The 53,420-nt window shown below is 42.4% G+C and carries 51 protein-coding genes and 2 tRNA genes (1 of these 53 only partly in view); 32 read left to right on the forward strand and 21 right to left on the reverse strand.

The window, feature by feature from the left end; translation table 11 throughout:
• Positions 1–566, reverse strand: partial view of a CDP-diacylglycerol diphosphatase gene (locus PR800_RS13945; protein ID WP_210848296.1) — the 5' portion only. The gene continues 184 nt to the left of window position 1, outside the view; the window shows 566 of its 750 coding nt (coding positions 1–566); the start codon lies at positions 564–566; its stop codon lies off the left edge, out of view.
• 132 nt (positions 567–698) lie between these two features.
• Positions 699–1,301 carry a LysM-like peptidoglycan-binding domain-containing protein gene (locus tag PR800_RS13950; RefSeq protein ID WP_272531078.1) on the reverse strand — a complete coding sequence of 201 codons (603 nt, stop codon included), beginning with the start codon at positions 1,299–1,301 and terminating at the stop codon, positions 699–701.
• Positions 1,302–1,519: 218 nt separating this feature from the next.
• Between PR800_RS13950 and PR800_RS13955 the strand changes: the two genes are divergently transcribed.
• On the forward strand, positions 1,520–2,140 hold the full coding sequence (locus PR800_RS13955; protein WP_102138269.1) for a peptidylprolyl isomerase: 621 nt from the start codon (positions 1,520–1,522) through the stop codon (positions 2,138–2,140).
• A 124-nt stretch (positions 2,141–2,264) separates the two neighbouring features.
• Positions 2,265–3,005, forward strand: a complete 741-nt coding sequence (gene cysQ / locus PR800_RS13960) for a 3'(2'),5'-bisphosphate nucleotidase CysQ (protein ID WP_102138235.1) — start codon at positions 2,265–2,267, stop codon at positions 3,003–3,005.
• Positions 3,006–3,049: 44 nt separating this feature from the next.
• Here the strand turns inward: cysQ and mqo are convergent, their stop codons facing one another.
• From mqo to PR800_RS13980, 4 genes are all read right to left on the reverse strand, one after another.
• Positions 3,050–4,543: a malate dehydrogenase (quinone) gene (mqo, locus tag PR800_RS13965; protein ID WP_102138234.1), complete on the reverse strand. Its 1,494-nt coding sequence runs from the start codon at positions 4,541–4,543 to the stop codon at positions 3,050–3,052.
• Positions 4,544–4,551: 8 nt separating this feature from the next.
• Positions 4,552–4,941 carry a cupin domain-containing protein gene (locus PR800_RS13970; protein WP_102138233.1) on the reverse strand — a complete coding sequence of 130 codons (390 nt, stop codon included), beginning with the start codon at positions 4,939–4,941 and terminating at the stop codon, positions 4,552–4,554.
• Between the two features lie 314 nt (positions 4,942–5,255).
• Complete coding sequence (nudK, locus tag PR800_RS13975; protein WP_102138232.1) at positions 5,256–5,846, reverse strand: GDP-mannose pyrophosphatase NudK; 591 nt, start codon at positions 5,844–5,846, stop codon at positions 5,256–5,258.
• A gap of 115 nt (positions 5,847–5,961) precedes the next feature.
• Positions 5,962–6,366: a YgiW/YdeI family stress tolerance OB fold protein gene (locus PR800_RS13980; protein ID WP_102138268.1), complete on the reverse strand. Its 405-nt coding sequence runs from the start codon at positions 6,364–6,366 to the stop codon at positions 5,962–5,964.
• 179 nt (positions 6,367–6,545) lie between these two features.
• Between PR800_RS13980 and qseB the strand changes: the two genes are divergently transcribed.
• Positions 6,546–7,208: a quorum sensing response regulator transcription factor QseB gene (gene qseB / locus PR800_RS13985; RefSeq protein WP_004905970.1), complete on the forward strand. Its 663-nt coding sequence runs from the start codon at positions 6,546–6,548 to the stop codon at positions 7,206–7,208.
• Positions 7,208–8,569 (forward strand): quorum sensing histidine kinase QseC, encoded by a 1,362-nt coding sequence (qseC, locus tag PR800_RS13990; RefSeq protein WP_166264487.1) that lies wholly within the window; start codon positions 7,208–7,210, stop codon positions 8,567–8,569. Before qseB ends, qseC begins: the two co-directional genes overlap by 1 nt.
• A gap of 204 nt (positions 8,570–8,773) precedes the next feature.
• Here the strand turns inward: qseC and PR800_RS13995 are convergent, their stop codons facing one another.
• A complete protein-coding gene (locus PR800_RS13995; RefSeq protein ID WP_166263986.1) occupies positions 8,774–9,331 on the reverse strand; it encodes a YtfJ family protein in 558 nt (185 codons plus the stop codon).
• Between the two features lie 290 nt (positions 9,332–9,621).
• Between PR800_RS13995 and PR800_RS14000 the strand changes: the two genes are divergently transcribed.
• Positions 9,622–9,828: a DUF1107 domain-containing protein gene (locus PR800_RS14000; protein ID WP_004905964.1), complete on the forward strand. Its 207-nt coding sequence runs from the start codon at positions 9,622–9,624 to the stop codon at positions 9,826–9,828.
• Between the two features lie 75 nt (positions 9,829–9,903).
• Here PR800_RS14000 and PR800_RS14005 read toward each other — a convergent pair whose 3' ends face one another.
• Both PR800_RS14005 and msrA read right to left on the reverse strand, forming a co-directional pair.
• Positions 9,904–11,271 (reverse strand): hemolysin family protein, encoded by a 1,368-nt coding sequence (locus PR800_RS14005; protein ID WP_166263988.1) that lies wholly within the window; start codon positions 11,269–11,271, stop codon positions 9,904–9,906.
• Between the two features lie 253 nt (positions 11,272–11,524).
• Positions 11,525–12,166 carry a peptide-methionine (S)-S-oxide reductase MsrA gene (msrA, locus tag PR800_RS14010; protein WP_195697868.1) on the reverse strand — a complete coding sequence of 214 codons (642 nt, stop codon included), beginning with the start codon at positions 12,164–12,166 and terminating at the stop codon, positions 11,525–11,527.
• 133 nt (positions 12,167–12,299) lie between these two features.
• Here msrA and tamA point away from each other — a divergent pair, with 133 nt between their 5' ends.
• From tamA to PR800_RS14025, 3 genes are read left to right on the forward strand one after another with little or no spacing between them, the layout of a single operon-like run.
• Entirely contained in the window at positions 12,300–14,042 is a 1,743-nt protein-coding gene (gene tamA / locus PR800_RS14015; RefSeq protein WP_272531079.1) for an autotransporter assembly complex protein TamA, read from the forward strand.
• On the forward strand, positions 14,039–17,815 hold the full coding sequence (gene tamB, locus PR800_RS14020) for an autotransporter assembly complex protein TamB (RefSeq protein WP_272531080.1): 3,777 nt from the start codon (positions 14,039–14,041) through the stop codon (positions 17,813–17,815). Before tamA ends, tamB begins: the two co-directional genes overlap by 4 nt.
• A 3-nt stretch (positions 17,816–17,818) precedes the next feature.
• Positions 17,819–18,166, forward strand: a complete 348-nt coding sequence (locus PR800_RS14025; RefSeq protein ID WP_102138225.1) for a gamma-glutamylcyclotransferase family protein — start codon at positions 17,819–17,821, stop codon at positions 18,164–18,166.
• Between the two features lie 147 nt (positions 18,167–18,313).
• Here the strand turns inward: PR800_RS14025 and ppa are convergent, their stop codons facing one another.
• Positions 18,314–18,844 carry an inorganic diphosphatase gene (gene ppa, locus PR800_RS14030; RefSeq protein WP_102138224.1) on the reverse strand — a complete coding sequence of 177 codons (531 nt, stop codon included), beginning with the start codon at positions 18,842–18,844 and terminating at the stop codon, positions 18,314–18,316.
• Between the two features lie 187 nt (positions 18,845–19,031).
• Positions 19,032–20,039, reverse strand: coding sequence for a class 1 fructose-bisphosphatase (fbp, locus tag PR800_RS14035; RefSeq protein WP_102138223.1), 1,008 nt, complete (start codon positions 20,037–20,039; stop codon positions 19,032–19,034).
• Between the two features lie 163 nt (positions 20,040–20,202).
• Here fbp and mpl point away from each other — a divergent pair, with 163 nt between their 5' ends.
• The gene (mpl, locus tag PR800_RS14040) at positions 20,203–21,585 is read left to right on the forward strand and encodes a UDP-N-acetylmuramate:L-alanyl-gamma-D-glutamyl-meso-diaminopimelate ligase (protein ID WP_166263996.1); all 1,383 of its coding nucleotides are present in this window, start codon (positions 20,203–20,205) and stop codon (positions 21,583–21,585) included.
• A gap of 37 nt (positions 21,586–21,622) precedes the next feature.
• Here mpl and PR800_RS14045 read toward each other — a convergent pair whose 3' ends face one another.
• Positions 21,623–22,045: a DUF6122 family protein gene (locus tag PR800_RS14045; RefSeq protein WP_102138221.1), complete on the reverse strand. Its 423-nt coding sequence runs from the start codon at positions 22,043–22,045 to the stop codon at positions 21,623–21,625.
• Positions 22,046–22,131: 86 nt separating this feature from the next.
• Positions 22,132–22,602 (reverse strand): transcriptional regulator ArgR, encoded by a 471-nt coding sequence (gene argR, locus PR800_RS14050; protein WP_004907450.1) that lies wholly within the window; start codon positions 22,600–22,602, stop codon positions 22,132–22,134.
• A 493-nt stretch (positions 22,603–23,095) separates the two neighbouring features.
• Between argR and mdh the strand changes: the two genes are divergently transcribed.
• Positions 23,096–24,034, forward strand: coding sequence for a malate dehydrogenase (gene mdh / locus PR800_RS14055; protein ID WP_004905937.1), 939 nt, complete (start codon positions 23,096–23,098; stop codon positions 24,032–24,034).
• Positions 24,035–24,172: 138 nt separating this feature from the next.
• On the opposite strand, the gene PR800_RS14060 is transcribed toward mdh, so the two are convergent.
• On the reverse strand, positions 24,173–24,445 hold the full coding sequence (locus tag PR800_RS14060) for a helix-turn-helix domain-containing protein (RefSeq protein WP_102138220.1): 273 nt from the start codon (positions 24,443–24,445) through the stop codon (positions 24,173–24,175).
• A gap of 516 nt (positions 24,446–24,961) precedes the next feature.
• Between PR800_RS14060 and PR800_RS14065 the strand changes: the two genes are divergently transcribed.
• The gene (locus PR800_RS14065; RefSeq protein WP_272531081.1) at positions 24,962–25,309 is read left to right on the forward strand and encodes a DNA-binding protein; all 348 of its coding nucleotides are present in this window, start codon (positions 24,962–24,964) and stop codon (positions 25,307–25,309) included.
• 133 nt (positions 25,310–25,442) lie between these two features.
• Complete coding sequence (locus tag PR800_RS14070; RefSeq protein ID WP_102138218.1) at positions 25,443–25,805, forward strand: DNA-binding protein; 363 nt, start codon at positions 25,443–25,445, stop codon at positions 25,803–25,805.
• Between the two features lie 40 nt (positions 25,806–25,845).
• On the opposite strand, the gene ispB is transcribed toward PR800_RS14070, so the two are convergent.
• A complete protein-coding gene (gene ispB / locus PR800_RS14075; protein ID WP_102138217.1) occupies positions 25,846–26,817 on the reverse strand; it encodes an octaprenyl diphosphate synthase in 972 nt (323 codons plus the stop codon).
• A 334-nt stretch (positions 26,818–27,151) separates the two neighbouring features.
• Here ispB and rplU point away from each other — a divergent pair, with 334 nt between their 5' ends.
• From rplU to cgtA, 3 genes are all read left to right on the forward strand, one after another.
• Positions 27,152–27,460, forward strand: coding sequence for a 50S ribosomal protein L21 (gene rplU / locus PR800_RS14080; protein ID WP_102138216.1), 309 nt, complete (start codon positions 27,152–27,154; stop codon positions 27,458–27,460).
• 19 nt (positions 27,461–27,479) lie between these two features.
• A complete protein-coding gene (gene rpmA, locus PR800_RS14085) occupies positions 27,480–27,737 on the forward strand; it encodes a 50S ribosomal protein L27 (protein ID WP_004905922.1) in 258 nt (85 codons plus the stop codon).
• A gap of 165 nt (positions 27,738–27,902) precedes the next feature.
• Positions 27,903–29,078, forward strand: a complete 1,176-nt coding sequence (gene cgtA / locus PR800_RS14090; protein WP_166264000.1) for an Obg family GTPase CgtA — start codon at positions 27,903–27,905, stop codon at positions 29,076–29,078.
• Positions 29,079–29,154: 76 nt separating this feature from the next.
• On the opposite strand, the gene dacB is transcribed toward cgtA, so the two are convergent.
• The gene (dacB, locus tag PR800_RS14095) at positions 29,155–30,603 is read right to left on the reverse strand and encodes a serine-type D-Ala-D-Ala carboxypeptidase (protein WP_272531082.1); all 1,449 of its coding nucleotides are present in this window, start codon (positions 30,601–30,603) and stop codon (positions 29,155–29,157) included.
• A gap of 244 nt (positions 30,604–30,847) precedes the next feature.
• Between dacB and greA the strand changes: the two genes are divergently transcribed.
• Entirely contained in the window at positions 30,848–31,324 is a 477-nt protein-coding gene (greA, locus tag PR800_RS14100; RefSeq protein WP_004905916.1) for a transcription elongation factor GreA, read from the forward strand.
• A gap of 118 nt (positions 31,325–31,442) precedes the next feature.
• On the opposite strand, the gene yhbY is transcribed toward greA, so the two are convergent.
• A complete protein-coding gene (yhbY, locus tag PR800_RS14105; RefSeq protein WP_004905914.1) occupies positions 31,443–31,736 on the reverse strand; it encodes a ribosome assembly RNA-binding protein YhbY in 294 nt (97 codons plus the stop codon).
• Positions 31,737–31,871: 135 nt separating this feature from the next.
• On the opposite strand from yhbY, the gene rlmE reads away from it, so the two are divergent.
• The 16 genes from rlmE to PR800_RS14185 all read left to right on the forward strand — a co-directional run bounded on the left by rlmE (position 31,872) and on the right by PR800_RS14185 (position 50,072).
• Positions 31,872–32,501 (forward strand): 23S rRNA (uridine(2552)-2'-O)-methyltransferase RlmE, encoded by a 630-nt coding sequence (gene rlmE / locus PR800_RS14110; protein WP_102138213.1) that lies wholly within the window; start codon positions 31,872–31,874, stop codon positions 32,499–32,501.
• 57 nt (positions 32,502–32,558) lie between these two features.
• Positions 32,559–34,565 carry an ATP-dependent zinc metalloprotease FtsH gene (gene ftsH / locus PR800_RS14115; protein WP_102138212.1) on the forward strand — a complete coding sequence of 669 codons (2,007 nt, stop codon included), beginning with the start codon at positions 32,559–32,561 and terminating at the stop codon, positions 34,563–34,565.
• A gap of 66 nt (positions 34,566–34,631) precedes the next feature.
• On the forward strand, positions 34,632–35,468 hold the full coding sequence (gene folP / locus PR800_RS14120; protein ID WP_102138211.1) for a dihydropteroate synthase: 837 nt from the start codon (positions 34,632–34,634) through the stop codon (positions 35,466–35,468).
• Between the two features lie 4 nt (positions 35,469–35,472).
• On the forward strand, positions 35,473–36,810 hold the full coding sequence (gene glmM, locus PR800_RS14125) for a phosphoglucosamine mutase (protein ID WP_166264004.1): 1,338 nt from the start codon (positions 35,473–35,475) through the stop codon (positions 36,808–36,810).
• 220 nt (positions 36,811–37,030) lie between these two features.
• The gene (secG, locus tag PR800_RS14130; protein ID WP_004905902.1) at positions 37,031–37,375 is read left to right on the forward strand and encodes a preprotein translocase subunit SecG; all 345 of its coding nucleotides are present in this window, start codon (positions 37,031–37,033) and stop codon (positions 37,373–37,375) included.
• A gap of 115 nt (positions 37,376–37,490) precedes the next feature.
• Positions 37,491–37,580 (forward strand) — tRNA-Leu (locus tag PR800_RS14135).
• 59 nt (positions 37,581–37,639) lie between these two features.
• Positions 37,640–37,716: transfer RNA gene (locus PR800_RS14140), tRNA-Met, on the forward strand.
• Between the two features lie 252 nt (positions 37,717–37,968).
• Positions 37,969–38,421 (forward strand): ribosome maturation factor RimP, encoded by a 453-nt coding sequence (rimP, locus tag PR800_RS14145; protein WP_036958775.1) that lies wholly within the window; start codon positions 37,969–37,971, stop codon positions 38,419–38,421.
• A 23-nt stretch (positions 38,422–38,444) separates the two neighbouring features.
• On the forward strand, positions 38,445–39,953 hold the full coding sequence (gene nusA / locus PR800_RS14150; protein ID WP_004905898.1) for a transcription termination factor NusA: 1,509 nt from the start codon (positions 38,445–38,447) through the stop codon (positions 39,951–39,953).
• A 23-nt stretch (positions 39,954–39,976) separates the two neighbouring features.
• Complete coding sequence (gene infB / locus PR800_RS14155) at positions 39,977–42,715, forward strand: translation initiation factor IF-2 (protein WP_195697863.1); 2,739 nt, start codon at positions 39,977–39,979, stop codon at positions 42,713–42,715.
• An 86-nt stretch (positions 42,716–42,801) separates the two neighbouring features.
• Positions 42,802–43,212, forward strand: coding sequence for a 30S ribosome-binding factor RbfA (rbfA, locus tag PR800_RS14160; protein ID WP_004905894.1), 411 nt, complete (start codon positions 42,802–42,804; stop codon positions 43,210–43,212).
• Complete coding sequence (gene truB, locus PR800_RS14165; RefSeq protein WP_102138208.1) at positions 43,212–44,165, forward strand: tRNA pseudouridine(55) synthase TruB; 954 nt, start codon at positions 43,212–43,214, stop codon at positions 44,163–44,165. Before rbfA ends, truB begins: the two co-directional genes overlap by 1 nt.
• A gap of 112 nt (positions 44,166–44,277) precedes the next feature.
• The gene (gene rpsO, locus PR800_RS14170) at positions 44,278–44,547 is read left to right on the forward strand and encodes a 30S ribosomal protein S15 (protein ID WP_004905890.1); all 270 of its coding nucleotides are present in this window, start codon (positions 44,278–44,280) and stop codon (positions 44,545–44,547) included.
• Positions 44,548–44,826: 279 nt separating this feature from the next.
• Positions 44,827–46,950, forward strand: a complete 2,124-nt coding sequence (gene pnp, locus PR800_RS14175; RefSeq protein WP_102138266.1) for a polyribonucleotide nucleotidyltransferase — start codon at positions 44,827–44,829, stop codon at positions 46,948–46,950.
• Between the two features lie 93 nt (positions 46,951–47,043).
• On the forward strand, positions 47,044–47,961 hold the full coding sequence (nlpI, locus tag PR800_RS14180; RefSeq protein WP_229597492.1) for a lipoprotein NlpI: 918 nt from the start codon (positions 47,044–47,046) through the stop codon (positions 47,959–47,961).
• A gap of 170 nt (positions 47,962–48,131) precedes the next feature.
• On the forward strand, positions 48,132–50,072 hold the full coding sequence (locus PR800_RS14185) for a DEAD/DEAH family ATP-dependent RNA helicase (protein ID WP_272531083.1): 1,941 nt from the start codon (positions 48,132–48,134) through the stop codon (positions 50,070–50,072).
• Between the two features lie 105 nt (positions 50,073–50,177).
• Here PR800_RS14185 and PR800_RS14190 read toward each other — a convergent pair whose 3' ends face one another.
• From PR800_RS14190 to PR800_RS14205, 4 genes are all read right to left on the reverse strand, one after another.
• On the reverse strand, positions 50,178–50,522 hold the full coding sequence (locus PR800_RS14190) for a type II toxin-antitoxin system RelE/ParE family toxin (RefSeq protein ID WP_195697860.1): 345 nt from the start codon (positions 50,520–50,522) through the stop codon (positions 50,178–50,180).
• Positions 50,523–50,537: 15 nt separating this feature from the next.
• Positions 50,538–50,807, reverse strand: a complete 270-nt coding sequence (locus tag PR800_RS14195) for a hypothetical protein (RefSeq protein WP_094961647.1) — start codon at positions 50,805–50,807, stop codon at positions 50,538–50,540.
• A gap of 160 nt (positions 50,808–50,967) precedes the next feature.
• The gene (gene btsR, locus PR800_RS14200) at positions 50,968–51,684 is read right to left on the reverse strand and encodes a two-component system response regulator BtsR (RefSeq protein ID WP_102138205.1); all 717 of its coding nucleotides are present in this window, start codon (positions 51,682–51,684) and stop codon (positions 50,968–50,970) included.
• A gap of 19 nt (positions 51,685–51,703) precedes the next feature.
• Positions 51,704–53,389 carry a sensor histidine kinase gene (locus PR800_RS14205; RefSeq protein ID WP_102138263.1) on the reverse strand — a complete coding sequence of 562 codons (1,686 nt, stop codon included), beginning with the start codon at positions 53,387–53,389 and terminating at the stop codon, positions 51,704–51,706.
• Positions 53,390–53,420 lie beyond the last annotated feature (31 nt).

Consider the following 53,420-nt stretch of genomic DNA (forward strand, 5'->3'; position numbering starts at 1 on the left):
TTATCGAATTTGGCAGGGGCTTTTTGGAGTTTTTTGGCTAAATAGTGATGGCCGACAAGTTCAGTTGATAACTTAGCCCAGTCGGTTGTGATCTCCGATGAAACTTGATTAAGTTGTTGACTAACTTCAGGTTTCAAACATGCGATATGAATATGCAGTTGGTCTTGGGAGCGGCCATATTGGGAATTCACTGCAACAGCGAGCAAATCATCAGAAATTGAAATTTTCGCTTGTGACGACACACTTTCTCTTTCTTGCCAGGCGATAGCAAAATAGTCTGGTGTATTTCGCTCAAGTAACCGTGCGGATTCAATACCTGTGATTTTATCGGTAGGAATGACTAAGTTATGCAATGGCCCTTTTTTATCTTTGAACAGCACATACTGTTGATCACTATCGACTTTTAGACAAGATAGGGCAGATTGCTGCAATGGAATACACTGCTCATTTACAATGTTCCAAAGTGCATTTGAATTGAGTTTAATCCATAAAACATAACCAATAATAGCGGCAAGTAATAATAAAACAGTACCTAAAAAAGCGTTAACCCATTTTTTTATTAGCATAATAATTTTCAGTTACCTAGCATTGTAGTGAAAGACAATATTTGTTATTTATTGCTAGGTAAAAATCAATACATATAGCGATGTTCCAGACAAAATTTTAGGGTAGCTCTGACACAAGCTACCCTAAAAGTACTACGGAGTCCGATAGTAACTGCCATCACTTAATCGCGCGAAACTATACGTTTTCCCATCAGATGCAGTTGTTTCTAATAATTGAATTTCACCTTTTTTATTCGCTTTTAGACGAATTTTTTGCCCTTGGCGCAAATTACTCAGTGGTTTTTCGGCACCTTCAACGCGAGCCATAATAAAAGCGTCATTGGCTTGTAAGTTATTATCGCGGAACAGTTGCGCAAGCGTTTTCCCTTTTTGTACTTGGTAGCTTTGCCATTCATTAGCTGAAGGGCGGGGAGTTTTGGGCTCTGGCGTGTTCTCTGGTGAAGTCACCGTTGAAGGCGGCTCATTGGGCTCAGGCTCAATAGGCTCTGGGATAATTTCAGGCTCAGTAGGTAAAAGTGGGGAATTACCTTCAGGTGCCGGTACTGGCTCAGGTATTGGTGGTGTAACCGTAGGTTCAGGCATGACCTCAGGAACTGTGGGTGGAGGAATGACAATAGGCTGGTTTTGGACAATATCGCTAGGGGACTTATCGCTAGCAGGCCAAAAGAAAGCGACCACAACAATTAGGGCGAGCAGTGCAATGCCATAGCGATGAAATTTTGAAAGTTTAAGCATCACTCCTCCTTGATGAGGCAATGAGTAAATTAGACTGTATTTATACGCATACTAGCACCCTTTTTAGACATTTTTAGCGTTTGACTGAATTTTTCAGAGAACACTGAATATATTTGTGGAGAATCAATCAGTTTTATTCTTTAGATTCATTGTTTGGGTTTACCCATAAGGATGGGGCTGCTATTCTTGGTTTTTCTCAAAATCATATGGGTGTTTTCATGGCAAACCAAAATTTCGATTCGGTAGAAGCTCAAGCGAGTTATGGCATAGGTCTACAAGTTGGGCAGCAATTATTAGAGTCAGGGCTAGAAGGTTTAGTGCCAAATGCAATTTTAGCCGGTCTCGTTGACGCTTTAGAAGGCAATATGCCATCAGTGCCTGTTGAAACATTGCATAAAGCACTGCGTGAAATTCATGAGCGTGCAGATGCCGTTCGTGTTGAGCGTCAGGCAGCATTAGCAGAAGAAGGCCAAAAATTCCTAGATGAAAACCAAAAGCGTGATGGTGTTTCAACGACTGAGTCTGGCTTACAATTTTCAGTTGTTAACCAAGGTGATGGCGCTATCCCATCCCGCTCAGACCGCGTACGCGTTCACTATACAGGCCGTTTAATTGATGGCTCTGTGTTTGATAGCTCAGTACAGCGTGGGCAGCCAGCAGAGTTTCCTGTAAGCGGTGTTATCCCGGGTTGGATTGAAGCATTGACCCTGATGCCTGTTGGCTCTAAATGGGAATTGTATATTCCTCATCAATTAGCTTATGGTGAGCGTGGTGCTGGCGCATCAATCCCACCATTCAGCACATTAGTATTTGAAGTTGAATTACTTGAAATTTTATAATTTCTGTTAGTTCAGTTCACAGCTAAAAAGCCTCATTGTCTTTGGACTTTGGGGCTTTTTTTATGGCGTTAATTTCACACAATTGCTACTCTTGCTGTAAAGGGTCATCAGAGAGGTGAATAACATGCTACAGCAAATTTGCGAACTAGCTCAAGAAGCGGGTTATGCAGTTATGGAAACATATAATGCGCAAGAACCTTTACAGGTTGAACACAAAAGTGATAATTCGCCTGTTACCGAGGCCGATATTGCCGCCCACAATGTGATCACAGCGGGTCTTGCTCGTATTGCCCCTGATATCCCCCAATTGTCCGAAGAAGACCCGCCAGAATGGCCAATTAGGCAGAATTGGCAACGTTATTGGTTGATTGACCCATTGGATGGAACGAAAGAATTTATTAATCGTAATGGGGATTTTACGGTTAATATTGCCCTTATCGAGAATGGTGTACCAACAATGGGGGTGGTATATGCCCCGGCCAAAGGGTTGTTGTATTACGCTGAAGGCAATCAGGCATGGAAGGAAGAAGGTGGTCATAAGCAACTTATTCATGTAAATGATGCTAAACCACCGGTTATTGTTATTAGTCGTTCCCATCAAGATAATGAATTAATGGATTATTTAAAACAAATGGGAGAACACACGACAGTAGAAATTGGTTCTTCACTCAAGTTTTGTTTAGTCGCAGAAGGAAAAGCGCAGCTTTATCCACGTTTTGGGCCTACAAATATTTGGGACACTGCGGCTGGGCATGCGATTGCGATTGCTGCAGGGGCAAAAGTTGTTGATTGGAATGGAAAAACGCTTGATTACACGCCTAGGGAGTCTTTTTTGAACCCTGGCTTTCGGGTAATTTTATTCTAAACCTCAATAAAGGTTGGGAAGTTATTTCCCAACCTAATTAGTCACTAATTATCTAGTTTTAGAACTTTAGCTGTCGCAGTACGAATATCTAAACAGGCTTTTGCATCTGTTTTTAAATCAATTCCATAGGTTGGAATGATATCTTTTAAGCGTGTTTCCCAGCCATCGGCCTTGAGTTGCTCATCAAAACAGGTTTTTAATACATTTAGTGCAATAAATGCCGCTGTCGATGCCCCCGGAGATGCTCCCATCAATACCGTAAATGATTTATCTGCACTGGTAATCAGTTCTGTACCAAACTCTAAAACCCCTTTTTTATCATGGTCAGGTTTAATAATTTGTACTCGTTGCCCTGCAACCACCTCTTTCCAATCTTCATGCTGTGCTTCTGGGTAGAATTGTTGCAACATGGCGAATTGGTGAGCAGAAGTTTGCAGCACTTGGCCTACTAAGTATTCTGCGAGTGACCAGTTATCTTTCGCCACCGCAAGCATTGGCTCAAGGTTATTCAATTTCACCGATTCAAACAGGTCTAAATAAGAGCCGTGTTTAAGGAATTTACTCGAAAAACCGGCATAAGGCCCGAATAAGAGAGAGCGTTTGCCCCCAATAATGCGCGTGTCTAAGTGTGGAACAGACATTGGTGGAGAGCCTTTGTCGGCTTTACCGTAAACTTTTGCATGGTGGCGAGAGGCAATTTCTTCGTTATCGCAACGCAGCCAGATCCCACTGACAGGGAACCCACCATACCCTTTTCCTTCAGGGATCCCCGATTTTTGTAGTAACTCGATCGCTCGACCGCCTGCACCCACGAACACAAACTTCGCGGAAGTGATTGTTTTTTCATGGGTCACAAGGTTTTTAACTTCAATATTCCATCTGCCATCGGTGGTTTTTTTAACATCAATGACTTCATGCTTATAATGGATTGAAAAGCCGGACTGTTCGCTTAATTGCGCGATTAATAAATGCGTTAGTGCGCCGTAATCGACATCAGCACCAGTATTAACACGGGTAACCGCAATCGCTTCTTTCGGGTCACGGCCTTCCATGATCAGTGGTGCCCATTCGTTGATCTGTTTTGGATCATCACTGTATTCCATGTTGTGGTAACAGTGGTGAGCAGACATCTGCTGGTAGCGCTGTTTTAAGAATTTTACATTGTCTTCACCCCAAACAAAGCTCATGTGTGGGCATGGGTGAATAAAGTCACGTGGATCTTTAATTTTTCCTTTAGTGACTAGGTAAGACCAGAGCTGACGAGAGAGATCGAATTCGGTATTAACTTCAAGCGCTTTACTGATATCCACCGTACCATCTGGATTTGGTGGCGTGTAGTTCATTTCACAGTTAGCAGCATGCCCCGTTCCCGCATTGTTCCACGGGTGGGAACTTTCTTGAGCACAGTCGTTTAGCCTTTCAAAAACGGCGATCGTCAGTGACGGCTCAAGTTCTTTGAGAAATGTACCAAGTGTTGCACTCATGATCCCTGCGCCAATGAGGGCAATATCGACATTCTCAGCAATCGGTTTATTCATGATGGCCTCTATTTTTGTGTTGGAGTGAAGCAAAGGTCGGTGCCTTCTTGGTAGACAACATAAGCACGACGCCAAGGCTCATCACCAATAAGCCGCCATTTATGGCCAGTTCCCGTATTATCTTGCGCAAGTAAAATATCACCTGGGTTGATGATAAATTTCGAACCATCTTTGGTTTCGAATTCTAAAGTGCCTGAAAGGGTAATGACATAGCGAGGGACGGGGTCTTGATGCCAATCAAAAGAGCCGCCAGAAACTGTTTCACGAAAGGTAAGCTCATTGACTGCAATGGTAGGGGTTTGGCTATCGCCTCCTGCTATATTATTGAGCTCAAGAGTGCCTTCTTCAAATAGAGAATTTCCATCTTCTCCTGTCCACATACGAACGCAGCGTATCATTTTATTTAGCTCCTTAATCACTGACTGTAATATATAACAATTATTTGATATTCATTGGATGCAAAAATAAGACTCTTAAAATGATGATAAATAAAATTAATATTATTTAAATTTAAGGTTTTTTAGTGAATAGGTCAAAGCGAAATATGTTTTATATTGGAATTATGGTTTTATTTTTTAATTAAAGAACAAAATAATAAAAGTTGATTATCTTTTTACGATTGTTTTTATTTTCATCGTTCGTTTAATGATTGATAAAAAATAGGAAAGCTCATTCTGATTTTATTTTATCATTATGAGCTATAAGAGTTGGATTAGCTTTTTAGAATAGCGTTTAGGGCAAGGTACTGGATCAACATGATGGTTTTGCCATCAACAATTTCTCCCGTTTTTATCGCATCAATGGCTTTAGGGAAAGGCCACTCTAATACTTCAATATCTTCCCCTTCTTCTTTCAGCCCACCGCCTGCATTTTGACGATGATTATCACTGTATTCAGCGATGTAAAAGTGGAGTTTTTCGGTGACTGAGCCAGGGCTCATAAAGGCTTCAAAGACTTTCTGAATTTTATCGACTTTAAAACCCGTTTCTTCTTCTGCTTCAGCAATAATTCGAGCTTCGGGAGAGGCGTTTTCGAGTAAGCCAGCAGCGGCTTCAATCAGAAAATCAGAATAGCCATTCACATAGACTGGCATGCGAAATTGACGAATTAAAATAATGCTATTCTTTATTTTGTTATATAACAAAATAACGGCGCCATTGCCTCTATCGTAGACTTCGCGCTCTTGTTGTTGCCAACTACCATCTCGACGCTGTAACTCATAAGTATATTTTTTTAAAATATACCAATTATCTGAAAGTAGTTTCTCTTGAATATTACGTATTTTAGGGCGTTTTACAGTCATTAAGCAGCCTTAGTAAACAAAAATAATTTTGTTAATTTAGCACTGTTAATTTTTGTATGAAATAGGATTTAGATGGGACCTACTTTAAAGTAGGTCCCGTTGTAAACGTTGTGAATTATTTAATAATTTGGATTTGCTTAACTTCGACTTCTCTTGAATTCCAGTCTTTATCAATTTTACCGCGAATTTCAACTTTATCTTTTGGTGTTACATTTACACCGTTCCAACGCTTTTCGCTGATTTCTAAATTAATAGTGCCAGTACCATCGGTGAATTCATAATGTTTATGGTCGAGTTGTTTGACGATATTCCCACGTAAAATAACCCAGCTGTCATCTGACATATCAAGCGCTTTCGCAACTGTCATTTCCCCACTATTTGGGCCGATGAAACCACCCGCTTGAGAGGTTTGAGTTGTTGTATTTGTGACTGCGCCTGGGCCGTCAAAACCACCATTTGCAGCGAAAACAGGTGCACTTGCGAGTGCAGCGACTAAAGCAATTACAGGTAATTTTTTCATCATCGGTATCTCCAAATTGGATGTAAACTTGTTTGTATGGAGGGTATTAAACCAAGTAAATCTTAACAGGATCTTAAGAAACTTAACTAACGAATTATATTTTTAATTTTGCCAATAATAGCTAGTCATATTATAGCTGATAGGATAAATATAATAATATTCTAATATGGGGGTAGATTATGCGAATTCTACTAATTGAAGATGACCGGTTAATTGGTGATGGCTTAAAAGTGGGCTTAACCCAATTAGGATTTACTATTGATTGGTTTATGGATGGTAAACAAGGACAGCTGGCTTTATTTGATGCACCTTATGATGCTGTTGTACTCGATCTTTCGTTACCTAATATTGATGGCATGGATATTTTAAAACATTGGCGCAAAGAAGGACGCGATGAGCCTGTCTTGATTTTGACGGCGCGTGATGCATTAGATCAACGTGTTCAAGGGCTTCAACAAGGGGCTGATGATTATCTGTGTAAACCTTTCGCTTTAATGGAAGTCATGGCGCGTTTGCAAGCGTTGATCCGCCGCCGAAGTGGGCAACTGTCTTCTAAACTTACACATGGTGATGTCGAAATGGATCCGGTTGCAATGACGGTGACACAGCAAGGTGAGCCTGTACAACTAAAGGGGAAAGAGTTTGCCTTACTCTCTTTATTTATGCATAACCCAAATAAAGTTTTTTCTCGTCCTTTAATTGAAGAAAAATTATATAACTGGGATGAAGAGGTTTCTAGTAACTCGGTTGAGGTACATATCCACCATTTACGACGCAAATTAGGTAATAAATTTATTCGAACTATCCATGGTGTAGGTTATCGATTAGGTGATGATAAATGATGAAGACATTTAGTCTTAGGCTGAAACTCACGTTAATGCTGCTCCTGTTAGCGTTGCTGACATGGGGGATCGCAAGTTCGCTAGCATGGTATCAAAGCTATAAAACGATTAATGAACTGTTTGATACCCAGCAAATGGCGTTTGCTAAACGGTTATCAGTTTTACCATCCGACTTTGAATTGAGCCGGCCTTCACTGACTAAAACCAAAAAATTATTACGAAAGAACCGTGGCCATCAGGATGACGATGCACTGGCATTTGCTATCTTTACACCCGATGGCAAAATGGTTTTAAACGACGGTGATAACGGTAGAGATATTGTCTATCAATTTAAACGAGAAGGTTTTACGGATGGGATGATCCAAGGAAGTGACGACCCTTGGCGTTTTGTATGGCTAAAATCTCAAGATGGTCAATACGTTATCGCGGTAGGGCAGGAGTGGGAATACCGGCAAGAAATGGCAACCGATATTATGGTGGCACAATTTATGCCTTGGTTGATTGCTTTGCCAATCATGTTATTACTATTTTTATGGCTACTGACACGCGCTTTACGCCCATTGAAGGACGTAGCAAAGCAGTTGTATCACCGAAAACCCGATGAACTAACTCCAGTGCAAGTGGCGCGTATTCCCAGTGAAGTCAGACCTATTATTGACTCCATGAATGTGTTGTTTGGTCGTATTAATAAAATGTTTGCCCGTGAACGACAATTTACCTCCGATGCGGCTCATGAACTACGTAGTCCACTTGCAGCATTAAGGGTGCAGGCGGAAGTGGTACAAATTGCGGGGAATAATGCCGATATCCGTAACCATGCAGTAGCGAATTTATCGGAAGGTATTGATAGGGCGACAAGGCTTGTTGACCAGCTACTGATGTTGTCTCGGTTAGAATCATCCACTCAACTTGATGATATTACAGTTGTATCTTGGCCTGCATTAATTGAATCGGCGATAAAAGATGTGGAACCTGAAGCGCAAGAGCAGCAAACAACCCTAATAAACACTCGAGTTGCTAGCCCCCCTGATTTTCAAGGCCAACCATTACTACTCAATGCGTTACTGAGAAATTTACTCAATAATGCTATACGTTATGGGAAAAAAGCTGGGCGAGTGGAGATTATTTTGTATGCTGATCACCTTGAAATTCAAGATGATGGTGATGGTGTGACACCTGAGGTTTTACAGCGGCTAGGTGAGCGTTTTTATCGTCCGCCGGGGCAAGAGAAGACAGGGAGTGGCTTAGGGCTCTCCATTGTTAAGCGAGTTGCGCAATTGCATCATTTGCAGGTGATTTTTACTCATGGCGCTAATGGTGGTTTTTGTGCCAAAGTCTATTGGAATGAAACTAAAACGTGATAATGAGCACATTAGTCATGATTGTTTATTAAAATAATAATCATAATTATGCATATTTAATGTAAGGGCATTTTAGCATAACTCACTATTTTGGGCTCAAGGGCGATAGGCTGAATTGTAGGTGTAGTGTGCGAAATTACGCACACTACATATACGCGCACTACATAGTAGTAAAAGTTTGATAGTAGTAAAAGTTTGCCCTTATTAGTTTAGCGATGACATTAACAAACTAATGACTTTTTGAATTTCTTGGGTATTTAATTCACCATCTTTGAAGAACAACACTTTCCCTTGATTATCCAATACGATGATTGCCGAGCTTTCTGGTTTCAAGCCCCATGCGTTCTTTACTGTCCCCTCACTATCAACAATAAATTGTGAGTAAGGAAACTCTTTTTTGCTATCTTCAACGCTATTTTTAACAAAGACACCAGTACCAAAAATTGCATCATCGGTATTAATGATTGTCGTTGTCTGATAGGTATTATGAGGGAATTTGGCTTGCTTGATAGCTTCAACTAAGGGGGCATTGAGCTCTTTTGCTGAAGAGCGGCCTGCAATGTGCTGGATAGTACGCACCTTTCCAACGAGTTGTTGGCTTTTCCACGGTTGATAATCCAACTTCCCTTCATTATTCATCACAAGCTCACCTTTATCGGTGACGGAAATAGCAGGAACAGATTGGTTTAATTGAATATTTGCTGCAGAAGCTACTGCTGATACCCCAAGCAAGCATATTAAAAGTAAATAATTTCTTATCATAAAAGCTCCTTGATTGATGATTTTGCCATGTGAGCCTAGTGGTTTGTTGGATGACTACTATTTATAGCATATCTCATCGGATGAGTTACAAGGGGTAATTTAACATTTTTTTAAAATTTAGAATAAAAGCAAAGTTTATGGGGTTTTAACAGTTAATTTACAGTGTCATGTTATGTCAGTAAATTGAATAAAACTGCAATTTTAGAACCAAAGTGAAAATTTCTGGTCTATGATTATTGAACGGTATGAGTTATTGAATATCGTAAGAACAAAGGGGAGGCAAAGTTCTAATGAAAATTTTTAACCGTTATAACCCATCGAAGATTGCTCTTTACGTCAAAACGCTATTCCGTGGCAGGCTCTATATTAAGGATTTTGGGGCATTTGAGTTTAATTATGGGAAAATTCTACCACCTAAAATCAGTGATAAGCGCCATTACAATGTGATGAGTGAGGTCAATAAACAGGTTTCATTATTGCAGGCAGAACTGGGGTAGGTTAATCAAGAAGGTTTTGGTTAACAACGCGCCACACGGGTGGCGCATTGAAAGAAACGGCTTCGCTATCAAGCACTAATGTTCAGTACCTTTTGTTTGTTGTTTTGCGTCAGCCGTTTCAATAGTATTTTTTCCGGGCTGTACAACCACTGGTGATGGCACCGTAGTAAGGCGAGTTACGAGTAGTTGGTCTATTTTGTAATTATCGATATCGACAACTTCAAATTTATAGCCCGCATATTTCACATAATCTGTGCGCTTTGGCATTCTTCTTAACCGGTACATCATAAACCCTGCGATGGTTTCATAGTTGCTAAAGTCAGGGAAATCATCAATATCCAAAATGCGCATCACATCTTCGATTGGCGTTCCGCCTTCAACTAACCAAGAATTCTCATCACGGACCACGATTTGCTCTTCTTGCCCTGGGCCAATTAAATCACCCATTAAAGTGATCATTACATCATTGATGGTAATGATACCCATGACCAATGCATATTCGTTGAGAATAACAGCAAAATCGACCGCATTTGCTTTAAAGGCTTCTAAGGTATCTGATAGTGATAGGGTGTCAGGGATCATTAGCGTATTTCTAATGTGAGCGCCTTCTTTTAAGCTTAAACTTTGCCCATTGAGTACACGGTTAAGTAATTCTTTTGAATCAACATAACCGATAACATGGTCAATATCCCCTGCACAGACCAAGAACTTAGAATGTGGCTGAGTTGAAATTTTATGTTTGATGCTTTCTTCTGACTCGTCTTTGTCAAAATAAATGATACTTTCACGCGGAGTCATCGCTGATGGCACAGTACGTGATTCTAGCTCGAAGACATTCTCAATTAATTCATGTTCTTGTTTACGTAACACACCCGCAACCGCCCCTGCTTCAACCACCGCAAAGATATCATCAGAAGTAATGTCTTCATTACGTGACGTAGGTAATTTGAATAATTTAAAAAACAGGTTCGCAAGGCCATTAAAAAACCAGACTAATGGACCCAGTATCACTAAACAGAAGCGCATCGGATTCACGATACGAATAGCAATGGCTTCAGGTTTTACCATACCGATACGTTTTGGTGTTAAATCAGCCACTAAAATAAACAAACTTGTCACAATGGTGAATGACAGGATTGATGAAACTTGTTGAGCCCAGCTAGGGGATAAAAACTGAATAAAGATATCGTACAGAGCCGGGGAGAAAGCCGATTCCCCCACAATACCTGCAAGGATAGCAACGGCATTTAAACCAATTTGAACGACGGTAAAAAACATTCCCGGCATTTCTTGTAATTTAAGCACGCGAGCCGCGTTAATGTTGCCTTCATCGGCCATGAGCTTAAGTTTAATACGGCGGGAAGCCGCCAGAGAAATTTCTGACAAAGAAAAGAATGCGCTGATTGCGCATAATAATAGAACAATTAATAAACTGTTGAGCATAAGTTATCCAGCCAATCAAAGGAAGAACCCATAAAATTCAAAAATCTCTGAAGGCATAGTCTCGCGTATTTAAATATATTGAGTATGCAAATATATGTTGCGCAATATGCGCAAATTGTTGATATGTTGCATGAGTATAGCACTGAGGTGATTTATCTGCCTAGATATTCATCGTCATTCAAGCTGCTTTAAGTCATATTGGAAAGCAACTTGAATGGTTGGGAAGATGAACTCACTGTATTAAGTTATTGATTTATTTGTTTAACGAAGGCGGTAAACAGATACCAATCCCTCCTAATCCACAATATCCATTCGGGTTTTTGTATAAGTACTGCTGGTGGTAATCTTCTGCGAAATAAAACGTGTCTAAAGGCGCTATTTCGGTCGTGATTGCACGAGAGTCATGCTGCGCTTTCATTGCATTTTGGTAAGCTTGCAGTGTTTCCATCGCTTGCTGGTCTTGCTCATCTGACACAGTATAAATGGCGGAGCGATATTGGCTTCCCATATCATTCCCTTGGCGCATGCCTTGTGCAGGGTCATGGTTTTCCCAAAATAATGTCAATAGTTGAGAGTAACTGATAATTTGTGGGTCAAAAACAACACGAACCGCTTCTGCGTGGCCAGTGCGTCCTGAGCAAACCTCTTCGTAGGTTGGGTTAGGGGTCACACCACCACAATACCCAGCAGAAGTTGAATAAACCCCAGCTTGCTGCCAAAATAGTCGTTCAACTCCCCAAAAACAGCCCATGGCAAAATAAGCAATTTCCATATTCTTAGGAATAATCTCAATCGAATGATGGTTAAGCGCATGATATGGTGAGTAAGTCATAGCAGTTGCTCTGCCGGGCAGAGGTTGTGCAATACTTGCAGAGTGAAATTTATTAAAAGGCATAATGATTCCTATATGTATTGACCACACAAATAATCTAAAAATAGGGATAAAAACTTGTGTCTATGGCGAATTTTACTCAAAATAAATTGATATGAAGTATTTAGTCAATCGAACAATCACCTTAGGAGTAGGCGTGTCGAAATACCCTCTAATTTGTTTTCTCTGCCTAACTGCGGCAGTGCCAGTGGTACACGCAGCTAATCTTCGTCTTAATATTGAAGGCCTTGAAGGACAACTTAATCAAAACGTTCGCGTACAGCTGTCTAATATATCGCAAGATGAGGTTGTGCCAAATGGTCGTTTTCGAGCCCGTGTTGAGAAAGCAATTAAAGAAGGTTTAAAGCCTTTAGGTTACTACCAACCCACGGTTGAATTTAGCTATGAAGAAAAAACCCCGCCTGCTCGTTCCGTTTTAACCGCCAAGGTTACTCCTGGAGAACCTATTTTATTAAAAGGGGTGAATGTTGAGTTACAAGGTGGAGCAAAAACGGATCCAGACTATGAAAAGATGCTCAAACAATATACGCCAAAGCTTGATACTATCCAAAATGATGGCGAATACGAAGAATTTAAAGGGCGCTTTAGCAGTTTAGCCGTTCGTAAAGGTTATTTTGATGCGATGATGGAGAAAAGCCAACTGGGTATTTCTCTTGATCACCATGCGGCTTATTGGGATTTTGATTTTAACAGTGGTGAACGCTATCGGTTTGGTGCTATTTCTTATTCAGGTTCACAAATTCGTGAAGATTACCTGAACAACCTTGCTCCTTTCAAAAAAGGGGAATACTACACATCAGAACAACTTGCTGAATTTAATCGTCGGTTAGCAGAAACAGGTTGGTTCACTTCTGTGATTGTGACGCCACGCATCGTGAGTGCTCGAAAAGAAAACTCCTATGAGTTACCGATGGAAGCGGTAATGACCCCTAGAGCCAAAAATTTTATTGAGCTCGGTGGGGGGTATGCAACAGATGTGGGCCCTCGCGTTAAAGCCACATGGAATAAGCCGTGGATCAACTCCCGTGGGCAAAGTTTAACGTCCAGTATTAGTTTGTCACAACCAGAACAATTAATTGATGCGAGCTATAAAATTCCACTAAAAGCTAACCCGCTTGAGCAATATTATGCGGTTCAAGGGGGCTTTAAACGTACAGATTTAAATGATACCCAAGCGAATACAACAACCTTGAATGTGTCTCGTAATTGGGATTATTCATCCGGTTGGCAATATGGCGTGAACATGCGTTGGATGCTGAGTAACTTTACCCAAGCCAACGTGACGAATACGACGATGTTGTTATATCCCGGGGCCTATGTGAGCCGTATTCGCCAACGCGGCGGTGTGATGCCAACATGGGGAGATAGCCAACGTTACTCTATTGATTACTCAAATAAAATTTGGGGTTCAGACATCGATTTTGCGGTGCTGCAAGCCAAAAACGTATGGATCAGAACGCCATGGGAAGGTCATCGCTTTGTTGTTCGTGGAAATATCGGTTGGATTGAAACGAACGACTTCGACAAAGTTCCACCGGACTTGCGTTTCTTTGCAGGGGGTGACGGCAGTGTGCGTGGGTATGGTTACCAAAAGATCTCGCCAGAAAATAGTAAAGGTAAGCTGACAGGGGCATCAAAATTGGCCGTAGGCTCTGTAGAATACCAATATAACTTTACAGGGAATTGGTGGGGAGCAACCTTTATTGATAGTGGTGAAGCCGTTGATAACTTTAAAAATAGTGATTTTAAAACGGGTGCGGGAGTCGGTATCCGCTGGGTCTCACCGGTTGGGCCAATAAAATTAGACTTAGCAAAACCTATCGGTGATCCAGATAACAACAAAATACAGTTTTATATCGGCTTGGGGACTGAGTTATGAGGTGGTTGAAGTGGCTAAAATGGACAAGTCTTTCCATTTTATTAATTCTTGTTTTGATTATTGCTGCACTCAGTTGGGTGATTGGAACACAGTCTGGTCTTCACTTTGCATTAAATACGGCGACACGCTTTGTTCCTGAATTAACCATTGATAAAATTGACGGTGATATTAGTAACTTAACGCTAAGTGGCGTTAAATATCAAATGCCGGGAGTTGATGTTAATGCGGGGAAATTAAATTTAGCGGTACGTCTAGGTTGTTTAACAAGCCGTGAGCTATGTGTCGACAACTTAGGCACGGAAAATGTTACTGTTACTGTCGATACCACCCAATTTCCCCCTGCTGAAGAAACGCCACCATCTGAACCTTTGACTGAACTCAAGGCGCCTTTGACTATTCGTTTGAATCAATTGGCTTTGGTTTCAACGCACGTCAATGTGGATGGTATGGATATTGATTTAGCTAAATTTACCACAGGGGTCACGTGGGAAGGGAAAGCGATCACTATTATTCCAACTGATATCATTGATTTGGCGATTAATTTACCTGAAACCAAATCAGATGCAGCCGTTGAAGAGAAACAACCAGAACCAACTCCGATAAATGACCAAAAATCATTAGCGGATGAATTAAAAACGCTATTTTCTAAGCCGTTACTCGCTGAATTACCAGAGGTTATTTTACCTGTTGATTTAAATGTTGATGGCATTAATGCTTCGAATTTTCAATTAACGGGAGCGACTGAACTTAAAATTAACCAATTACACTTGAGTCTTTCGAATGAAGGGCAACAAGTTTTAGTTAAACAGTTAAAAGTCGATGCACCGCAAGGGAATGTTGCGTTATCTGGCACAGCAACATTGCAAGATAAATGGCCAGTCTCATTGTCGGTCGTGGGTGAAAGCCGTTTAGAGGATTTAGACGGGCAAAAAATAGACCTCTCCTTAAAAGGCGGTTTGGTTGATGAGCTAAAATTGGCATTGAACTTACACGGGCCAATTAATGCGAAATTAGATGCAGAAACAGATTTGTCACAAGCAGACCTGCCTATTTTGCTGACATTAGAAAGTGATAAGCTAACGTGGCCGTTAGTGGGGGAAGCGCAATACCAACTCGATGGAACACGGTTGCGTTTAAATGGCCGGCCATCGGCTTATGACATGTCTGTACGCTCAGCTATCACTGGGCAGGATTTGCCCCCTTCGACCTTGCTATTAGATGCGAAAGGTAATGAAGAGCAAATTAATTTAACTCGTTTACGTTTAGCTGCTTTACAGGGTAATGCGGATATTACAGGTGTTGCGGACTGGAGTAAGGCGATTAGTTGGAATGCGGTATTGACCTTGTCAGGGATTAATACTGCCAAACAGTACCCTGAATGGCCTGCTAAAGTGGATGGCAAGATTGCCACTCGCGGAAGTTTATACGGTGGTAGCTGGCAGTTAGATATCCCTGAAATTATTTTGGATGGTAATGTCAAAAATAATCTCTTGAAAGCACGCGGCAAAGCCAAAGGTAACGCAGCAGGCCAATGGGATATTCCAAACTTCAATTTGGCACTGGGTAAAAATAATGTCGACGTAAAAGGCTCCCTTGCTGATAAATGGAACCTTGATGCCAAAATTAATGCCCCTGCACTCAATGGTTTGCTACCTGGCTTAGGTGGTGTGATTGTCGGTGATGTGAAATTACGGGGTAATTTAGAGACGCCAGAAGCGCTTGTTGACCTCACCGCACGCGGTGTGAAGTGGCAGGACGACCTTGCTATAGAGAATGTTGTTATCAAAGGAAATGTGGCAACAGGCGAGCAAATTAAAGGGGATCTATCCGTTGTTCTGCGTCAATTAAAACAAGGCGACCTTGTCGTCAGTAACCTAACTTTAGATGCGAAAGGCAGTGAAAAACAGCATACGTTAAAATTGAATATGAAAGGTGAGCCGGTTTCTGGTCAATTAGCATTAGCAGGCAGTTTTGACCGGCAGACTGAAGTGTGGAAAGGGAATTTATCTAACACCTTATTTGATACGGTGGTGGGTGAATGGCGCTTAAACCAAGCAATGTCACTCGATTATGCCAACCAAACCCAAGAAGTGACCATTGGACGGCATTGTTGGGTTAACCCGAACGCCCGTTTGTGTGTACCAAAACCGATTAAAGCGGGTAAAAGTGGTAGCGCAGATATCGTATTAGAACGTTTTGATCTCGCCATGATCAAACCCTTTATGCCACAAGATACTCGAGTCAGTGGCGTATTTACGGGTAAAGCCAATGCTATTTGGCAAGCGGATGGCAGCATGCCACAAGTGAAGCTGGACTTGCGAGGAAATGATGTCAAAGCAGTTCAGTTTGTGGATGGAACCCGTTTACCGATTGCTTTTGATACCTTAACGTTAAGTGCTGGGTTGAAAAATGGTAAGGCAGATCTTAGCTGGTTATTTGGGTTAGCTAATAACGGACAGATGCGCGGTAACATCCAAGTGTCTGATATTGAAAAACGTCGCTTGTTGTCGGGTAATGTTGAAATTAATTCGGTGACATTAGATTTAATCAAGCCGTTACTGGGCCAGAAGGAAGTGGCGAATGGCCGTTTAAGTGGAAATCTACGTTTAGGCGGGTCAGCCAATAACCCATTATTAAATGGGAATTTAGCGCTTTCGAGTTTAGAAGTGAAATCTGCAATGATCCCGTTTGATATCAAAAGTGGTCATTTAGGTGTTAATTTCAACGGCACGAGCTCAGTAATGAATGGCCAGATAAACACGCCAGAGGGCTATCTGAACATTGATGGTGATGCAGACTGGCGCAATATTGATGCATGGCGTGCAAAAGTCATGGCGCGAGGTAATAACCTTCGTGTTTCTTTACCGCCGATGATCCAAATTGATGTTCAACCAGATATTGTTTTTGATGCGTCGCCTTCGGTATTAACGTTAAAGGGGACGGTCAATATCCCGTGGGCACGGATCACGGTCCAAGAACTCCCTGAGTCAGCGGTAAGCCCATCTTCGGATGTGGTGATGTTAGATAGCAATTTACAGCCAATTGAGGAAAAAGCGCCATCCATTCCTATTCAGACCAATTTGGATATTAAAATTGGCAACGATGTGCAATTAGACGCATTTGGCTTAAAAGCACGTCTGACCGGTTTATTGAAAGTAGTTCAGAATATCCATGGCTTACACATTAATGGCCAAGTGGATATTCCAGCAGGTCGTTTCCGTGCTTATGGGCAAGATTTGATTGTACGTAAAGGCCAAATTCAGTTCTCAGGCCCTGCAGACCAACCATTCTTAAACTTAGAAGCGATACGTAACCCAGACAACACAGCGGATAACGTGATTGCAGGGGTGAAGGTCACAGGCCTTGCGGATAAACCGAAAGTAGAAATATTCTCTGAACCTGCGAAAACACAACAAGAAGCGCTTTCTTACTTATTAAGAGGAGAGGGCTTAGATAGTGGGGACGCAAATGGTTCACAAATGACATCTATGTTAATCGGCTTAGGTGTAGCACAAAGTGGGCAACTCGTGGGTAAAATTGGTGAGACATTTGGAGTCTCTGATTTAGCCGTCGATACCCAAGGTGTGGGGGATGGTTCTCAAGTCGTTGTAAGTGGTAAGATCACTAATGATTTACAAGTGAAGTATGGAGTTGGTATCTTTGACTCATTGGCGACGTTAACCTTACGTTATCGGTTGATGCCAAAACTGTATTTAGAAGCTGTGTCTGGTGTTAATCAGGCATTGGATCTCCTTTACCAATTTGAGTTTTAGATTATGCGTGTAATTGTTTATGGTAGCTTAAGACAAAAGCAAGGAAATCATCATTGGATGACTTATGCTCAGCTACTCGGTGAGCATAAGCTAGAAGGCTATGAACTGTATGATCTTGGATATTATCCAGCGGTTGTCAAAGGGGATGGGGTGATAGAGTGCGAAGTTTATCGAATCAACCCGTCCATTTTGACTGAATTAGATGAGCTAAAGAAAAATTCTCAAGACTATGTACGAGAGCTTATCCCAACGCCGTATGGCAACGCTTGGATTTATCTGTATAAACATTCGGTTGATGGCCTACGTCAAATAAAAAGTGGCGACTGGCTGAAACGTGATGAAGAAGTATAACGATTTAATAGTCGCTATCGAGTTGTAAAAATATAAAACGCCAGCAATGATAGCTGGCGTTTTTACTTTATGGCCTAATCAACATGTTAGAGCCCATAAAAAAGCGCTGATATTAACCAGCGCTTTCATTATGCCCTTAAAGGGATATTATTTTTTGGCAGCGCGTTCGAAAGATTCGATGATCTCTGCTTTTGCAGATGCTGCATCTTCCCATCCATCAACTTTAACCCATTTACCTTTTTCTAAATCTTTGTAATGTTCAAAGAAATGAGTAATTTGAGCACGCAGTAATTCTGGCAGGTCGTTCACATCTTTGATGTGATCGTATTCTTTGCTTAATTTTGTGTGCGGAACAGCAACTAATTTTGCATCTTCACCAGACTCGTCAGTCATTTTCAGGACGCCAACAGGGCGGCAACGGATGACTGAGCCTGGTTGTAATGGGTATGGAGTTGGAACTAATACGTCAACTGGGTCGCCATCTAAAGACAGGGTGTTGTTGATGTAACCATAGTTGCATGGATAGAACATTGCTGTTGACATGAAACGGTCTACAAACAGCGCACCAGAGTCTTTATCAACTTCATATTTGATAGGATCTGCGTTCGCTGGGATTTCGATGATAACATAGATATCTTCTGGCAGATCTTTACCTGCCGGTACATTGTTCAGGCCCATTTAAATGTATCCTTTGTGTGAATAATGAATTTACTCATTTTAATTTGTTGCCGCTTTTAGGCAAATCAAATAATAGAGTAGATAGCGTGGGGGACATTATAGCCGTAAAAGGGGGCAAAACTCACTAGTTGGTGAAAAAAAGGAACAAAAAAGGCGGGAAACCCCGCCTTATAATTAATAAATTGTGTTATTCCGAGTCAGGGAATTCACGCATAAATGATTCGGCTTTCTCTACCATCGACTCCGTTCCGACAAAAAACGGTGCACGTTGGTGTAATTCGCTAGGAATAATATCTAAGATACGATTAGCCCCATCGCTAGCTTTACCACCGGCTTGTTCTGCTAAAAATGCAATTGGGTTGCATTCGTACAGAAGGCGCAATTTTCCATTTGGATGGCTTGCTGTACTCGGGTAAATATAAATTCCCCCTTTGAGCAAGTTACGATGGAAATCTGCAACCAAAGAACCGATATAACGAGTGGTATACGGGCGATTTGTTGCTTTATCTTCTTCTTGGCAATATTTAATGTACTTTTTAACGCCCATCGGGAACCTAATATAGTTTCCTTCGTTGATGGAGTACATTTTCCCTTCTGATGGGAACATCACTTTTTCATGAGATAAGCAGAAAACGCCCAATGATGGGTCGTAAGTAAACGCGTGTACACCAACACCCGTGGTGTAAACTAACATCGTTGATGAACCATAAACCACGTAGCCCGCAGCCACTTGGCGGTTACCAGGTTGCAGGAAATCAGCTTCTGTAACCGGTTGGCCAATTGGCGTGATACGATGATAGATTGAGAAAATTGTTCCAACGGAAACGTTTACATCGATGTTCGAAGAACCATCAAGTGGGTCCATTAAAACAACATATTTTGCGTTTTCTGCACGGTCTCCTTCGAAAATGACAATTTCGTCTTCTTCTTCAGAGGCGATACCGGCGACTTCTCCGCGTGCTTTTAAAGCCGCTTTCAGTTTTTCGTTAGCATACAGGTCAAGCTTCATCTGAACTTCACCTTGAATATTCGAAACACCGTTAGTGCCAAGAATATCGACAAGTCCAGCTTTATTAATATCACGATGGATAATTTTAGCGCCCAGTTTGATAGCTGATAATAAAGAAGTCAGCTCACCTGTTGCATGAGGAAAATCTTGTTGCTTTTCGACGATGAATTCGCCTAATGTTTTCATGACGAAGGTCCTGAATAAAATTGACAGAGGTTTTGCGGGGCATTTACCCTCGCGCGGGGAGAGTTTAACTAAATAAAAAAAAGATTAATAGGTTAATGCATTTATAAACCTGTTTTTGATGGGTAGAATAGTGACCAACCTCATGCTAATTGGATGAAAAAGAATGCACATACATATTTTAGGTATATGCGGTACCTTTATGGGAAGCTTAGCAATATTGGCTCGTTCTTTAGGGCATAAAGTGACGGGTTCGGATGACAATGTGTATCCACCGATGAGCACATTACTTGAAAATCAAGGGATTGAACTCATTCAGGGGTTTGATCCGGCTCAGCTTGACCCAATACCGGATATGGTAGTGATCGGTAATGCAATGACGCGCGGTAACCCTTGTGTCGAAGCTGTGTTAGAAAGAGGTTTGCCGTATACATCTGGCCCACAGTGGCTTCATGACCATGTGTTACCCGAACGTTGGGTACTGGCCGTGGCGGGAACCCATGGTAAAACGACTACCGCGGGGATGCTTGCGTGGATCTTAGAAGAGTGTGGTTACAAGCCCGGTTTTCTTATCGGTGGTGTTCCGGGTAACTTTGATGTCTCCGCTAAGATTGGCGAAAGTCCGTTTTTTGTTATCGAGGCGGATGAATATGACTGTGCATTTTTCGATAAACGTTCTAAATTTGTTCATTACAGCCCGAAAACCTTGGTATTGAACAACCTTGAATTCGACCATGCGGATATCTTTGAAAACCTCGAAGCGATTCAAAAACAGTTCCATCACCTTGTACGCATTGTGCCAGCGAGTGGCAAAATTTTCACACCAGACAACGATAATCATTTAAAACAAGTGATTGGAATGGGCTGCTGGAGTGAACAAGAGCTGGTGGGTGGGGAGCATGGTGGATGGCAAGCAGAGAAGCTAAGCCACGATGGCAGCCACTTTGCCGTGTACTACCAACAAGAAAAAGTGGGTGAAGTCACTTGGTCACAAGTGGGTAACCACAATATCCAAAATGCATTGATGGCGATTGCTGCGGCTCACCATGTAGGAGTCCCAGTAAAAGAAGCTTGCCTTGCCTTGAATGGCTTTATCAATGCACGCCGTCGCCTTGAGTTACGTGGTGTTGAAAATGGCGTTAGTGTTTACGATGACTTCGCACATCACCCAACGGCTATTTTGGCAACGTTAGAAGCACTTCGCAGCAAAGTTGGCGGAACTTCACGTATTCTTGCAGTGCTCGAGCCTCGTTCGAATACCATGAAAATGGGAGTCAATAAAAATGATATTGCGCCTGCGCTAGGCCGTGCAGATGAAGTGTTTCTGTTCCAACCGGCCAATATCCCTTGGATGGTGACGGATATTGCTGAAAAATGTGTTCAACCCGCCCGTTGGAGTGCAGATATTGAGGCATTCACCAATATGATTATTGAAACCGCACAACCGGGTGACCATATTTTGGTGATGAGCAATGGTGGCTTTAGCGGCATTCATGGCAAATTGCTCGCAGCTTTGAAGGCGAAAGCAGAAACAGAGCAAGATGATTAGATTCTCTTAGCTAGCTATTTGATAACCCCAGTGATCCTTATGATTGCTGGGTTTTTTTTATGTTTGGCATACTCAATGGGCACTGTTCTATGACGAGACTTAATGTTATTGGGCTATTCATCTCTTTTTTTAAACTTCCCATATAGCAATCTAGCGAATCTGTGAAAAGGTGGAACAAGCAGCCAACCGCAATCGCTTTGAGTTTCCATGATGGCATGAATAGTAACACCACATAAACAACCGCAGCCCAAAAGGAATGAAGTGGGTGGAACCCAATACCACAGCGTTCTGGGTCAAAAATAGGGTCAGCTAGCAGATGATCTAAATCGATAGCCATCGTGGCTATCATGATCAGGGCAGCGAGTTTCCAATTTTTTCGCCAAAATAGGTAACCAAAGGCAATTGGCATCAGAAAGTGAAAGCCGTAGTGTATGAAGTTGCGGAAAATATCAAATAACAAAATGATGTCTCAAAATCGAATAGAAACAGACAAAAACAATAAGAGGGAAATCGAATTTCCCTCTTATTCTAATGTATATCAATAGATTAAAGCTCTTGTTCAAATAACGCTAAAATCGCTTCATACAACTCTTTTGTGGTGAAATTGTTGGCTGGCGTTGAGAAGATAGTATCATCACCAGCAATACTACCTAAAATTCCTTCTGCTTTACCTAATGAATCTAATAAACGTGCAATAAGCTGTGCAGCACCTGGACTCGTTCTGATCACGACAACAGAAGGGTTGTAGTCTATATCCAAAACTAAGTTTTTGAGTGGGCTGGTGGCGGTAGGGACACCAGGCTCTGTCGGTAGGCAATATACCATTTCCATTTTTGCATTACGGGTGCGAACAGCACCAAATTTGGTTAGCATTCTGGAAATTTTTGATTGGTTAATATTTTCGAAGCCTTCTTCTTGCAAAGCCGTGACAATTTCAGCTTGCGAGCTAAATTTTTCTTCTTTAAGTAGGGCTTTAAAAGCCTTAACCAAGTCTTCTTGTTTAGACGGAGTGCGCATAATCAACCCATTCTTTTGCATTGAATTAAGCTGTATTATCCGTAAAAGTGCATTTTTATGCAACAAAATTGCGTTATGATGAGTTTATAACCAGCGAATAACTTAAAGTTAAGCAATTTCGTTTTAGGCTGGTAGTTAGAAGTATTAATTTATCGTAAATTGTGAAAATGAAAAATTAGCATAATAGAGCAATGAATTTTTCAGATATTCGTTGTAAATTTATTGTTAATAAAAATATTTTTGATTGAAAAATATACACAGAAAACAACTTATTGTGCGAAATGCAATACCCAGAAAAACTATTTGTTAAAAAAGTGCCCGTTATCTCATTAACAGATAAGGAATTTGTTTAGAATACTGGCAATTAATAAACAAGTTCTCTTGCGTTAAACTCTCTCTCTATCTGTTAACAAATTGTTTTTTATACGTAATGTGTTAAGTGTATAACAAATAAAGTGATATCTTTTTAAAGTACAAATTAAGGAGTTTCAGAATGAAAGTTGCAGTCCTAGGTGCAGCAGGTGGTATCGGTCAGGCTCTCGCCCTTCTTCTCAAAAACCAGCTCCCAGCAGGTTCAGAACTCTCCCTCTACGACATCGCACCAGTCACTCCAGGTGTTGCTGCTGACTTAAGCCATATCCCTACTGATGTTAAAGTGACAGGCTTTGCTGGCGAAGATGCAAAACCTGCATTAAAAGGTGCTGACATTGTCCTTATTTCTGCGGGTGTTGCACGTAAACCAGGTATGGACCGTTCTGACTTATTTAACATCAATGCGGGTATCGTCCGTAATCTGATCCAACAAATTGCTGAAACTTGCCCTAAAGCATTGATTGGTATCATCACTAACCCAGTGAATACCACTGTTGCTATCGCTGCTGAAGTCCTGAAAAAAGCAGGCGTTTACGATAAAAACCGTTTATTCGGTGTGACGACATTAGATATCATCCGTTCTAATACATTTGTTGCTGAACTAAAAGGCAAAAATGTTAATGACCTCGAAGTGCCTGTGATTGGTGGCCACTCTGGTGTGACTATCCTGCCACTGTTATCTCAAATTGAAGGTGTTAGCTTCACTGACGAAGAAGTCGCAGCGTTAACTAAGCGTATTCAAAATGCAGGTACAGAAGTCGTTGAAGCGAAAGCGGGTGGCGGGTCTGCAACTTTATCTATGGGCCAAGCAGCTGCACGTTTAGGTTTATCTTTAATTCGTGGTTTGCAAGGTGAAAGCAATGTGGTTGAATGTGTTTACACCGAAGGTGATGGTGAACATGCTCGCTTCTTTGCACAACCCGTTGTTTTAGGCAAAAACGGTATCGAAAAACATTTACCAATCGGTAAATTAAGTGCATTTGAAGAGAAAGCACTGAAAGACATGCTAGATGTATTAAAAGCAGATATCGAATTAGGTGAAAAATTTATTAATGGCTAATGCCAGTTAACACTTTTCCTAATTGTAAAGGGTTGAGTTTCGTTTAGAGCTCAACCTTTTTTATTGGGTTGCCATCAAAAGATAAGGCCGTGAATATATTGATTATTCACGGCCTTATATCTATATCCCATACAATTTTTAATCTTCCACTGGTGCCTTTTCTCTGACTTTTCTTTCTAATAAATCCCCTGTAATTGGGTCGTAATAACGACTTGGCCAAATTTCAGCTGGGTGAATGGCTAAGAAATTTGCAATGATCCATTCCCCTTTAGGCCAAGGGCGTGATAGCGCATTTGCTAACGTTGAAGAGCTTAGCCCTGCCTCGCGTGAAATTGCGGCAAGGGTTGTCCCACGTTTACGTAAAGCAGCAATGATATCTGCAGGGTGCCAGTCCGATTTCCGTAAAATCATTTTTTAGTCCTTTTTTCACTTAGAATCATGTAGAGTTAGTGGTACGAGTAACAGAAAATTATGGTACAGTCAGTACATCCGTTTAGTTATTGGAAATAAAATAACAGAAATTTCCCAAAATAATTTCTGATTTTTTCTTAAAAATTCATTTTATGAAACTGTCGTGGTTTTTATGAAATTAAATAGAAAGTCAGAATGAAGAACTGTGAATTAGGATAAAGCTTTGTTATTAAAACTAACTCTTTCTAGTTAGGGAGAGGAATGACATATTTAATGCTACTTTTTACTTGTACTCATAATATATCTAGATTAGTTAATAAAATTAGTTAAATTATTAGCGAGTAAATTATTTAATTGTCTGTTATTAAAAGAAATTAGAATTCTAATAACAAATATGATTTGTATATTATTATTTATAGGTATAAATAAAACGAATAGATTAATGAAGTTTTGAGAAAATAGAGATAGTTTTCAACAACTGGAAATCGAATTGTCATCATGACTAGGAGGGTCAGCATGTACAAGGAATGGCTAACGGCAAAAGAGTTGGTTGGGTTACAAGGGTTTCCCATGACAACTCAAGGCATTAATGCCATGGCAAGGCGTGAAAACTGGGTAAGTCGCAAAAGACGAGGTATTCAAGGCAAAGCCTTGGAATACCATATAAGTTCTTTACCTATCGATATTTTTGAAAGCCAGTTTGCTAACGAAACTTCACCACTTTATCAAGTAAAACGAAATGATAATGCCTTTATTTGGCAGGAAGCTTATAAGCAGCTTTCCAATGATGAACGAGACATTATCCTGACATTTATTATGCGCGAAGGGGCACTAGCGCTAATTAATTTAATTAATAATAAGTAATTTACAATTACTTAAGATGTAAATAATTAATATATAAAAATAATATTATATTGAATTAAAAAAAATTTTTTAACAGATGACATTTTAGTAAAGCTGCAAAAGCAGGTTTCATAATACAAGTGTGAAGTGAAAAATGAAAAAATTGTGGTTCACTGCCAAAGAATTAGCTGGGTTAGAAGGACTCCCGACATCTCCTCAGGGAATTAACCTAATGGCAAGACGAGAAGGCTGGAAAAACCGCCGTAAAAGAGGGGTACAGGGTAAAGCTGTTGAGTATTATTTTGAAAGCTTACCGGGGGAAATCCAAGGGCAACTTAGCCTGCATGAGCCTTCGGTAACTTACCAAAGCCAAAGAACAGATGCATTGCAAATTTGGTCGGAAGCGTATTACCAACTGACAGAGTCTGAGCGCAATAAAATAGTGAAATATATCCTGCGTTACGGTTTGTCGTCACTGCTTGCTCAAATCGATGAAGAAGACAAAGGGGAAAAATAACGTTTCCCCTTTTCTTGATCTGCTTTGTCTTTTCTAGTGACTAAGAGTGGCGTTGAATTGCGATATAAGCTAAGCCGATCAATGCATCTTTATAAATTGAATCTTCAATTACATTCAAGGCATCAATCGCTTTTTGTGCTTCTTCTTGGGCTCTTGCATAGGTATATTCAAGGGAACCACAGCGTTTCATGGTTGCCAGAACCGTATCTAACAGATGGCGCCCATTGCCTTGCTCAATCGCTTGGCGGATCAACGCGGATTCTTCTTCATTACCATTTTGCATTGCGTGAAGTAGGGGAAGTGTAGGTTTACCTTCATCTAAATCATCACCCGTATTTTTTCCTAATTGAGCGTTGTCTGCATCATAATCGAGAAGATCGTCAATTAACTGAAAAGCTGTACCAATATAGCGACCATAATCTTGTAGCGCTTTTTCTTGTGCCGGTGTTGCATTAGCTAAAATAGCAGATGCGTGAGCGGCCGCTTCAAAAAGACGTGCGGTTTTACTGTAGATCACTTGCATGTAGTTTTCTTCAGTAATATTGGGATCATTGCAGTTCATCAGCTGTAAAACTTCCCCTTCAGCGATCACATTCGTCGCTTCAGACATCAGTTTTAGCACCCGCATTGAATCGAGATCCGTCATCATCTGGAATGATCGAGTGTAAATAAAATCACCCACGAGGACACTCGCTGCATTACCAAAAACAGCATTTGCAGTTTGTTTTCCACGACGCATATCGGACTCATCAACGACGTCATCATGTAGCAGCGTTGCGGTATGAATGAACTCGATCAACGCTGCAACTTGGGTATGTTTATGACCCGAGTAGCCTAAAGATCGACCTGCAAGCACTGCGATCATCGGCCGGATCCTTTTACCGCCACCACTGACGATGTAATAACCAAGCTGGTTAATTAGTGCAACATCTGAATTCAATTGACTGAGGATGGCTTCGTTTACCGCTGACATATCCTCAGTTGTCAGTTCAATAATAGATTCTAAATTCATTGTAATTTATTCATATTATTAGTTTTTGGTTCATTCCCGAAATAAAAAAATGGGAGACCGATAGAACAGTTATCTTTCTAGCATAACATTATTAATTATAAGATTATCAGGTGTGATGCAAAAAATGTTTAAATAAGTAACAATTGAGTGAATAGGCGCTAAATCAATGCTCAAAAACGGTTATTGAGAAAAAAGTCGTATTTTTTGTCATCTAACCGCATTATTGGCTTGTGTTCTGATGCTTTTTTGCGTAGAATTCGCGCCCTATTGTGAATATTTTATAGCGTACTCTGGAATTGAAATATTTAACGGGTGCGCGGAAAGCGGAGTTAATATGTACGCGGTTTTCCAAAGTGGTGGTAAACAACACCGAGTTAGCGAAGGTCAAACTGTCCGCCTAGAAAAGCTGGACATCGCAACAGGTGAAACTGTTGAATTTGATCAAGTTCTGATGGTTGCTAATGGCGATGAGATCCAAATCGGTGCTCCTATCGTTGAAGGCGTTAAAGTGAAAGCGGAAGTGGTTGCACACGGTCGTGGCGAAAAAGTTAAAATCGTCAAGTTCCGTCGTCGTAAACATAGCCGTAAACAACAGGGTCATCGTCAGTGGTTCACTGATGTTAAGATCACTGTCATCGCTTAAGATTTAGGAGAGCAGATTAATGGCACACAAAAAGGCTGGTGGTTCGACTCGTAACGGTCGTGACTCAGAAGCAAAACGTTTAGGTGTTAAACGTTTTGGTGGTGAAGCTGTATTAGCAGGTAGCATCATCGTTCGTCAACGTGGTACTAAGTTCCACGCAGGTAACAACGTAGGTTGTGGCCGTGACCACACTCTGTTCGCATTAGCGGACGGTAAAGTTAAATTTGAAGTTAAAGGTCCAAACAATCGTAAATTTATCAGCATCGAAGCTGAATAAGTTTTCTGACCTTTAATTCAGAATTAAAGCCCTGCAAAAACCTTTTGCGGGGCTTTTTATATTCAGATATTTGATCTTTAATGAACTACACACGAATTAAAGATGCACCATCTCTGAGTAGAACAGCCATCCAGCGTTATGCGGCTCAGAAGCGGAGAGAGAATTATGAAATTTGTAGATGAAGCCAAAATATTGGTCGTGGCAGGAGATGGTGGCAATGGTTGTGTCAGCTTCCGCCGTGAAAAATACATCCCTAAAGGGGGACCGGACGGTGGTGACGGTGGCGATGGTGGGGACGTTTACTTACAAGCAGACGAAAACCTCAACACGTTAATCGATTACCGTTTTGAAAAATCCTTTCGTGCAGAGCGCGGCCAGAATGGCCAAAGCCGTGAATGTACAGGTAAACGTGGTCAAGATATCACAGTTAAAGTGCCCGTAGGAACGCGTGTACGCGATTTAGGGACTAACGAAGTACTTTGTGATATGACGCGCCACGAACAACGTCATATGGTCGCTAAAGGCGGTTTCCATGGGCTTGGAAATACCCGTTTTAAATCTTCAGTAAATCGTGCTCCACGTCAACGTACAATGGGGACAAAAGGGGAAACTCGCGAAATACTGTTAGAGTTGATGCTGTTAGCGGATGTGGGCATGCTTGGTATGCCAAATGCGGGTAAATCAACATTTATTCGTTCAGTATCAGCCGCCAAACCAAAAGTTGCAGATTATCCCTTTACCACTTTAGTCCCAAGCTTGGGTGTGGTGCGTATGGATAACGAACAAAGCTTTGTGGTTGCGGATATACCCGGGTTGATCGAAGGTGCGGCTGAAGGCGCAGGTCTTGGGATCCAATTCCTGAAACACTTAGAGCGTTGTCGTGTCTTACTTCACTTGGTTGATATTTGCCCTATTGATGAGTCTGATCCTGTCGAAAATGCGAAGATCATCATTAGTGAGTTAGAAAAATACAGTGAAAAACTGGCAGCAAAACCACGTTGGTTAGTCTTCAATAAGATTGATATCTTAGGTGAAGAGGGATCAGCACAGCGCGCAGCAGAAATTGCCAAAGCAATGGGCTGGGAAGATAAATTCTATATGATTTCCGCAGTTAACCACGAAGGTGTGAAAGCACTGTGTTGGGATATCATGGAATTTATGAATACTCAACCACGTGATATGGCAACGACTGAAGATACACAGCAACCTGAGAAAGTTGAATTCATGTGGGATGACTACCACAAAGAACAACTTTCAGGTACTGAAGATTTTGATGATGACTGGGATGACGATTGGGATGAAGATGACGACGAAGGTGTCGAAATCATTTATCAAAAATAGTTTATCTTAAAAATGTAAAAAGGCGCGAAAGCGCCTTTTACATTTCTAAACCCACGTATGTCTAAACCGCGTATGATCAGTTTTTCTGATACAGATCTTTATACAGACGGCTTTCAAATCGTACTAATGGTACTCGACGAGTACGCTGCTGGTTTTGTGGTACCGCATAAGCAGAGATAAATTGCACAAAAGCCACACGTTGGCCACTGGCGGTTGTGATAAAACCAGCGAGGTTATAGACCCCTTGTAGTGCTCCCGTTTTGGCGGAAACTTTACCATTTACACCAGCCTCATCAAAACCACCACGGTAACGCAAAGTGCCATCATGGCCGGCAAGTGGAAGCATAGAAATAAAATCGAGTTGTTGATCATTTTTTGCGATAAACTGCAAAACTTCCATCATCGTTGCTGGGGTGATCAAGTTATGGCGGGACAAACCAGATCCATCAACCATTACGGTATTGCCAAGGTCGATCCCTGCTTTTTGCTTCAGCACTTGTCTTACCGCATCGGATCCTGAACGCCAAGTTCCTGGAACACCATAATATTCCCGACCGATAGTACGAAAAACAGTATCCGCTATCATATTATCGGATTTTTTTAGCATCACTTTTAGCAAGTCATGCAGTGGTTTAGATTCAGTTTTGACTAACACCTGTGATTGAGGTGCTGGAAATGTGCGTTTTTTCACATGGCCAGTAAGCTCAATACCCGCGGTGGCTAACTCATTTTTGACAATCGCCCCTGAGTAACTCGCTCCATTTTGCACCGCAAAGGCAAGTGGCAAGGGCTCACTGCGTTGAGTTAAGCAACCTGTTAGGGTGTAGCGGTTCAGTTCGCCAGGAACGACGTCAAGCTCGCAATAGCGTGCTTCTGGGGAGCCTTTAGCTAGTGTTTTGACTTCGCTGAACATATTGACAGGGTAAAAACTAGCCGCCTTAATGAATGCATAATCTCCTGCTTTTTCAGCGGGGTAAAGAGAAACTGAAAAACAGTTACGGTCAATAATAGCAGCAGCAGGCGGCGCACTAAAACATTGGGTCATGTCATTCCAAACCCAACCTGGTGCTTTGTCATGGCTAGTAAAAGCAGAAATATCAACAACCAGATCGCCATCAACTTTATGGATCCCAAGCTGCTTTAATGCATTAGCCATATTACGAATTTGTTGGCGGGTTAGTGTTGGGTCACCACTGAAACGGATCACTAAATCGCCAGTCAATGTGTTGTTGCTAAGTTTTGCATCAGTTTCAAAATTGGTGACAAAACGGTAGTCTGGCCCCAGTTGTAACAGGGCGGCAAGAGCGGTCACAACCTTTTGCGTACTTGCAGGTAATGCCATTTGCTGCGCATTATAATCAATTAATGGGGTGCTACTTCCCACTTTTTGCGCGACCAGAGCAAGGTTAGTGCCATCAGGTAAATATTGTTTGTACTCATCAATAGGAATAGCTAGAGCTTGCGCACTGGCTAAGGTTATTCCTAAAGAGATTATCCATTTTCTGGTTAAAGTTAATAATGACATATATTTCACGCATTAGGGTGGACATATAATACATACTAAAGTGTAATGCCTAAGAAAGTAAACGGTGACCCGTTATTAAGTCTCAGTTAAAATAGCGTACATTATGATAAGATAAATGAGTACATAAGTCTGATTGCGTTTTTTTACTAGAACACCCTCGTTTTACGCAGGTGTTCGGTGTACTGTTGTTACAAAATCAGGAAGATACTTGTTTTTAGATAGGATTGAACCGAGGTATTTATTAATGAAACAGATCCCGATGACGGTACTTGGTGCGGATAAGCTAAGAGAAGAGCTTGAATTCCTTAAATCTGTCCGTCGCCCAGAAATTATTGCATCTATTGCAGAAGCGCGTGAGCACGGTGACTTAAAAGAAAATGCAGAATATCATGCAGCACGTGAGCAACAAGGTTTCTGTGAGGGCCGTATTCAAGAAATTGAAGGTAAACTTTCTCACGCTCAAGTGATCGATGTCACTAAAATGGTTAATAACGGTCGCGTTATCTTTGGCGCAACAGTAACAGTATTGAATGTTGATACTGACGAAGAGCTAACGTATCGTATTGTTGGTGATGACGAAGCCGATATTAAGATCAATCTGATTTCTGTGAACTCACCGATAGCACGTGGCTTAGTGGGTAAAGAAGTTGATGATGCGGTCTCGATTAAAACCCCAGGTGGCGATGTCGAGTTCGAAATTCTTAAAGTTGAGTATATCTGATTCCTATTTGCCTGAATTGGTTATATTATTTCCCTGATTTAAAGAAAAAGGCCGCAGGCGGCCTTTTTCACCATATAAAACATGCTTTCAATGGCATTTTTATATAAATGATGAGGGATTATTTAGGTAAAATGATTTTGCGGTCTGCCGAAGGACGGTAGATAACAAGAATTTTACCGATGATTTGTACATTTACTGCACCAGTTTCGCGAACAATCGCATCAGCGATCAAATTTTTAGTATCACGGTCTTCGCCTGCGATCTTGACTTTGATAAGCTCATGATGCGCTAATGAGAGTTCAATCTCAGCTAAAACACCTTCGGTTAAACCATTGTTGCCGATCATAACAACAGGGTTTAAATGGTGAGCGAGACTTTTTAGGTGCTGAATTTGTTTTTTATTAAGATTCATTGATTTTTTGCTTGGTTAGTATTGAAAATGGCTTATTCTACCGCCATCTGATATCTATCACCATCAATTATATCTTTTTGATGGTAAAGAAGCAGCAAGTTAGGTGAAGTTCTTTTAGTATAGTTGGAAAGCACAATGGCCAATAAAAAACGTTCGGCAAGCTCAAGTCGCTGGTTGCAAGAGCATTTTAGTGATAAATATGTTCAGCAAGCACAAAAAAAAGGGCTGCGCTCACGTGCATGGTTTAAGCTGGAGGAAATCCAGCAAGGTGATAAAATTTTTAAACCAGGTATGACCGTTGTTGATTTAGGAGCAGCCCCTGGTGGTTGGTCGCAATACGTTGTTAGCCAAATAGGTCATAATGGGCGGGTTATTGCTTGTGACTTATTGCCGATGGACCCAATCGTTGGTGTTGATTTCCTGCAAGGGGATTTTCGCGACGAAGCCGTTCTCGCCGCTTTGTTAGAACGCGTTGGCGACAAAAAAGTACAGGTGGTCATGTCTGACATGGCGCCAAATATGAGTGGGACACCAGCGGTTGATATTCCTCGCTCTATGTATCTAGTTGAATTAGCATTGGATATGTGCCGTTCTGTATTGGCACCTGGGGGAAGTTTCATTGTTAAAGTGTTTCAGGGAGAAGGCTTTGACGATTACCTTAGGGATATCCGCTCCCTGTTTACGAAAGTAAAAGTTCGTAAACCTGAATCTTCGCGGGCACGATCGCGTGAAGTATACATTGTAGCGACAGGGCTAAAACTATAGTACCCTGAGCGTTATTTGTTAACACAGTTGTAATATGAGGTTAATCCCTTGAGTGACATGGCGAAAAACCTGATTCTCTGGTTAGTCATCGCAGTTGTTCTGATGTCCTTGTTCCAGAGTTTTGGCCCAAGCGATTCGAATAGTCGCAGAGTTGATTATTCAACGTTTATCAATGAGTTAGCCCAGGATCAGGTACGTGAAGTTCGTATCACCGGTCGTGAACTGAACGTCAGAAAGGCTGATAATAGCCGCTATACAACTTATCTTCCTATGCAGGATGAGAAGCTGTTAGACACTATGCTGAATAAGCATGTGACGGTTGTTGGTGAACCACCAGAAGAACCAAGCTTACTGACATCTATTTTTATTTCCTGGTTCCCAATGCTTCTGTTGATTGGTGTCTGGATTTTCTTCATGCGCCAGATGCAAGGCGGTGGCGGCAAGGGGGCAATGTCATTTGGCAAAAGTAAAGCCCGCATGCTGACAGAAGATCAGATCAAAACAACATTTGCAGACGTTGCTGGGTGTGATGAAGCCAAAGAAGAAGTGGGCGAAATCGTAGAGTTTCTGCGTGAACCTGCTCGTTTCCAAAAACTTGGCGGTAAAATTCCAAAAGGCGTCCTGATGGTAGGGCCTCCAGGAACAGGTAAAACATTACTGGCAAAAGCTATCGCTGGTGAGGCAAAAGTGCCATTCTTCACCATTTCCGGTTCTGACTTTGTGGAAATGTTTGTGGGCGTGGGTGCTTCTCGTGTTCGTGACATGTTCGAACAAGCGAAAAAAGCAGCGCCTTGTATCATCTTTATTGATGAGATCGATGCGGTAGGTCGTCAACGTGGTGCAGGTCTTGGTGGTGGTCACGATGAGCGTGAGCAAACACTGAACCAAATGCTGGTTGAGATGGACGGTTTCGAAGGTAACGAGGGTATTATTGTTATCGCAGCAACTAACCGTGCTGACGTACTTGACCCTGCCTTATTACGTCCAGGTCGCTTTGACCGTCAGGTAGTCGTTGGCTTACCAGACGTTCGTGGCCGTGAACAAATTCTGAAAGTGCATATGCGTCGTGTACCTATCGACCCAAGCGTGGATACTTTCATTCTTGCACGTGCAACTCCGGGTTTCTCGGGTGCTGAATTGGCAAACTTGGTTAACGAAGCCGCATTATTTGCAGCACGTGCAAATATGCGTGTCGTTTCCATGGTCGAATTCGAAAAAGCGCGTGACAAAATTTGGATGGGTGCAGAGCGTCGTTCTCTGATGATGACCGAAGAGCAAAAAGAATCAACGGCTTACCATGAAGGTGGTCATATGATTATCGGTCATTTAATGCCAGAGCATGACCCTGTTCACAAGGTTACAATTGTTCCACGTGGCCAAGCGCTGGGGGTGGCATTCTTCTTACCTGAAGGTGATGAAGTTAGCCGTAGCCGCTTGAAACTCGAAGGTATGATTGCGACAGCTTATGCGGGTCGTATTGCGGAAGAGTTGATTTATGGTCGTGAAAAAGTCACTACAGGGGCTTCTTCCGATATTCAGTTTGCAACCAATACTGCACGTAACATGGTAACGCAATGGGGCTTCTCAGACCGTTTAGGTCCAATGCAATACTCGAAAGAAGAAGGCCCTGCGTTCTTAGGTCGTTCTTCAGGTAATGGTTCTGGAATTTCTGATGAAACAGCACGTATTGTTGATGAAGAAATTAAGAAAATTTTAGACCATTGCTACCAACTGGCTTACAAAACACTGGAAGACAATATCGATATTCTGCATGCAACGAAAGATGCATTGCTGAAATATGAAACTATCGATATGCCAATGATTGATGATTTAATGAATCGTCGTCCAGTTCGTGAGCCTGCAGGTTGGGATGAAGACAAAAAAGTCAGTAATGTGACAGGTACATTTGGTAAAGGTGCAGCAAACGCAGCTGAAAAACCTCAATCTGAAGAACCGAAAAACAGTACTGAAGAACCAAGTAAGACAGATAATAGTCATACAGATAATAGTAATAATGCTGATGAATCAAACCCATCAGACAATAACGACAGCAAGCCACAATAAGCGGTCGTGAAATAAAATACGAAGACCCCAGTTCGCTGGGGTTTTTTTCGTTAAGGAAAAATAACAATGCAGATCAAAGCGAGAGGCAGTGTCCTTGACTTATCAACACCTAAGGTGATGGGGATTTTGAATGTTACTCCTGATTCATTTTCAGATGGTGGCACTCATAATCGTTATCAGGATGCGCTTGAACATGTGGCCAAAATGGTTCAACACGGTGCGGCTATCATTGATATCGGAGGTGAATCAACCCGTCCTGGCGCTGCCGAAGTCTCTGTGAATGAGGAACTTGATAGAGTTATCCCTGTGGTTGAAGCGATAGCGCAACGTTTTGATGTGTGGGTTTCAGTCGATACATCTAAAGCACAAGTCATGGCAGAAGCCGCAAATGCAGGTATGCATATCATCAATGATATTCGCTCGCTTCATGAGCCGGATGCATTAGAAGTCGCTGCGAAAACAGGTTTACCCGTGTGTATTATGCATATGCAAGGTCAGCCAAGAACGATGCAAGAAGCACCGAATTATGAAAACGTGGTGCGTGAAGTAAAAGACTATCTTAACGCTGAAATCACCCGATGCGTGACGGCCGGGATTGATAGACAGCAAATTATCCTTGATCCAGGCTTTGGCTTTGGCAAAAACTTGTCGCATAATTACCAGTTATTGGCAAACTTAGAACAATTTCATAATTTCGGACTACCGCTATTGGCAGGGATGTCACGTAAATCTATGATTGGACAATTATTGAATGTTCCACCACAAGAACGCCTCGCAGGCAGCCTAACTTGTGCAGTGATTGCTGCGATGCAAGGGGCACACATCATTCGAGTTCATGATGTCAAAGAAACCGTGCAAGCGATGCAAGTGGTACAGATGACTCTGTCAGAAAAGGAAAAATAAGCGTATGAGCGACCGTAAATATTTTGGTACTGATGGTATTCGTGGCAAAGTGGGCGATAGCCCAATTACCCCTGATTTTGTTTTAAAATTAGGTTGGGCGGCAGGGAAAGTCCTTGCACGTCATGGCTCACGTAAAATTATTATTGGTAAAGATACGCGTATTTCTGGCTATATGTTGGAATCCTCTTTAGAAGCAGGCTTAGCAGCTGCAGGTCTATCTGCATCTTTCACAGGCCCAATGCCAACCCCTGCAGTCGCTTATTTAACACGCACTTTCCGTGCAGAAGCGGGGATTGTGATTTCCGCATCTCATAACCCTTATTATGATAATGGGATCAAATTCTTCTCAATTGATGGAACTAAGCTGCCTGATGAAGTAGAAGAAGCCATTGAAGCTGAAATGGAAAAGCCGATTACCTGCGTTGAGTCAGCAGAGTTAGGTCGTGCAAACCGCATAGTCGATGCTGCAGGCCGTTATATTGAGTTCTGTAAAGGAACGTTCCCAAGCGAACAAAGCCTGTCTAGCTTAAAAATCGTCATTGACTGTGCTAACGGGGCTACTTATCACATCGCACCAAATGTGTTTCGTGAATTAGGGGCTGAAGTCATCACTATTGGTTGCGATCCGAACGGGATCAACATCAATGAAGAATGTGGTGCAACGGATGTTCGTCAGCTACAACAAAAAGTATTAGAAGAAAAAGCCCACGTCGGTTTAGCATTTGATGGTGACGGTGACCGTATTATTATGGTCGACCACCTCGGTGAAAAAGTTGATGGTGACCAAATTCTCTTTATTATTGCTCGTGAAGCGCTACGCCAAGGTCAGCTTAAAGGTGGCGTTATCGGAACCTTGATGAGTAATATGGGGTTAGAAATCGCCCTAAAACAGCTAGGAATTCCTTTTGAGCGTGCAAAAGTGGGCGACCGCTATGTGCTCGAAAAACTACAGGAAAAAGGCTGGCGCATGGGGGCTGAAAACTCAGGTCACGTGATTTTATTAGATAAAACGACTACCGGTGACGGGATTGTAGCGGGCTTGCAAGTATTAAGTGCAATGGTACGTAACCATATGAGCCTACACGATTTATGCAGTGGTATGAAATTATTACCTCAAGTGTTAGTCAATGTTCGTTTCAAAGGCCAACACGACCCATTACAGAGTGATGCGGTAGTTGCTGCGAACGAAGAAGTTGAAAAACAATTGGCAGGAAAAGGCCGTGTGTTACTGAGAAAATCAGGAACAGAACCGTTAATCCGTGTCATGGTTGAAGGTGAAAACGAAGCTGATGTGACTGCAATGGCAAACCGCATTGCTGATGCCGTAAAAGCAGCTGGCTAAGTTGTTATTGGTGAAGCTGAGCAATATTTTGATGATTTGTTGTTTTTTTCTGCAAATAATCAAATGGAGTCAAAATAGACTTGCTTGTCTGCTCAGCTTTGGTTAGTATTCGCACCTGCTCAATCCCGTAAGAGTGTTTCTTCGCGGTCGAAATGAGTAGGTGTGCAGTGATAAAGGTCATAGCATTACGCTATGCACCGCAACTGAATAGGTAACTCAAATGTATGTAGCTCTTTTAATTATATTCTTGCTAGCGGCTATCGGGCTTATTGGTCTGATCATGTTACAGCAAGGTAAAGGTGCTGACATGGGAGCTTCATTCGGTGCGGGCGCTTCTGCAACACTGTTTGGTTCATCGGGTTCAGGTAACTTCATGACCCGTATGACTGGGATCTTGGCTGCTGTGTTTTTCATCATCAGTTTAATACTTGGCAATATGACTGCCAACAAGTACGGAACTGGTAGTGGTAGTAAGTGGGAAAACATTAGTGAACCTACTAAAGTCGAGCAACCAACAGACGTTCCGGCAGCACCAGCTACACCAACGAGCGATATCCCTCGTTAAGTGTGAAAGATTCCGAATGAAGGCAACTAATGCCATCATTAAGTAGTAAGCTCAGCGATGAGTGAGAAGTTAAAATTTGAGGTTATTGATTAAGTATTGATAACCTCGCCTCAGTGCCGAGGTGGTGAAATTGGTATACACGCTACCTTGAGGTGGTAGTGCCTACAAAACGGGCGTACGGGTTCAAGTCCCGTCCTCGGCACCATTATTTTAGATAGCTTGTGATTTACAGGTTATCCGTGTAGAATATGACACGTTTTCGAACGCGGGATGGAGCAGCTTGGTAGCTCGTCGGGCTCATAACCCGAAGGTCGTCGGTTCAAATCCGGCTCCCGCAACCATTTCTTATTCAACATACCTTGTCAGTATCGCAGTCTATAGTAGTTATCCGGTGTAGTAATCAAGTGCAGTTATCTAACAGCTCTCAAAATTTCTCATCGATTTCTCTAGATTTTACAGGTATAATAAGAATATGGTGAACCCGTGCACTACAGGGTCCAGTTGCATAAAGCCCCGAATTTCGGGGTTTTTTGTTATTTGACAATCGAATTAACTGGGCTTTTATAGCCCTTTTTTTATGTCTGGGGGTGGGCTTGTCCACATTAGAACAGAAATTAACAGAGATGATCTCAGCACCTGTGGAGGCGCTAGGCTTTGAATTTGTAGGCTTAGAGTTTGTCCGTGGCCGTACATCAACACTGCGTGTCTTCATTGATAGTGAAGAAGGCATCACTGTTGATGATTGTGCTGATGTCAGCCATCAGGTCAGTGCAGTATTGGACGTTGAAGATCCAATTTCTGTCATTTATAACCTGGAAATATCGTCACCAGGGCTTGAGCGTCCATTATTCACCATTGCGCATTACGAGCGTTTTATGGGGGAAGAGGTGGCATTGACTTTGCGTATAGCAATGCAGAACCGCCGTAAGTGGCAAGGAATTATTAAGGCCATAGACGGTGAAATGATTACGGTTACTGTAGATGGTAAGGATGAGGTGTTCGCCCTCGGCAACATCCAGAAAGCTAACTTGGTACCCCACTTTTAATAAAGTTCAATGAGGCAACTAGGATGAATAAAGAAATTCTGGCTGTTGTAGAAGCGGTTTCTAACGAAAAATCCCTCCCTCGTGAAAAAATCTTCGAGGCTCTGGAAACTGCATTAGCGACGGCGACTAAAAAGAAATACGAGCAAGAAATTGATGTCCGTGTGGAAATTGACCGTAAATCAGGTGATTTCGACACGTTCCGTCGTTGGTTAATTGTGGAAGAAGTCACAATGCCAACACGTGAAATTACGTTGGAAGCGGCTCAATACGAAGATCCAGCGCTGCAGCTTGGAGAGTACGTCGAAGACCAAATCGAGTCTGTTGTATTTGACCGTATTACCACTCAAACAGCTAAACAAGTTATCGTACAGAAAGTTCGTGAAGCAGAACGTGCGATGGTTGTTGACCAATTCCGTGAGCAACAAGGTGAAATCATCACTGCTCAGGTAAAAAAAGTTAATCGTGAAAATATCACGTTAGATTTAGGCAATAACGCTGAAGCCGTTATTCTGCGTGAAGATATGTTGCCACGTGAAAATTTCCGTCCAGGTGACCGTATCCGCGGAGTCCTGTATGATGTTCGTCCTGAAGCACGCGGCGCACAGCTTTTTGTTACGCGTTCTCGCCCTGAAATGTTGATTGAATTATTCCGCATTGAAGTGCCAGAAATCGGCGAAGAAATTATTGAAATCAAAGCCGCTGCCCGTGATCCAGGTTCTCGTGCAAAAATCGCAGTTAAAACTAATGACAAGCGTATCGACCCAGTTGGTGCTTGTGTTGGTATGCGTGGTGCACGTGTTCAAGCCGTTTCTAGTGAACTAGGCGGCGAAAGAATTGATATTGTGTTATGGGATGATAACCCAGCTCAGTTCGTTATTAATGCTATGGCTCCGGCTGATGTTGCATCTATTGTCGTCGATGAAGACAAATGTACGATGGATGTTGCCGTAGAAAGTAGTAATTTGGCACAAGCCATTGGGCGTAACGGTCAAAACGTGCGTCTGGCAGCTCAATTACTGAAAAAACACCGTGGTGATGACAAATGGGAATTAAATGTCATGACCGCAGAAGAGCTCAATGCAAAACATCAGGCAGAAGCACATGCTTCTATTGATACATTCACCAAGCATCTTGATATTGATGAAGAGTTTGCCACTGCACTTGTTGAAGAAGGCTTCTCGACGTTAGAAGAACTGGCTTACGTGCCTATTAATGAACTTCTGGAAATTGATGGTCTTGACGAAGAGACTGTTGAAGTTCTACGTGAAAGAGCGAAAGCGGCCCTCACCACAATAGAATTGGCTCAAAAAGAGAGCCTAGGTGATAATCAGCCAGCAGAAGATTTATTGAATCTTGAAGGTATGGATCGTACTCTTGCCTATAATTTGGCTACTCGTGGAATCTGTACACTGGAAGATCTTGCTGAGCAGGGCATCGACGACCTGATTGATATTGAAGGTCTGGATGATGAGAAAGCAGGTACGCTCATCATGGCCGCACGTAATATTTGCTGGTTCGGTAACGATGCGTAAACACTGTAGCAGGAAGGAACGGCATGACAGAAACTGTAAAAACATTGGCAACGGAAATTCAAACCACAGTTGATCGCCTGGTACAGCAATTTGCTGAAGCAGGGATCAAAAAAGGTGAGAATGACTCTGTTAGCCAGTCAGAAAAAGAAGCTTTACTGAGCCATTTAAACCGTGAACAAGGCGGGGCAACGGGTCAGCCAAGCAAAATGACACTACAGCGCAAAACTCGTAGTACGCTGAGTGTTCCCGTCACCGGTGGCAAAAGCAAATCGGTAAATGTCGAAGTCCGCAAAAAACGCACTTATGTGAACCGTGATGCTGAAGAAGCAAAAGCGGAAGAGCAGGCGCAGCGTGAAGCGGAAGAGCAGGCACAGCGCGAAGCTGAAGAACTGGCACAACGTCAAGCAGAAGCAAAACGATTAGCAGAAGAAACCGCTAAACGTGAAGCGGAAGAAAAGGCAAAACGTGAAGCCCAAGAGAAAGCAAAACGTGAAGCAGCAGATAAAGCTACGCGCGAAGCAGCGGAAAGAGAAAAAGTGAAACCAAGCGAAAATCAACAAAAGACAGGCAAAGCTGTAGAAAGTAATGCCGACAAACAACGCCGTGAAGCTGAAGCTGCGGAGCTAAAACGTAAAGCTGAAGAAGAAACTCAGCGCAAAGTTGAAGCAGAAGCACGCCGTGTAGCTGAAGAAGCTCGCAAAATGGCAGAAGAAAACGGTGAAAAGTGGACTGCTGAAACGAAAACTGAAGAAGACAGCGATTATCACACGACAACTTCGACGCACGCTCGTGCGGCTGAAGATGAAAGTGATGAGAAAGAAGAAGGCCGTCGTTCACGTAATCGTACTGCAAAAGCACCTCGCCAAAAGAAAGGTAATAAACTTTCTGAAAAAGCAGATCGCGAAGAAGAACGAGCCGCAGGCCGTTCAGGTCGCAGTAAAGGTAAACAACGTAAAGGTAGTTCTTTACAACAAAGCTTTACTAAGCCAGCAGCTGCGGTTAACCGTGATGTTGTGATTGGCGAAACGATCACTGTTGGTGAACTTGCTAATAAAATGGCAGTAAAAGGTTCTCAAGTCATCAAAACGATGATGAAGATGGGCGCAATGGCGACTATCAACCAAGTGATTGACCAAGAAACTGCACAGTTAGTTGCAGAAGAAATGGGCCACAAAGTTATTCTGCGTCGTGAAAACGAATTAGAAGAGTCAGTAATGAATGACCGTGACACAGGCTCTGCAATGCAAGAGCCACGTGCACCAGTTGTTACTATCATGGGTCACGTTGACCACGGTAAAACTTCTTTACTTGACTACATCCGTTCAACGAAAGTGGCGTCAGGCGAAGCGGGTGGTATTACTCAGCACATTGGTGCATACCACGTCCAAACTGACAAAGGTATGATTACCTTCTTAGATACCCCAGGTCACGCCGCGTTTACTTCTATGCGTGCTCGTGGTGCTCAGGCAACAGATATCGTTGTACTGGTTGTTGCTGCGGACGATGGTGTAATGCCACAAACAATCGAAGCTATCCAGCACGCAAAAGCGGCGGGTGTGCCAATCGTAGTTGCAGTGAACAAAATTGATAAGCCAGAAGCTGACATTGACCGTGTAAGAAATGAACTGTCTCAGTACGGTGTTATTTCTGAAGAGTGGGGCGGTGACACTCAATTTATCGGTGTATCTGCGAAAGTGGGTACAGGTATTGACGATTTACTTGATGCGCTGTTGCTGCAAGCTGAAGTATTAGAACTTAAAGCTGTTTATACCGGTATGGCGAGTGGTGTGGTCGTTGAATCTTATCTGGACAAAGGTCGTGGCCCAGTTGCGACAATCTTAGTTCAAGAAGGTACATTGAACAAAGGCGACATCGTCCTGTGTGGTTTCGAATATGGCCGTATTCGTGCAATGCGTAACGAATTAGGTAAAGATGTTCAGTCTGCAGGTCCTTCAATGCCAGTCGAGATTTTAGGTCTGTCTAGCGTACCTTCTGCAGGTGATGAAGCGACAGTTGTACGTGACGAGAAAAAAGCACGTGAAGTTGCCCTGTATCGTCAAGGTAAATTCCGTGATGTTAAACTCGCTCGTCAGCAGAAATCTAAACTGGAAAACATGTTTGCTAACATGGAAGAAGGTAAAGTTTCTGAGCTGAATATCGTTCTGAAAACCGACGTTCAAGGTACTTGTGAAGCGATTACTGACTCTCTAATGAAGCTGTCGACTGATGAAGTTAAAATTAAAATCATCGGTTCTGGTGTTGGTGGTATCACTGAAACTGACGCAACATTAGCAGCGGCATCGAATGCTATCATTTTAGGCTTCAACGTACGTGCAGATGCTTCTGCGCGTCGTGTGATTGAAAGTGAAAGCGTTGACTTACGCTACTACTCTGTTATCTATAGCTTAATTGATGAAATCAAACAAGCGATGAGCGGTATGTTAGCGCCTGAATACAAGCAGCAAATTATTGGTCTTGCAGAAGTTCGTGATGTGTTTAAATCACCGAAATTCGGCGCTGTTGCTGGTTGTATGGTTACTGAAGGTACCATTAAACGTAACAACCCAATCCGTGTCCTGCGTGATAACGTCGTTATCTATGAAGGTGAGTTAGAATCACTGCGTCGCTTTAAAGATGACGTCAGCGAAGTTCGTAACGGCATGGAATGTGGTATCGGCGTTAAGAACTACAATGATGTCCGTGTCGGCGATATGATCGAAGTCTTCGAAATCATTGAAGTTAAACGTTCTATCGACGGTTAATTTTGTGAGTACCCACGAAATGTCGTGGTGACAAACCAGTATGAATGAGGGGGCGCTTGCCCCCTTTATTGTCAGGAGATATAACGATGGCAAAAGAATTCAGTCGTGCACAACGCGTAGCACAAGAGATGCAAAAAGAAATTGCGATCATTTTACAGCGCGAGATCAAAGATCCGCGTATTGGTATGGCTACTGTTTCAGGTGTCGAGTTATCTCGCGACCTTGCATACGGTAAAGTCTTTGTGACTTTCTTCAATATCGCTAATGATAAAAGCGAAGAAGAAATGGTTGCAGATGGCATTAAAGCATTAAATGAAGCGTCTGGTTTTATACGTTCATTAATTGGGAAAGCAATGCGCTTGCGTATTATTCCTGAGTTAACATTTGAATATGATAATTCACTTGTTGACGGTATGCGGATGTCTAATTTAGTGTCAAATGTGATCCGCGATGATGAAAAACGTCGTGCGGATGTTAGTGATAAAGAGGAAAAATAATGGGGCGTCGTCGTAGCGGCCGTAATATTGACGGTGTAGTGCTGCTGGATAAACCCACGGATATTTCTTCAAATGATGCGCTGCAGAAAGTGCGGCGCTTTTTTAATGCCAATAAAGCTGGGCACACGGGGGCACTTGACCCTCTAGCAACAGGAATGTTGCCTGTTTGTCTCGGCGAAGCGACGAAATTTTCCCAGTTTTTACTCGATTCAGATAAACGTTATCGCGTCATTGCTCGTCTTGGGCAGCGTACTGATACGTCAGATTCACATGGCGAAATTATTAGTGAGCGTAACGTAGAGTTTACACAGCAGCAACTGGATGATGCTTTAGAATTTTTCCGTGGTGATACATTACAAGTTCCTTCAATGTATTCAGCGTTGAAACACCAAGGTCGTCCATTGTATGAATATGCGCGTAAAGGTATTACCGTTGAACGTGAAGCTCGTCCAATTACAGTGTATGAATTACAGTTTATTCGTTTAGAAAATAACGAATTAGAACTGGAAATACACTGTTCTAAAGGCACCTATATTCGTACAATTATCGATGATTTAGGTGAGATGTTAGGCTGTGGTGCGCATGTCATTTACCTGCGTCGAGTGCAAGTGGCTAACTATCCTTATGAGCGAATGGTAACATTGGAGCAACTAGCCGCTTTACGGGCAAAAGTCGATGCGGGTGAAGGTTCTTTTGAGTCCTTGCTTGACTCTTTATTATTGCCAATGGATACCGCAGTTGTTCATTTTCCAGCAGTAAATATTACAGAAGAAACAGCGGCTTATTTCAAACAGGGTCAACCTGTGAGAGCCGCAGTGCAAGCCCTTGAAGAGGGGTGTATGGTACGTGTCACCTGCGGTGAAGCGCAACGGTTTATCGGTATTGCTCTTATCAGCGAAGATGGCAGACTTGCACCGAAGCGTTTGGTCGTGGAAAATGAACCGTCCGCATAGTGGCGCTTATTGCTTTGCTGCCTTAAGCAGCGTAGAATAGCGGCGCTTAATCTTGAGATGCTAAATTAGAGATTGGCTCTCATCACTTACATTAATCATTTTGGAGTTTATTATGTCTCTAAGTAATGAAGCGAAAGCTAAAATCGTTGCTGAGTTCGGCCGCGGTGAAAATGACACTGGTTCAAGCGAAGTTCAAATCGCTCTGCTGACTGCACAAATCAACCACCTGCAAAGCCACTTTGCAGAGCACAAAAAAGATCACCACAGCCGTCGTGGTCTGCTGCGTATGGTTGCTCAGCGTCGTCGCTTACAAGCTTACTTGAAAGGTAAAGATATCGCGCGCTACACAGCTCTTATCGAGCGTTTAGGTCTGCGTCGTTAATCTTGTCAGTTTCAGGGGAAAGGGGCCAAATGGCCCCTTTTCTTCTAAAAGTTGTTTTGAAAGTTGAAGTAATACTCGAATTATACTTAACTTAAATGCTAAGCTATAAGTCGTAGTAAGCAGTTTTATTAATGCCTCTTCGCTACATCCGATTCGCGCGGCTAATGAGAGAATTGATCACGGGAATATCAGTATTCTCATTAGTCGCGAGGCTGTAGTAGGAAGAGTAAGCCAATGCACCCTGAGAATCTCAAGGTGCCTTACAAAAAGGGTAATATAGTGTTAAATCCTATTGTTCGTAAATTCCAATATGGTCAACATACTGTTTCGATTGAAACAGGTATGATTGCACGCCAAGCATCTGCTGCTGTTATGGTTAACATGGATGACACTGCAGTATTTGTAACTGCAGTTGCACAGAAGAAAGTGAAAGAAGGCCAAGACTTCTTCCCTTTAACAGTTAACTATCAAGAACGTACATATGCAGCGGGCCGTATCCCGGGAAGTTTCTTCCGTCGTGAAGGTCGTCCTGGTGAAGGCGAAACGTTAATCGCACGTTTGATTGACCGTCCTCTGCGTCCTCTGTTCCCAGAAGGTTTTTACAACGAAATTCAAATCATTGCGACCGTTGTCTCTGTTAACCCACAAGTTAACCCAGATATCGTTGCGATGATCGGTGCATCTGCGGTATTAGCGCTTTCTGGTGTTCCATTCAATGGCCCAATCGGTGCGGCTCGTGTTGGTTTTATCAACGACCAATATGTTCTGAACCCAACAGCGGACGAGCTGAAAAATAGCCGTTTAGACTTAGTGGTTGCAGGTACTGATAACGCGGTATTAATGGTTGAATCTGAAGCTGATTTATTAAGTGAAGAACAAATGTTAGGTGCGGTGGTATTCGGCCACGATCAACAACAAGTTGTTATTCAGAATATCAATGAATTAGTGAAAGAAGCCGGTAAAGAGAAATGGGATTGGCAGCCAGAGCCAGTTAACCAAGCTCTGAACGACCGTGTTGCTGCATTAGCAGAAAGCCGCATGGGTGATGCATACCGCATTACCGAGAAACAAGAACGTTACGCACAAGTTGACTTAATCAAAGAAGAAGTCACTGCGGTATTAGTTGCAGAAGATGAAAACGTTGATGTTTCTGAAGTGGGTGATATTTTAGCTAACTTAGAAAAACAAGTGGTTCGTAGCCGTGTTATTCGTGGTGAGCCACGTATCGATGGCCGCGAAAAAGATATGGTCCGTGCACTGGATGTACGTACTGGTGTTCTGCCACGTACTCACGGTTCTGCGTTGTTCACTCGTGGTGAAACTCAGGCGTTAGTGACTGCAACATTAGGTACAGAGCGTGATGCACAGGTTATCGACCAATTAATGGGCGAGTACACTGACCGTTTCTTGTTCCACTACAACTTCCCTCCATATTCTGTCGGTGAAACCGGCATGGTCGGTTCACCAAAACGTCGTGAAATTGGCCATGGCCGTTTAGCGAAACGCGGTGTGTTAGCTGTTATGCCTGACCACGCAGATTTCCCATACACCGTACGTGTGGTGTCTGAGATTACTGAATCTAACGGCTCGTCTTCAATGGCGTCTGTTTGTGGTGCGTCTCTGGCTCTGATGGATGCTGGTGTACCAATTAAAGCAGCGGTTGCTGGTATTGCCATGGGTCTGGTAAAAGAAGGCAACGACTTCGTTGTTCTGTCCGATATCTTAGGTGATGAAGACCACTTAGGTGATATGGACTTTAAAGTAGCTGGTAGCCGTGAAGGTATCAGCGCACTGCAAATGGACATCAAAATCGAAGGTATCACTAGTGAGATCATGCAAGTTGCATTAAACCAAGCAAAAGGTGCGCGTTTGCACATTCTTGGTACGATGGAACAAGCAATCAATGGTCCACGTGAAGAAATCTCTGAATTTGCTCCACGTATTTACACTATCCGCATTAACCCAGACAAAATCAAAGATGTCATCGGTAAAGGTGGTTCTGTGATCCGTGCGTTAACGGAAGAGACAGGCACAACAATCGAAATCGAAGATGACGGTACTGTGAAGATTGCAGCAACGGATGGCATAAAAGCGAAAGAAGCTATTCGTCGTATCGAAGACATTACTGCAGAAGTTGAAGTGGGCCGCATTTACCCAGGTAAAGTAACTCGCATCGTCGACTTTGGTGCATTTGTTGCTATCGGTGGCGGTAAAGAAGGTCTGGTTCACATTTCTCAAATCGCGGACAAACGTGTTGAGAAAGTGACTGATTACCTGCAAATGGGTCAAGAAGTTCCTGTTAAAGTATTGGAAATCGACCGTCAAGGGCGTATCCGTCTTAGCATGAAAGAAGCGGTAGCAACTGAAGAACAAGCAGCGCAACCGCAGGACTCAGCAGAGTAAGCTGGCCTAACAGCGCTCTATTAAGTTAGGGCGCTATCAGCCTAAGTTTGCTGAAACCATAATTTGTAAAGCGTGGTAATGTAAGGGCGGAGTATGTTGAACAGTATCTGTCTTCGGGTGAGAGATTATCGCACGTTACCGCGTGTGCTCTTGGCGCTTATCTTTTTTGTTATTATTGGATGTAGTAGCAAAGATTGGCGAAAGAACGAGGTATTTGCCGTTCCACTTCAACCTTCATTGCAACAAGAAGTGATACTGGCTCGTATGGAACAAATCCTTGCGAGCCGGTCTTTAACCGATGATGAATACGCACAGCTTTTATATGAGCGCGGTGTGTTGTATGATAGTCTCGGTTTAAGGGCGCTGGCGCGTAATGATTTTTCAACTGCGTTAGCCATTCGTCCTGATATTCCTGAAGTTTTTAATTTTTTAGGGATATATTTTACGCAGGCAGGGAATTATGATGCTGCCTATGAAGCGTTTGATTCTGTTTTAGAGCTTGATCCAACTTACAATTTCGCGCGAATGAATCGTGGCATCGCATTATATTACGGTGAACGATACAAACTAGCGCAGGATGATCTGCTGGCGTATTATCAGATAGATCCAAATGATCCTTTTCGTACTCTGTGGCTTTATCTCGTAGAGAAAGACATAGACCCGCGTATGGCGCAAGATAATCTTGCCGCCCGCTACAACCAAGCGGAGAAAGGGCAATGGGGCTGGAATATCGTAGAATTCTATCTTGGCAACATCAATGAAACGACATTGATGGAGCGTTTGAAAGAAACATCTACGGATAACACTTCGCTCGCTGAGCATCTCAGTGAAACTAACTTCTATTTAGGTAAACATTACCTAAGTCTGGGGGATAAGAATAGCGCAGTTGCGTTATTCAAACTGACGGTGGCTAACAACGCTCACAGCTTTGTTGAACACCGCTATGCATTGTTGGAATTGGCGCTGTTAGGCCAAGAACAAGACGACCTTTTAGAATCGGGCCAGCAATAGCTGACGAACATTTCACGATATTTTTTTAAGTCATCATCCCTCGGGGTGACGGCCTATTTGTTCGTTTAATAAACACAATTTGAGCCAGTTCACATTTTAAATGAAAATGACCGAAATGATTTTCCCATGGTTATGTAAACTGGCTGCCATTAAGTATGAGGCACCTTTACATGACTACTGAGACCGATATTTCTTTTGCTGAGTTAGGTTTATCAGCATCTATTTTGACAGCACTGAATGACCTGGGATATGAAAAACCATCTCCAATCCAGCAACAATGTATTCCATTGTTAATGGATGGCAATGATGTTTTAGGTATGGCACAAACGGGTAGCGGCAAAACGGCTGCATTTAGTTTGCCATTACTGCATAACATCGACCCAGATTTAAAAGCTCCGCAAATTTTAGTACTTGCTCCAACTCGTGAGTTGGCTGTTCAAGTGGCGGAAGCAATGAGCGATTTCTCTAAACATATGAACCGCGTTAACGTTGTTGCCCTGTATGGTGGTCAACGTTATGACGTACAATTACGTGCACTGCGCCAAGGACCACAAATTGTTGTGGGTACACCGGGTCGCCTTCTTGATCACTTAAAACGTGGCACGTTAGATCTTTCTAAATTAAAAGGCTTAGTCTTAGACGAAGCTGATGAAATGCTGCGTATGGGCTTCATTGAAGATGTTGAAAACATCATGAGCCAAATTCCAGCTGAGCACCAAACTGCGCTGTTCTCTGCAACAATGCCTGAGCCAATTCGTCGTATTACACGTCGTTTTATGAAAGACCCGAAAGAAATTCGTATTCAGGCTAGCATTACCACTCGTCCAGACATTGCTCAGAGCTATTGGACAGTGTATGGCATGCGTAAAAATGAAGCATTAGTACGTTTCTTAGAAGCGGAAGACTTCGATGCAGCGATTATTTTCGTGCGTACCAAAAATGCGACATTAGAAGTGGCTGAAGCGTTAGAACGCAATGGCTACAACAGTGCTGCACTTAATGGTGACATGAACCAAGCACTGCGTGAGCAAACTTTAGAGCGCTTAAAAGATGGTCGTTTAGATATCTTGATCGCAACTGACGTTGCAGCACGTGGTCTGGACGTTGAGCGTATTAGTTTAGTTGTTAACTATGACATCCCAATGGATGCTGAGTCTTACGTTCACCGTATTGGTCGTACAGGTCGTGCAGGCCGTGCAGGTCGTGCGTTACTGTTCGTTGAGAACCGTGAACGTCGTCTGCTGCGTAATGTTGAACGCACGATGAAACTGACTATCCCTGAAGTTGAATTACCAGATGCAGATCTGTTGAGCCAACGTCGTCAGGCGAAATTTGCTGAGAAAATTCAACAGCAATTAGAAAGCAGCGATTTAGACCAATATCGTTCACTGTTAGCGAAAATGTCTCCATCAGAAGATGTCGACATGGAAACATTGGCAGCGGCATTATTAAAAATGGCTCAAGGTGAGCGTGCACTGATCCTGCCACCTGATGCGCCACGTCGTCCACGCCGTGAATTTAATGACCGTGATGACCGTCGTGGTGGTGATCGTCGTGACCGTAACAGCAACGGCAATGGTTTTGACCGTGCTGAGCGCGGTGAGCGTGGCGGTCGTCGTGAGCGTCGTGATGTGGGTGATATGGAAATGTACCGTATTGAAGTTGGCCGTGATGATGGTGTGGAAGTTCGTCACATTGTTGGGGCGATTGCTAACGAAGCGGATATCAGCAGCCGTTATATCGGTAATATCAAATTGTACGGAACTCACTCGACAATTGAATTACCAAAAGGCATGCCAACTGACGTGTTAACTCACTTAAGCCGTGCTCGTATTTTGAATAAACCCACTCAAATGCAGCTGATCGGTGATGCACAACCGTTCGAACGTCGTGGTGGCGGTGAGCGTCGTGGTGGTCCACGTCGTGAAGGCGGTAGCGAAGTTGGTTTCGGGGCAGGTCGTCGTAATGACCGTGGTGGTGAGCGCGGTGGCGAACGTCGTGGCGGTGGTGAGCGTCGTGGCGGTGGTAACCGTGACCGTGGTAACTCTGCTCCACGCCAAGATGGCACCAATGCGGCTCCTCGTCGTCGTAGCAGCAGCCATAACGCGTAATTGCTAGGTTTTAGGGAATTTAATTCCTAATAAATGAAAACCCGTATTTCTTGGAAATGCGGGTTTTTTTGTTACAGTCACTCTTACCTAAGTATTTGGTCATTCTTACCTGAGTATATAGTAGCGATAAAGCGTTTTTTCTAAATCTTGTGCAGTGCTAATAAAAAGTAGAATAACGACGTTATTTGTTTGCATATCAAATTCATATAAACAACGATATTGGCTAATTGCATCGATTCGCTCCCGAATTAGCAGACCATTATCGGCTAACATTTGATTTGGGCGATAACGTTTAGGATCTTCTGATATTGCTCTTACGGATGATAAGAGTAGCTCATCAACAAACGCTGCTGCTTGAACACTACTCATAAAATTGATTTTAAACGATTCTACATCCTGTAGTGACCATAATGCAGTTTCTGCGAGGGTGACTGTATATGGTTGTTCCATCACAATTTCCTTTCATTATTTTCTTGCTGCACGTAATTTTTCTAGCGCTTCTTCTGGTGATAAGGTTCTCTTATTTTTAACATCATCTTTTGCTGCCATCACCAATTTTAGCAGCGCATTTGCTTGGCGCTCTCTTTCCCTTTCTTTTAACTCTATTTCACGCTCTTCACTTGTTTGGATAAAAAGCTCAGATTGCCCATTTTTTGTTACAAAAACGCCGCCCTTAAAGAGTTCAGGGTTACCAAGGCCTTCACGTGCGGCTTTTTGCGACATTGTATTAGACATATTTTGTTCCTATAAATGGTGAACACACAACTCGGAATACAGAATAACGTATTGTGTGTTTTTTGAACTTATATTTCTAATTATAGAAAAAATTAGTTTGGTGTACAAATTTATTATTAATTTATACACTAAGTTTATATGTGAGGAGTTGAAGTGCCACTTAAACCAAGCCCAGTGCCTCTTTCAGTGGTTTGAGGTAACGACGGCTGACAGGTATATGTTCACCGGAACTAAGTACTAACTCTGCTTGCCCACTATCACCAAACAGAATTTCATTTAGCTGAGTCATATTGACCAAATATTGGCGATGGCAGCGCACTAATGGTGTGCGCATTTCTAATGTGCGCAAGGTGAGCTCAGTAAAGCCTTCTTGCCCTTGCGTGCTCATCACATACACACCACTCATACGCGAAGTGGCATATAGCACCTCATCAAGCTTCATTAAGTAAATGCGGCTGTGTCCTGTGCATGGAATAAATTTTAGCGGTTCGTTATTGGCTAGAAGTTCAAGGTTCTGCTTTTGCTTACCTTGACGTAAGCGATTCAAGGTTTTTTCCAGTCGCTCCGTTTCAAGCGGCTTTAACAAGTAATCAAATGCATGTTCTTCAAAAGCCTGAATGGCAAATTCATTAAAAGCGGTAAGAAACACAATATAGGGGCGGTCTTCTGGGTCTAACATGCGCACCATTTCAAGGCCTGTTAAGCGTGGCATTTGAATATCCAGAAAAACCACATCAGGCTTTTTTTTGTGGATCATTCCAATTGCTTCAATCGCATTGGCGCATTCACCAATAATTTCAATATCATCGTGCTCTTCGAGTAGGCAACGCACGTTTTCACGTGCCAGAGGTTCGTCATCAACAATCAATACATTCATAGAGGTAATTTTATCATTATTATGTTGTAGCCAAATAAGGCAGGCGAATTTTCATTCGAGTGAATTTTTCCGGCTCATGTTCTACACTGATACCATATTGTTCGCCATATTTTAAACGTAAGCGTTTATCGACTAAGCCCATCCCTAAGCCATCACTTTGCTTCGCTGGTTGGTAGAGCCCCGCGTTATCTTCTATTTCAATATAGACGTGCTTGCTACCGATATAACTGCGTATTGTAATATATCCAGTCTCTAATAACTGTGAGGTACCGTGTTTAATTGCATTTTCAACAAGGGGTTGCAAGGTAAATGCAGGAAGTTCAACCTGTTTAACTTCCTCAGGAATTTCGATATGGATCTGTAAGTTTTCTTGAAAACGGGCTTTCTCTATCTGCAAATAGGCGTTGATATGTTCAATTTCTTCACCAAGCGTGGCATTTTGTTCAGGCCGTTTTAAATTATTGCGAAAAAATGTCGAAATATACTGCACAAGCTGGCCTGCTTGCTGGCTATCTTTGCGGATCACTGCTTGCAGCGTGTTGAGCACATTGAACAAAAAGTGAGGGTTCACTTGCGCATGAAGTAACTTCACTTCTGACTGTAAAAGTGATTGTTTATTGCGCTCATATTGGCCCGCTAAAATTTGTGCAGAAAATAAGCTAGCGATCCCTTCACCTAGGGTCCGGTTTATGGAACTAAACAGGCTATTTTTCGCTTCATACAGTTTTATTGTGCCAATGACCTTTTCGTTTTCTCCACGTAATGGGATCACTAATGCAGAACCAAGCTTGCAGGTAGGGCTTAATGAACATTTATACGGGGTTTCATTACCGTCAGCATATACAACTTCATTATTTTCAATGGCTTGTCTTGATTGAATGGATGAGATCGGTGTTCCGGGCCGATGGTGATCAGCACCAATACCAATAAATGCGAGTATTTTTTCACGATCAGTAATAGCAACGGCACCAATTTCTAATTCTTGATAAATAATCTTAGCGACTTTCATACTGTTGTCAGCATTGAAGCCTTTACGCAGAATTCCTTCAGTAGTTAAGGCGATTTTTAGCGCCTGAGCAGAGAATGCAGTGGTGTATTTTTCAACAATAGCGCGGCGGTCGAGTAAAATACGAATAAACATGGCTGCGCCAATCGTGTTCGCGATAACCATCGGTGCCGCGATATTTTTAACGAGTTCGAGGGCTTCATCGAAAGGTTTTGCTAACAACAAAATAATTAGCATCTGTATGATTTCAGCAATAAAAGTGACACAGCTGGCGATCACAGGGTTAAAAATTTTATTAATTTCGCCACGTTTCATAAAGTGACGATGAACTAGCCCACCAATCAACCCTTCAACAATCGTTGAGACCATACAGGCAAAGGCGCTCATGCCACCCAATGAGTAACGATGTAATCCGCCAGTAAAACCGACGGCAAAGCCTACCGCAGGGCCACCTAATAAGCCACCAAGTACGGCACCAATGGCGCGAGTATTCGCAATAGAATCATTGATATGCAAACCAAAATAAGTACCGATAATGCAAAATACTGAAAAAATTAGGTAGCACATTACCTTGTGAGGTAAGCGGATGGTAACTTTAAGTAAGGGGATAACCAGCGGGGTGCGACTGAGGACCCATGCGATCACTAAGTAGACGCACATTTGCTGGAGGAGGAGTAATATTAAGTCAAATTCGTACATGCTCGTCATATTTCACATTCTGGGGGTGTTG

This window comes from Providencia sp. PROV205 (genome assembly GCF_028479505.1).
GTDB classification, from domain to species: domain Bacteria; phylum Pseudomonadota; class Gammaproteobacteria; order Enterobacterales; family Enterobacteriaceae; genus Providencia; species Providencia huaxiensis.

Bases quoted from the DNA above. Each gene is read 5' to 3' on its own strand.
- PR800_RS13950 (WP_272531078.1), bottom strand. From the start codon at position 1,301: ATGCTTAAACTTTCAAAATTTCATCGCTATGGCATTGCACTGCTCGCC.
- PR800_RS13955 (WP_102138269.1), top strand. From the start codon at position 1,520: ATGGCAAACCAAAATTTCGATTCGGTAGAAGCTCAAGCGAGTTATGGC.
- cysQ (WP_102138235.1), top strand. From the start codon at position 2,265: ATGCTACAGCAAATTTGCGAACTAGCTCAAGAAGCGGGTTATGCAGTT.
- mqo (WP_102138234.1), bottom strand. From the start codon at position 4,543: ATGAATAAACCGATTGCTGAGAATGTCGATATTGCCCTCATTGGCGCA.
- PR800_RS13970 (WP_102138233.1), bottom strand. From the start codon at position 4,941: ATGATACGCTGCGTTCGTATGTGGACAGGAGAAGATGGAAATTCTCTA.
- nudK (WP_102138232.1), bottom strand. From the start codon at position 5,846: ATGACTGTAAAACGCCCTAAAATACGTAATATTCAAGAGAAACTACTT.
- PR800_RS13980 (WP_102138268.1), bottom strand. From the start codon at position 6,366: ATGAAAAAATTACCTGTAATTGCTTTAGTCGCTGCACTCGCAAGTGCA.
- qseB (WP_004905970.1), top strand. From the start codon at position 6,546: ATGCGAATTCTACTAATTGAAGATGACCGGTTAATTGGTGATGGCTTA.
- qseC (WP_166264487.1), top strand. From the start codon at position 7,208: ATGAAGACATTTAGTCTTAGGCTGAAACTCACGTTAATGCTGCTCCTG.
- PR800_RS13995 (WP_166263986.1), bottom strand. From the start codon at position 9,331: ATGATAAGAAATTATTTACTTTTAATATGCTTGCTTGGGGTATCAGCA.
- PR800_RS14000 (WP_004905964.1), top strand. From the start codon at position 9,622: ATGAAAATTTTTAACCGTTATAACCCATCGAAGATTGCTCTTTACGTC.
- PR800_RS14005 (WP_166263988.1), bottom strand. From the start codon at position 11,271: ATGCTCAACAGTTTATTAATTGTTCTATTATTATGCGCAATCAGCGCA.
- msrA (WP_195697868.1), bottom strand. From the start codon at position 12,166: ATGCCTTTTAATAAATTTCACTCTGCAAGTATTGCACAACCTCTGCCC.
- tamB (WP_272531080.1), top strand. From the start codon at position 14,039: ATGAGGTGGTTGAAGTGGCTAAAATGGACAAGTCTTTCCATTTTATTA.
- PR800_RS14025 (WP_102138225.1), top strand. From the start codon at position 17,819: ATGCGTGTAATTGTTTATGGTAGCTTAAGACAAAAGCAAGGAAATCAT.
- ppa (WP_102138224.1), bottom strand. From the start codon at position 18,844: ATGGGCCTGAACAATGTACCGGCAGGTAAAGATCTGCCAGAAGATATC.
- fbp (WP_102138223.1), bottom strand. From the start codon at position 20,039: ATGAAAACATTAGGCGAATTCATCGTCGAAAAGCAACAAGATTTTCCT.
- mpl (WP_166263996.1), top strand. From the start codon at position 20,203: ATGCACATACATATTTTAGGTATATGCGGTACCTTTATGGGAAGCTTA.
- argR (WP_004907450.1), bottom strand. From the start codon at position 22,602: ATGCGCACTCCGTCTAAACAAGAAGACTTGGTTAAGGCTTTTAAAGCC.
- mdh (WP_004905937.1), top strand. From the start codon at position 23,096: ATGAAAGTTGCAGTCCTAGGTGCAGCAGGTGGTATCGGTCAGGCTCTC.
- PR800_RS14060 (WP_102138220.1), bottom strand. From the start codon at position 24,445: ATGATTTTACGGAAATCGGACTGGCACCCTGCAGATATCATTGCTGCT.
- PR800_RS14065 (WP_272531081.1), top strand. From the start codon at position 24,962: ATGTACAAGGAATGGCTAACGGCAAAAGAGTTGGTTGGGTTACAAGGG.
- PR800_RS14070 (WP_102138218.1), top strand. From the start codon at position 25,443: ATGAAAAAATTGTGGTTCACTGCCAAAGAATTAGCTGGGTTAGAAGGA.
- ispB (WP_102138217.1), bottom strand. From the start codon at position 26,817: ATGAATTTAGAATCTATTATTGAACTGACAACTGAGGATATGTCAGCG.
- rplU (WP_102138216.1), top strand. From the start codon at position 27,152: ATGTACGCGGTTTTCCAAAGTGGTGGTAAACAACACCGAGTTAGCGAA.
- rpmA (WP_004905922.1), top strand. From the start codon at position 27,480: ATGGCACACAAAAAGGCTGGTGGTTCGACTCGTAACGGTCGTGACTCA.
- cgtA (WP_166264000.1), top strand. From the start codon at position 27,903: ATGAAATTTGTAGATGAAGCCAAAATATTGGTCGTGGCAGGAGATGGT.
- dacB (WP_272531082.1), bottom strand. From the start codon at position 30,603: ATGTCATTATTAACTTTAACCAGAAAATGGATAATCTCTTTAGGAATA.
- greA (WP_004905916.1), top strand. From the start codon at position 30,848: ATGAAACAGATCCCGATGACGGTACTTGGTGCGGATAAGCTAAGAGAA.
- yhbY (WP_004905914.1), bottom strand. From the start codon at position 31,736: ATGAATCTTAATAAAAAACAAATTCAGCACCTAAAAAGTCTCGCTCAC.
- rlmE (WP_102138213.1), top strand. From the start codon at position 31,872: ATGGCCAATAAAAAACGTTCGGCAAGCTCAAGTCGCTGGTTGCAAGAG.
- ftsH (WP_102138212.1), top strand. From the start codon at position 32,559: ATGGCGAAAAACCTGATTCTCTGGTTAGTCATCGCAGTTGTTCTGATG.
- folP (WP_102138211.1), top strand. From the start codon at position 34,632: ATGCAGATCAAAGCGAGAGGCAGTGTCCTTGACTTATCAACACCTAAG.
- glmM (WP_166264004.1), top strand. From the start codon at position 35,473: ATGAGCGACCGTAAATATTTTGGTACTGATGGTATTCGTGGCAAAGTG.
- secG (WP_004905902.1), top strand. From the start codon at position 37,031: ATGTATGTAGCTCTTTTAATTATATTCTTGCTAGCGGCTATCGGGCTT.
- nusA (WP_004905898.1), top strand. From the start codon at position 38,445: ATGAATAAAGAAATTCTGGCTGTTGTAGAAGCGGTTTCTAACGAAAAA.
- infB (WP_195697863.1), top strand. From the start codon at position 39,977: ATGACAGAAACTGTAAAAACATTGGCAACGGAAATTCAAACCACAGTT.
- rbfA (WP_004905894.1), top strand. From the start codon at position 42,802: ATGGCAAAAGAATTCAGTCGTGCACAACGCGTAGCACAAGAGATGCAA.
- truB (WP_102138208.1), top strand. From the start codon at position 43,212: ATGGGGCGTCGTCGTAGCGGCCGTAATATTGACGGTGTAGTGCTGCTG.
- rpsO (WP_004905890.1), top strand. From the start codon at position 44,278: ATGTCTCTAAGTAATGAAGCGAAAGCTAAAATCGTTGCTGAGTTCGGC.
- nlpI (WP_229597492.1), top strand. From the start codon at position 47,044: ATGTTGAACAGTATCTGTCTTCGGGTGAGAGATTATCGCACGTTACCG.
- PR800_RS14185 (WP_272531083.1), top strand. From the start codon at position 48,132: ATGACTACTGAGACCGATATTTCTTTTGCTGAGTTAGGTTTATCAGCA.
- PR800_RS14190 (WP_195697860.1), bottom strand. From the start codon at position 50,522: ATGGAACAACCATATACAGTCACCCTCGCAGAAACTGCATTATGGTCA.
- PR800_RS14195 (WP_094961647.1), bottom strand. From the start codon at position 50,807: ATGTCTAATACAATGTCGCAAAAAGCCGCACGTGAAGGCCTTGGTAAC.
- btsR (WP_102138205.1), bottom strand. From the start codon at position 51,684: ATGAATGTATTGATTGTTGATGACGAACCTCTGGCACGTGAAAACGTG.
- PR800_RS14205 (WP_102138263.1), bottom strand. From the start codon at position 53,389: ATGTACGAATTTGACTTAATATTACTCCTCCTCCAGCAAATGTGCGTC.